This window comes from Maribacter sp. IgM3_T14_3 (assembly GCF_049603095.1).
GTDB lineage: Bacteria > Bacteroidota > Bacteroidia > Flavobacteriales > Flavobacteriaceae > Maribacter.
The window spans coordinates 4,489,731-4,547,401 of sequence record NZ_CP187138.1; the positions used below are offsets into that span (position 1 = coordinate 4,489,731).

Sequence of the window (57,671 nt, forward strand, 5' to 3'; positions counted from 1 at the left end):
TTGAGAAAATGATTTTCTATCCTAAGTCTTTCACTTTCCTTGGTAAAATTGCCAAAGAACTAGATTATGAGTTGGTTATGATTACAAACCAAGACGGGTTGGGTACAGATGTATTTCCAGAAAATACCTTCTGGCCTGTGCATAATTTCATTCTTAAATCTTTCGAAAACGAAGGTGTTGTTTTTGATAAAGTATTTTTAGATAGAACTTTTCCACATGAAAATGCTGATACCAGAAAACCTGGTACCGGCTTGTTGACCGAGTATTTTTCTAATGAATATGATTTAGAAAATTCTTATGTAATAGGTGATAGGTTAACCGATATGGAATTGGCTAAGAACTTAGGTTCTAAAGGTATTTTCATCAATGATGAGACCAACTTGGGCACAGGAGAAATCACGGTAAAACGTGATGAGCTAGATAGCCATATTGCTATTGAAAGCAATGATTGGGAGAAGATTTATGAGTTCTTGAAATTGAATGATAGAACTGCTGAAATTCATAGAAAAACCAATGAAACTGATATTGCCATAAAATTGAACTTAGATGGTACTGGTAAAAGTGATATTAAAACCGGATTAGCATTCTTTGATCATATGTTGGATCAATTGGCACGTCATGGGCAAATGGATTTGATGATAAAGGTTAATGGTGATTTAGAAGTTGACGAACATCATACTATAGAGGATACAGGTATTGCTCTTGGTGAGGTATTTCATATGGCTTTAGGAAATAAACTAGGTATTGAACGATACGGATTCTGTTTACCAATGGATGATTGCTTAGCGCAATCTGCAATAGATTTTGGTGGTAGAAATTGGTTGGTATGGGATGCAGACTTTAAACGTGAAATGGTAGGTGATATGCCTACAGAGATGTTTCATCATTTCTTTAAATCGTTCACTGACGGTGCAAAAGCAAACCTGAATATTAAGGCAGAAGGTACCAACGAACATCACAAAATTGAAGCCATTTTTAAAGCTTTTGCAAAGAGCATAAAAATGTCTGTTAAAAGAGACGTTGAAAAAATGGTGTTGCCAAGTACAAAAGGAGTATTATAAAGTACGAGGTGTGAAGTTCAAAGTACAAAGTTATGCAAGATTTAAAAAAACGAACTAAACAATTCGCTATTGACTGTTGGATGTTTTGTAAACAGGTTCCAAGATCAAGAGAATTAGATGCTTGGGTAAGACAATTAATTAGAAGTTCTAGTTCTGTTGGTGCAAATTATAGGGCTTCGCAAAGAGCAAAATCGACTGCAGATTTTATAAATAAACTTAAAATAGTTGAAGAGGAGATTGATGAATCTGCATATTGGTTAGAATTGTTTTTAGAAGTTGATTCTGAAAGGCAGAAAGAAATAGATAAACTGTATAATGAGGCTAAAGAACTTTTAGCAATAATTGTAGCCTCCATAAAAACATCAAGAGCAAATAGAAAGTAAAGAAATGAAAAATACATTAAACACCTTGTACCTTGTACTTTTAACCTTGTATTTGAGCTTATGAAAATTGTAATTCTAAATTACGGGGCAGGAAATATTCAAAGTATTAAGTTCGCCATTAAAAGGTTAGGCTATGATGCAGTTTTGACTAATGATGTTGAGGAAATCAAAAATGCCGACAAGGTAATATTCCCAGGAGTAGGTGAGGCGAGTAGTGCAATGACTAAGTTAAGGGATAGTGGATTAGATAAACTGATTCCAAACTTAAAGCAACCTGTTTTAGGTATTTGCCTAGGTATGCAGTTAATGTGTCATTCGTCTGAGGAAGGTAATACTACTGGACTAGGAATTTTTGATGTTGAAGTCGTCAAGTTTGATAGCACAGTAAAGGTTCCACAAATCGGATGGAATCAGATTACGAACCTGAAATCTGAATTATTTAATGGTATTGAAGAAAAAGAGCATATTTATTTAGTGCATAGTTTTTATGCGCCATTGTGTTCTGAAACAATTGCTGAATGTACTTATGGTTTAGATTATAGTGCTGCATTGAAAAAAGATAATTTTTACGGTACTCAGTTTCACCCGGAGAAATCTAGTGATGTGGGAGAGAAGATTTTAGAGAATTTTTTAAAAATGTAATGGAGCAAAATTATTTTATTTCAAAGGATAAAAGTTTATTGAAAGTTGAAAAAATTCAACAATTCATAGCTAATTCTTACTGGGGTAATGGTCGAACTTTAGATGAAGTAAAGCTAACTATTGAGAATTCGTATTGTTTTGGAATATATACACCGGAAAATGAACAAATTGGATTTGCTAGAATAGTTACCGATTATATTTACTTCGGATATTTTATGGACGTGATTGTTCTAGATAAATTTCAAGGTCAGGGTTATGGTAAGATTCTGATTCATGCAATATTTGAAGATATTACCATCAAGAAACTTAAAACATTAGCATTAAAAACAAAGGATGCGCATCATTTATATGAGCGATACGGATTTAACAAAATTGGAGATTCACCTCTGTGGATGTCCATTGATAGACAAATATTACAATAGACAATGAGAATAATTCCTGCAATTGATATCATAGATGGCAAATGTGTTCGCCTTTCAAAAGGTGACTATGATACCAAGAAGATATATAACGAGAACCCGTTAGAAGTAGCCAAGGAATTTGAGGCACACGGTATTCAGTATTTACATTTAGTAGATTTAGATGGTGCGAAATCTAAGCATATTGTAAATCATAAAGTGTTGGAGCAAATAGCATCTCAAACTGGTTTACGAATTGATTTCGGAGGCGGATTAAAAACTGATGATGATTTACGTATCGCTTTTGAAAGTGGTGCTAAACAAATTACGGGTGGTAGTATTGCTGTAAAAGATCCTGATACTTTCCTTGGTTGGATAGAAAAACATGGTGCTAATAAGATAATTTTAGGAGCAGATGCTATTGATGAAAAAATAGCTGTTTCTGGTTGGTTAGAGGAATCTAAAGAAGAATTGATTCCGTTTATACAATCGTATCAGCAAAAGGGTATTCAATATGTAATTTGTACTGATATTAGTAAAGACGGTATGTTAGAAGGTCCGTCGTTCGATTTATATCAGAAGATATTGAATAGTACTAATGAAGACCTTTCGACTACGCTCAAGGTGGCATCTAATATTAAATTAATCGCCAGTGGTGGCATCTCAACTTTTGATGAATTACCTAAATTAGCAGAAATGGGTTGTGAAGGTACAATCATCGGCAAGGCGATTTATGAAAATAGAATCAGTCTTAAACAGCTAGAAACTTATATTTTAAGCAATGGATAAGGAAGCGCGCTTAGTTGAAGAAATTGTTGAAAATGCGATGTATCGTATGGACGAAAGTACACGAATGATCAAGAAAAGTCTTGCTGAAATATCGGAAGAAGAAATTTGGCAAAAGCCTAATCCTTCTTTGAACAGTATGGCTAATCTCATTTTGCATCTGTGTGGTAATATGACACAATATGTAATTTCTTCCATAGGCGAAATCGATGATAAAAGAAATCGAGATGACGAGTTTTCAGTGAATTCGGGTTTAACGAAAGCGGAGTTGTTACATAAATTAGAAGATACGGTAGACTCCGTAAAACGTGTAATTTTCGATTCTACAGCTGATAAGTTGACAAAAGTAAGATCTGTACAAGGAATGTCCTTTTCGGGAGTTGGAGCAATTATGCATGCTGTAGAGCACTATTCGTATCATACCGGTCAAATTGCTTTTTATGTGAAACTGATTAAAGAAAAGGATTTGGGATTTTATGACGGAGTAGATTTGAATATTAAAAATGAGTAATAGTACTTAATACTAAAAAAATATGCTTGCTAAGAGAATAATACCTTGTTTAGATATCAAAGATGGTAGAACTGTAAAAGGTGTCAATTTCGTTGATTTACGTGATGCGGGTGACCCTGTTGAGTTGGCTGAAATTTATAGTCGCGAGGGTGCCGATGAATTGGTGTTCTTAGATATTTCGGCAACGGAACAGAAAAGAAAAACATTGGCAGATTTAGTGTATCGCGTTGCAGAAAAAGTTAATATTCCGTTTACTGTTGGTGGCGGAATTTCTTCTGTTGAAGATGTAGATATTTTGCTGCATAACGGAGCGGATAAGGTTTCCATTAATTCATCTGCTGTGAAGAATCCGCAGTTGATTAATGATTTGGTTGCTAAATTTGGATCGCAGTGTATTGTTGTTGCAATAGACGCTAAACAGATTGATGGTGAGTGGATTGTGCATTTAGTTGGTGGTAAAGTGCCGACGGACAGAAAGTTGTTTGAATGGGCAAAAGAAGTTGAAGAACGCGGAGCAGGAGAAATTCTATTTACCTCAATGGACAATGATGGTACTAAAGACGGATTCGCAAATGAAGCATTGGCAAAATTGTCTACGGATTTAAATATTCCAATAATTGCTTCAGGTGGTGCTGGTAACAAACAGCATTTTACTGATACTTTTGTTGAAGGTAAAGCAGATGCAGCTTTGGCGGCTAGTGTTTTTCACTTTAAGGAGATTGGAATACAAGAATTGAAACAAGAGTTGAAGGAAAATGGTATTCCGGTTAGGGTTTAGTTTTTAGTGTTCGGTTGGCAGTATCAGTTTTCAGTTGGCAGTCGCAGTGTTCAGAATTAATAAACATACTTCAGCTAGGCTGAGTTACTAAATTTGAATTATTAATCGAAATGTCATCCTGAGCGCAGTCGAAGGCTTGGGAACATCTATTTCACTTCGGCGACGCTCAGTGACCGATTTTAAAATTGAAGGTTCAAAATAGAATAAAAATAAAATTAGAATACAATACATATGGAGTTTAATACACCCAATTGGGAGAAAATGAGTGACGGGCTAGTACCTGCTATTATACAAGATGCACGTACGAAGAATGTATTGATGCTTGGCTACATGAATGCCGAAGCTTTGAAGAAGACTACTGATAGTGGTAAGGTTACATTTTTTAGTCGCTCTAAGCAGCGTTTATGGACTAAAGGTGAAGAAAGTGGAAATTTTCTAAACTTAGTTTCCATTAAAAATGATTGTGACGATGATTCTCTTTTAATTACCGTAAATCCTGTGGGTCCTACTTGTCATACTGGCACTGATACGTGTTGGAAAGAAGAAAACAATTCACAATTCGGATTCTTTTCTGAGTTAGAAGATACTATTAAAGAAAGAAGAACTACTGCTGACGATAGCAAATCTTACGTAGCTTCTTTGTTTAATAAAGGAATAAATAAAATTGCTCAGAAAGTAGGGGAGGAAGCTGTTGAAACTGTTATTGAAGCAATGGATGATAATGATGAATTATTCTTGTACGAGAGTGCAGATTTACTTTTTCATTACCTAATGTTACTACAAGCAAAAGGATTTACCTTAAAAGATATTGAAGCTGAATTAATGAATAGAAAGAAGTAAATTTTATAGGTTTAATAATACGTTATTTGCCTTTGATGCAGTTTGTCATTCTGCCGTAAACGTATCATTATCCTTGTCTTCGATCCAATTATATTCTATTTCCCAGGCTACATTTCTGGCAAAATCTATTCCGTGTCGGTCGGCTAAAAATCCTAAAGCCATATCCATACCGGCACTTACACCAGAGGAGGTATAGTAATTTTCGTCTACCTTCCAACGAGCTGCTTTATCCCATTCTACATTTGGTCCGTTTGTAACGACCCATGCAAATGCACGTTTATTTGAAGTAGCCTGTCTTTTGTCTAAAAGTCCTGTTTTTGCCAAGAGCGCACTTCCTGTACATACCGTCATGACATATGTACTCGAGAGGCTTATATCTTTAATAGAAGTTATTAGCTTATCGTTATTTACTTCTACTCGTGTTCCTAAACCACCAGGAATTAAAAAGGCAAATGGCTTTTTATTGATATCTGCTAGTTTTTCTGTCATTATTGGGACTTGATGTCTATTGGTCACAATACCACCTTCAAGTGAATAGAATTTTAAAGTATATAAGTCGGTTAATCGTCCAAATATTTCAGCAGGTCCAAATACATCAAGGGTTTCGTAGTTGTCGAAAAGCAAGAATGCAATTTCTTCTTTTTCAGTTGAACTCATTTGGTTGGAATTTTCTTGGGCAGTTACACTTGAACTGAGAATTAATACAACTAATATAGATTTTATAAGCTTAGTAAACATCCGCATAACTGCTATTTAAATAATTACCTAGAAGAAAATTTCGTTCTAAAATAAGATAATTTTTAAATGAATCTATGGGATTACTTGTTAGTATTGTTAATAACTAGTATTATTATCAATACCATAATATATCAGCAGGAATTTTCAGGAATAAGGTGTCAAAATATCCGTTCCATGATAACATAATCTAAACCTCCCTTTCTGAAGGTGCTATCAGTGACTACCATTCCAAATTTTTTATAATAATCCATTTTACTTGATCTGGCATTACACCAAATTCTTTTTAATGATTTCTTACCAGCAACTTGTATAATTTCATTTAGAAGTATACTGCCATATCCTTTACCTTGGTGATTTTTTAATGTAGCAAATTTTCTAAATTGAGCCTCTTCGTCATTAATAAATAAAGAGATTACCGAAATTAATTCTTTATCTAAAATTAGTCCGAAATGTAGACCTTCATTGTCATTATTTAACTTTACGTAATCTATAGGCTTAGTTGGCCACATTACCTGATGTCTAATCGGTAATGTTTCTTTGGAAGTTATTTGTATGATTTTTGAGTTCATAATTCTAGCAATGCTACGACCCAAATATACTTATGTATTTGTTTTATTCAAGAACTAAACAATCTTGAACACTACCAATAGATACCCATTTGAATTGTATTGGTGACCACATTTCGTTGTTACTTGATGTCGACGAGTTGGTCTCTTTTATAAATACTTGGTCGTTTTCGGTAAACACATGCTGTGTTTCTATTACTGCTTGAGAATATACTCTGATAGGTTTCTTTTTTCTACTCATTGTACGTTTTTCTTATATCAGTTTTCGTCGTTCGCAACTAATTACAATGGACTGGAGAATTAATAGTAGTATGCTGATTAATAGTGGTTTCATTATTTTTTGATTGACAACCTTAACAATAAATAGTTGAATCAAAAACGGATATTTTTTAAGTAAAACCTATAATTCTCAATTTTGTTGTGTAGTAGAGATGCTAATTAGTTTTGATTGAGTTGTTTAAAGTATCAGTAGCACCCCATGAATCTAAAGTAAGTAATACAACTTCTAATGTTTTTCCACGTTCACTTAGACCATATTCGACTTTTGGAGGAACAACTGGGAAAACCTCTCTAACCACTAATCCGTCTTTTTCTAATTCACGTACGGTTTGAGTAAACATTTTATTAGAAATACCTGGCACTTTTTTTTGAAGTACTCCAGAACGTAATGGTCCTTCAAGAAGATGAAAAAGCACAATTGGTTTCCATTTGGTACCGATTAAGTTCATGGTATGGTCAAGCGGACAATAATTTTTTGAATTCATTTTTATTATAACTATCTAAATATCAGTAATTAACTCTTTTTGGTAACTATAGTACTTTTTGGTAAGTTATTGCCAATAAGACAAATATAGATTTATTTTGTAGTAAAATTAGAACTATGAATACAAATAAAGAATATCCAAAATCATTCTCGCATATAGGCATTACCGTACCTGATTTAGAAAAAGCTGTAGAATTTTATGCAGAAGTAATGGGCTGGTACGTGATTATGAAACCGTCTAAAATTAAAAAAGAGAAAGAAACCGCAATTGGTTTAATGTGTATTGATGTTTTCGGTGATGATTGGGAAGAATTTGAAATTGCACATATGTCAACGTCTGATGGTATCGGGGTGGAATTGTTCTCTTTTCCTCACGGAGTAAAAGAAGCTCCGGACTTCAATCCTTTCAATACAGGATTATTTCATTTTTGTATACAAGACCCGAATATTGAGGACTTGGTTGCTAAAATTGTAGAACATGGTGGTAAACAACGTATGCCAATACGTTCTTATTATCCGAACGATAAGCCATACAAAATGTGTTATGTACAAGATCCATTCGGAATCGTTTTTGAGATATACACGCACAGTTATGAATTAACATATTCTTCTGGAGCGTATACTGAATAACTATAGTTTTAAAAGTATAAAAGCGATTGATTACACTGTAGTAATCAATCGCTTTTATATTCAATGATATCAATATTTTTTATTTCTTATCCATATCAAGATAATACTCTTGCAGTGTATAAAAAGCTTTCTTCTTCATGCCCTGTTCAGAGATTAATCCTTTTCTATTAAAATCATCTTGTATTCTACGTAATGGACGTCTTGATGAACGAAAATCCATCAATATCCAAGGTGATAATCCTGCCATGAAATCAATATTTTTCATCATTTCAATGTTGGATTTAAAAAGAGCGTCTTGGTATTCTTCGGTCCATCTTTCATTCTTATTACCATGTTTACCATATAAAGCCCCACCACCAATTTCACTCATGATCATTGGCTTGTTGTAAGCACTTGCCCATTTAATACTACTACATGAATCTACATCGCCATAGTACCATCCGCAGTAATTATTAATACCTATAACATCAACAACTTCACCTAATGGGTCTTCTATTAAATTACCATCATCACCTTTACCTTGGGTATCTAGAGCTGCAGTAATTAATCGGGAGTCATCTAATTCTCGTGCTTTCTTAGCTAAGTTGCCGATAAACGATAGACGTGGTGCACTTTCTGGTGTTTCATTGGCCATAGACCATAATACTACCGAAGCTCTGTTCTTATCGCGTGAAATCATTTCGGATAATTGATTTTCCGCATTTGCATAAGTGTCTTCATTCTCGAACTGAATTGTCCAATACACGGGAATTTCTGACCAAATTAAAAAGCCCATTTTTTCTGCTTCTTTCACCATTGCCTCGCTATGTGGGTAATGTGCCAATCGTAGAAAATTACATCCTAATTCTTTTGCCCAATTCAACAATACTTTACATTCTTCAACAGAAACTATGCGCCCTGTTTTAAATGCTGCTTCTTCATGAATACTAATACCTTTAAGGAAAGTTTCTTTTCCATTTATAAGTATTTTAGAGCCATCTGTGGTTACCGTTCTAAAGCCAATAAGATCAATAACTTTATCAGTACTTGTTTGTAAAATAACCTCATATAATTTAGGAGAATCTGGTGACCATAAATTTGGCTTCGCATTGATTGTAAAAGAAGCTTTCCCATTTTTTACTGTAGCTTTTACTGTTTTCTTAAGCTCTGGTATTTGAATGCTTACGGCGTCACCATCTGTAGAATTTGCTAATGTCACCCATCCATTGATTGTATTGGTTGTTCCTTTCTCTAATTGAACAACGTAATCTTCTATATGGCTTTTAGGTACGTTTATTAAATGTACGGATCTTGTAATGCCTCCATAATTCCACCAATCTTGGTTTACGGTTGGTACATTTTCTTTTTTACGTTTATTATCGACCTTTACGACAACAAAGTTATTGCCTTTTACAAGTTTATCAGTGATATTGAATTGGAACGGAGTGTAACCGCCAACATGTTTGCCTAGCTTCTCACCATTTAAATAAACGATTGCCTCATAATTTACAGCTTCAAAGTATAAAAAGCTTTCTTGATTAGAAGTAGGGGTATAGTTGAAATCTTTCTTGTACCACAATGTACCTTCGTAGTAGTAAAGCTTATCCATTTGCGTATTCCAGTCACCGGGTACATTTAACTGAAGGCTGGTGTCGAAATTATATTCTACAAGGTCAGAAGACGATTGCATTTTTGCATTCTTAAAATACCCTTTATCATACTCTTGTAGTCTGTGATTGTAAAATCCGTTTTCTAATGGATCTACGATAATATCCCATTTTCCATTTAATGATGTCTTTTGTCTAGCATCTATATTTTGAAGTAGATTAGCGTATTCAGTTTCTTGAGCAATAATGGATATGCTGAAAAATATAAAGAAAACTAGCGCAATGTTGTTTAGGTTTTTCATTTGGTAAGCTGAGTTTTATGTTAGATCTGAAATTTACCGTTTTAATTAAAAAACAGTGTAAATTTTTAAAACAATATGGATTTTAATTCTTGTCTGCTAATGTTACCATTTTCTTAAATATTCCCTTTTGTTGTAGCATTTTAAAAATTAAATCGTCTATTAGTGGAATTCATCAATCAATTAAACAAATAACATGATTAAAAAAGGAAAGCGAAAAGTGCGCTTAAGGTGGCTTTGCGTCACAAGTATTATTGTTTTATTACTCAGTTATACTCCAATTTTAGCTCAAGAAAATTATACCATAAGTGGTAAAATTTCTGACATTGATAACGGTGAAACTCTGTTTGGGGCATCGGTGTTTTTAGAGGGAACAACAATTGGTGTAGTAACTAATGAATATGGTTTCTATTCCATTACAGCCCCAAAGGGCGAATATCGCTTACTCATTACTTATATGGGTTATGCAGATATTAAACAGGATGTAAACCTGAATAAAAATCAGAATTTCAATTTTGAAATTTCTGAAACTTCTACAAAATTAGATGAAGTGGAAGTTACGGCAGAGGAGTCTGAGATTGCCGTTTTACGTAAACCAGAAATGAGTGTTCTTAAAATGAACATTGAAACCGTAAAACAAATGCCAGTAGTTTTGGGCGAAGTTGATATTCTAAAGTCTTTACAGATGTTACCGGGTGTTACCAATAATGGTGAAGGTACTGGCGGATTTCATGTGCGTGGCGGTGCAGGGGACCAAAACTTAGTGCTGTTAGATGAGGCTATTATTTACAATACATCGCATATGTTCGGTTTTTTCTCTGTCTTTAATGCAGATGCCATAAAAGATGTAAAATTATACAAAGGTGGTATACCTGCTAGATATGGCGGTCGTGTATCTTCAGTTTTAGATGTACGTCAAAAAGATGGGAACAGTAAGCGGTTTGCAGCTACTGGTGGTATCGGTATCATATCTAGCCGATTGGCTTTAGAAGCTCCTTTATTTAAAGAAAAAGGTTCTTTTTTAATTGCTGGTAGAAGTTCGTATGCCAATCTATTATTGAAAGCGGCCGGGCAAGATAATAGCGTTGGTTTTTATGACTTAAACCTAAAGACCAATTATAAGATAAATGCAAATAACAGGCTTTTTCTTTCTGGTTATTTTGGAAGGGATTCTTTTGAACTAGGGGATACTTTTAGTAATTCTTACGGTAATTCTACCGGAAACCTACGTTGGAACCATATTTTTAACGACAAGCTTTTCTCAAACCTTTCTGCTATCTATAGCAAGTACGATTATAAATTAGGTCTTACTTTTGCCGAGTTCGACTGGGTTTCGTCTATTACCAATTACAATCTTAAATATGATCTTAAATATTATTTCAGCGATACCTTTAAACTAGATTTTGGAGGAAGCGGAATATATTATGAATTTGATCCAGGCGAGATAAAACCAACTTCTGAAACCTCGGCTGTAAATCCGTTACTGTTAGACCGGAAAAAGGCTATCGAAAGCGGCGTCTACGTAAATGCAGAACATAAATTGACAGAGAAACTAACGGCTCAATACGGTTTTCGTTATAGTGCGTTTACAAGATTGGGTGGTCAACCCATGACGGAATATGAAAATAACCAACCGGTAGTCTACAATTCAGACTTAGGTATCTATGAACGCGGTACTGCAATAGGGGAGACAGTTTATGATAGTGGAGATGCCATTAAATCTTTTGGAAATTTAGAACCTAGAGCTTCACTTGCCTATACAATTGACGATAATTCTTCATTAAAAGCTGGTTTTTCTAGAGTGGCGCAATACATTCATTTATTATCAAATACTTCTTCTGCAACGCCTTTAGATGTTTGGGCACCTAGCGGACAATATATTGACCCTCAACTATCTAATCAATATGCTTTGGGTTACTTCCGTAGTTTTAAGAATAAGGCTTATTCTATGGAAGCTGAAGTGTATTATAAGAATACCGATAATAGAATTGATTATATAGATGGTTCAGACCTTATTGGACAAAATACCATTGAAACCGAGATTTTAACTGGGGAATCTAGAGCATACGGATTAGAGCTATTGTTCCGTAAAAATGAAGGGAAATTTACAGGATGGATTGCTTACACCCTTTCCAAATCTGAACAAAGAACACCTGGTGGTATTGCTGGCGGACTAGGTATTAACGATGGTAATTGGTATAATACTCCGTATGATAGAACTCACGATATTTCCATTTCTGGCTCCTATCAATTAAATGAAAAATGGAGTTTTGGAACCAATCTTGTTTTTCAAACAGGTAGACCGGTTACATACCCAAATGGTCAATATGAGTATGAAGGTGTTTCCATTGCCAGTTATTCCGACAGAAATTCTGATAGACTACCGGCTTATCATCGTTTAGATCTATCGGTTAATTATAAACCGAACAGAAAGCCAAATGCGAAATTAAAAGGAGAATGGGTTTTAGGTCTGTACAATGCGTACAATCGTAAAAATGCAGCTTCTGTTTCATTTGGCCAGAATATAGAAACAGGGGCTAATGAAGCTACCAGAACTGCTATTTTCGGTATTGTGCCTTCATTAACGTATAATTTCAAATTTTAAAACATGCAAAATCCAATAAAATTTATAGCATTTATATTTTTATGTACTATGGGGTCATGTACAGATGTGATTGATGTTGATGTACAGACCGATACCATACGCTTAGTGGTAGAAGCTTCTCTAGATTGGGAAAAAGGTACTTCTGGTAATGAGCAAAGTATAACGTTGCGCACATCTACGCCATTTTTCGATACCCAAAGTACAGATGTAGTTGGGGCAGAAGTTACGGTAACCAATGATGTTAATGGAGAAGTTTATCTCTTTACGGACCAAAATGATGGAACCTATACAACCACTACATTCAATCCGCAATTAGAAGCTAGTTATACATTAGAAATTATTTATGACGGACAAACATATACTGCAAATGACACCATGAATCCGGTGGCAGATATTATAGATGTATTTCAAGATACAGAAGATGGTTTTGATGATGAAACCATTGAATTACATATTGTTTTTAACGATTTTGAGGCGGAAGGGGATAATTACTTTTTTAAGTATGAAAGACCACAAGATCTTTTACCAATACTAGAATCAGGTGATGATGAATTTATAAACGGTAACGAGGTAGATTGGTGGTTCGAGATAAATGAAGATGATGATGAAGAGGGAGAAATAAAACCATTAGCCCCAGGTGATGTTGTAACTGTAAATATGCACAGTATTTCTAGACCCTATTACAATTATATTGATATTGTAATCAATCAACTTGGTGGTGTCGGTCTTTTTGAGTCTACGCCAGTAGCAATAAAGGGTAATTGTATTAACACAACAAACCCAGATAATTACGCACATGGCTATTTTAGGGTTACTCAGAAAAATACGGTAATCTATACGGTAGAGTAGAAAGGGTATTGATATCAAAAGAAAACCAAGCGCTAAAGAATTTAGGGCTTGGTTTTTTTATTTCTAAAGAAGTTTTTATGTTAGGTGTCTAGAATAGAATTCTTTTAGATTTAGGAAGACTATGTTTGCTTTTGCTTTAGTTCTTTATTAGCAAAAGTATTTTTCCGCCAAGATTGCGTTTCGGGCGAATCAATTCAATTTGCGAACAGTTTTTCCATTCTGACTGCATAAACTTTTGCCGTTTTGTTTACATTCTACTCCGTTGAGTTATTGCCTAAAATATTTGGGAACAAGTTGAGATATTTACAACTAGGAAAAGCAAGATTAAATTTTAATTATCGATTTTTCTGTAGTGTTATATAGTTATTGGAAGAGGAAAGAGTCAATGTCCCGTCCTTAATAGCTCTTATTTGATATACTATTTTTCTGGAGGAAGTTGTAATGGTGAGTGTATTATTATCAGAAAGACTCCAAGTACCAGAAGTTATTTTCTTATTCTTCACAAATGAAATAGAAAAGTCTTTTTTAAAAGAATACCTGTCTTTAAATCTAGGGTAGGGATTTGATCTATATTTTGAATGAGTTACTGCCGTTGTGAACCAAACTCCTATTAAATCCTCTTCATTGATTCTATTTTGGAAAGTGGAATCTAATTCTTGAATACTTTTAAAATTTTCTCGATTTGATTTAGAAATTTGATTTTCCTGACCAAAACTTGATAAACCAAAAAAGATGATAAACAAAGCTATTAATTCTCTCATAAAATGATTGAAACAAGAATCATTCCAATTTAAGAACCGCAATTAACATCGTAACAGGTTTATATATTTATTACGGATTAATAGTAAATATTATATTTAGGGTCATTTAATATTTTTGCTAACGCCAAAGCTAAGATTAGTGCGGAAGCAAGGAAACTGTAAAGTTTGCGTCTAGGCACAAAGACAAAGCTTTTTGTTTGCGTTTATTTTTTTTATTGTTAAAATGTCAAATCAAAGAGATTTGACGACCTTATAAAAATAGACAGACTTTTGAATTAATACCAAACCACCGCATTAATTTTAGGTATTGTTAGCAAACGTATTTTTCTGTTGAGCTATTTTTTGACGTATTGAGTACCCTCTTTTGTTAGAGGTAGGTAGCGGATGATTTATTAAAGATAAGTGCTATTTGGGCTTTTTGATATAAGCTCCTTCTTTCCAATGCTTTTCTTTTTCATACCAATCAAGAAGTTCACCCATAAAACCGTGAAGAGCGGCTAGACCAGTTGCTTGCATGAAGTTTATAGAGCCATCCATTTCTCTAATAACAATCAATTTTTTGTGTAGAGGCTTATTACCTTTTAAATTGAAAGTATGTGTATTACCTACCTTCAAATAGGTTTTTGTTTCAATTTTACTGCTTTCAAGAAGCTTTTTAACTATAAATTCAGCGTCGGCTAGTGGATAAGGAGGTTTAGACATAAATTAACAGGCAATATCCAATTTTTCTGCAAATTGTTCTCCTGTTTGCATTACTTGTCCAAATACTTGGTTTCTTTGAGAAACTTCAAACGATAATGTAGTTATGCCTTTTTTAGTATCTCCATGATTCCAACCTAATACTCTTAACTCAGTTTCTAAACCGTTACCGAATTTTTCTGCATTAATACAAAATAGAGTAATAGCTTCTCTCACAGCTTGGTCTATATCAGACTCGTCTTTTGCGAAAGTAGAAATAGCAAATAAAGGAATATTGACAGACAAGAATCCATCTTCAATTGTTTTGTCCCAAACAGGCATAACAACAGATATGGTATCTAATTTACCTCTATTTCTTTTAATTTCTATATTTCCAGAAATTGTGTTTGCTTTCATGATTAATTGTCTTTGTTGTATCTACATAACAAATCTACAATAAACGTACCAATCTAATTATATATGGTATATACTATGTATTTATAATGTATTTACTTTTGATAGTTTTTTTCTATTGTTGTGTTTGTCGTTTAACTTGCCATTAAGTTACTAAAAACTAACGGATTAATCTAATTTTTTATTGTTTAAAATTAGTGAAATAGAACAAATCTAAAGATGTTTAGTTATTTAATTTATAATTTGGAAGATATGTTTGCTAACGTCTCGGCTCGTATGTTTGGTTCTAAGTTTGAAGATAATATATTCTGAATGATAAATTAGTTTAAAGGAAGGGTGATTTCGTGGTTGGGCTAGATACTAAATAGAGATATCGTCGCTTAGGTTTACGCTCTTCCTGAACTGATTTATTAAAGCATTATTTTAGATAATCAATAATAAGCTTAACTAGAAGGGATAATGGCTTTTGGGCTAGATACACTTTAGGGTGATATCGTTTCATAGAAATCCCGCCCTTCTATAATTTTCTTGGAATCTGAACAGTACCTAGGTCCTTTGGATAGAGATCGAATCAAGTGCGAGCAAAGATGATAAAGAGAATTACAGCTTAAAAACCGAAGAAATGGAAAAGTATTTAAAACAGAGTCTTGGCATCGATGTTTCAAAATTGAACTTGTCATTATCACTAGGTTCCCTAAATGAAAATTTAGTTAAGGAATTCGAGTCCCATCCCGATGTATCCAATGATATAATGGGTTATAAGGTACTCTTGAAATGGCTGAAGGCATCTGTCGATCCCGATGTGGAATTGTTGGTGGTGATGGAAGCCACGGGCGTTTACCATCAAGGTATTGCGCATTTTCTGTACGAGCAGGGCTATAGCGTTTGTGTAATGCAATCCGGTCGTGTAAAGCGCTATGCGCAGAGTTTGGACCAACGTTCCAAAACGGATGCACTCGACAGTAGAATGCTAAGTATGTTAGGTCTGGAAAGGAACATTCGACTATGGCACCCGCCCAGTGAGGAGTTGCAGGAGCTAAAAGGACTGAGCAGGGAACGTAGTTCATTGTTGAACGATAGAACGATGGAGACCAATCGACAAGGAGCTATCGCATCGAGCGTTCATAGTAATGCAAGGGCATTGAAAAGGCACAAGATCAGATTAAAGCTTCTAAACACGCAGATAGCGGCTGTCGAAGAAGATATGCGACTTCTGATCTCTAAAAATGAAGTATTGAAAAGGAAGCTGGATTATTTGATAAGTATACCTGGTATATCGTTTATATCGGCGGCTACGGTGATCGCAGAAACGTTGGGCTTCGAATCTATAGTCAATGCCAAGCAATTGGCGAGCTACGCCGGTTATGATGTGGTATTGAGGGAATCGGGAAACTTCAAGGGAAAGACCAGGATCAGTAAAAAAGGGAACAGCCATATAAGGGCGGTACTGCACATGCCCTCGATGACCTGTGTACGCTGTAACCCAACTTTGAAACAGTTCTACAATAGACTGAAGCCGAACAAGGCAAAGCCGTTGGTGGCACTTGTAGCGGTGCAGAGAAAACTATTGATCTTAATGTACACCTTATGGAAGAACGAAGAAAATTATGATGCTAAATTTGAAATAAAAAAGCAGCAAAAGCATGAAGCTCTTGCTGCGCGGGATAACAGTTTGATAAATCAACCTGTTTCCTAAATTATTAAAGAAAAAACTTGTTTTTCAACACAGTACCTAAGCGTAGTGTGGTAGTTAGGAAACTTTTCGTTTCCGTCTGAGCACGTAGCTAAAGCTTATTGTTTAGTTTTATTTTTTTTGTCCAAAGCTAAATCCATAAGATTTAGCGACATTATAAATATACACAGACCTTTTGGTTTTAGCCTAAAGTCCGCATTACGTTTAGGTCTTGTTGCCATTAGTTGCGAAACATAAGAGTAAGCACAGGCTCTTTACGCAGATTACATAACGATTAGTCAATGATTCCATTTCGATTGCACAACGATTGCGTAGATTGACACGTTCTGAAATCCGCTCGAGTAAAGTCCATTTACGTAACGGATGTGTTTGTCAAAATAAACTTAAGGGTTCTCGGAGGCTAAAATAGAATGTTTCATATAATAGTTGTTTTGCCCTAGGGTAAGAAGATTTATACATTGTACTTTGTGTTGGTGAAGAGTTACAGTTAATATCAAAGTTTTTAGCAAGTTTAATTGCTCTTTTCATGTGTAAAGGGTCAGAAACTAATAATGCACTTTTGAACCCAAGAGAATCCATTATATACTTTGATTGTTCCAAGTTTTCTATTGTGTAATTAGATTTTTCCTCTATAATAATTTTATTTTCAGGAACACCCTTTTCTATTGCATAAAACCTAGCGGTTCTGCTGTCTGATTGTTTTTGCCCTTTACCAAATCCTCCCGTAAAGATTATCCTATCAACTATATTTTTATTATAAAGTAGAATACTATGATTTATTCTTTCTCTAAAAACGGGGGAAAGTTTTCCATCATTCGTTCCTGCTCCAAGAACTATAGCTACATCAGATTTATTTTCGTTATACTCAAATGAGTAATTATAAATTCTGATTGCATTTAGCAAGAAGTAACCTATAATCAAACTAATTAAAATTATATATTTCCTATTTGTAAATTTCACTTGTATTAGTTTGAAAATATATTTTCGAGCTATTAATGGCAACGTACGGATATATGTACAATTACACATATCCCCATTTTAAATTAATATAATTAGCTGGTAATCTAAAACCCACTTTTCAACATTTATAAACAAGTAATTTTAAAATGTAATCGTCACCACCAAACCACAAAAAACTTTTCAAACTCCGTATCATTTTTCTTCATCCAAACTAAAGGCGATTTTTGTTTAGCTAATTGTAGTTTAATAGCTAATAGTGCATCGGTATATGAAATCCATTCTATATTTACTTCTGGGTTTAGTGCCCATTCTTTTTTTGTTGGAATATAAAATTGGTAGTTTCCAAAAGCATCGGTTGTAAAGTTCTTTAACCGTAGCCAATAGCCGACAATACAATTCTTATTTAATGGACTTAGATGTAAAGCTTCGAAGTTGTAAGGTTTAAAGAGTTGCGCCTTAAAACAAGTTTGATGTATCAATTTAGAAGCATCGATATTTAAACTGGATAATACAGCTGTACCAGCTTCTGAATGTAATAATGCAAATTGCTTGTTCTTTATTTTCTCCATTTTCATAAAGAATGCATCACTTTTATTCGGTCCTATTAATTGGTGCAAAGGCTCCGATATGTCTGGGTTTATGATATAAAATTTATAGGTCAATTCTACATGTATAATCTGTTTGGAAGTAGCATCCTTCAGTATAAAATCGATTTCCCCTAGGGTTTGTTTTCCTTCTCGTATGGGTAAATTATACACCAGTACGTCAAATTGAGAGGAATGCTCTAACAACTGTTTACAGATAGATTCCATCTGATGCCCTAATCTTAAATTATCGGGTATTGGAGCAGGAGAGAAGCTTTCCAAATCTACCACTGGAAAATTAAACTGTTCTATTCCAAACTGTTCATTTTTCCATATTGGTGGAGTATTTAAAAAACTTTGATACTGCTTAATCAATGTCAATTCTTCGTTGATAGTTTTGCTTTTGCTCGAAGTTACTTTAATTAAATGTCATTGCGAGCACAGCGAAGCAATCTGTAACTTTGGAACACGAAACAAACAGATTGCTTCGTCGCTAAAAAGCTCTTCACAAAGATGAACCTGTAAGCGCAACACGTAATCCGCAAAGCGTAGGGCGAATAACGTCCAGCGATTCGTACCCAAAGTCTAATTTTAAACGAACAACCAACAACCAACAACCAACAACCAAAAAATTAAACAACAACGTTAACATTTCTTAAATACGACGAGCATCCAATGTAAAAGTGTTAATTTTATACTATGGCTATGAACGAAAGAAAAGGGTTCCGCTTTGAAACTTACGAAGCACCCGAACAATCGATTTTTGATAGGCTATTTGATATTTTTCAAGAGCTTATTACACATACATCTGGAGACTTTGACGAGGCTATAGATTGGTTACGTGAATTGGACAAGGAGTATGAACTTACTACTGAAGATTACACCATTGAAGACTTTATAGAAGAATTAAAGGCTAAGGGTTACATACGCGAAGAGTTTAAAGATGGCGGTGGCGACGCACATGACGGAGAAGAAGGTTCTGGTGGTGGAGATATCTCCATTACCGCAAAGATGGAACGTATAATTCGTCAGCGTGCTTTAGACCAAATTTTTGGTAAACTTAAAAGAAGTGGTGCAGGTAATCATAAAACAGGTAAATCTGGACAAGGAGATGAGCATACGGGCGACTTAAGAGAATACCGTTATGGCGATGGTCTGGAAAATATATCTATGACCGAGAGCCTTAAAAATGCGCAGATCAATCATGGCATGGGCAGTTTTCAGCTAAGTGAAGATGACTTGGTTGTTGAAGATACGCAGCACAAAGCCCAAATGAGTACTATATTAATGATAGATATTAGCCATAGTATGATTTTGTATGGTGAGGATCGTATTACTCCGGCTAAAAAAGTAGCTATGGCGCTGGCAGAATTGATTACCACGAGATATCCTAAAGATACTTTAGATATTCTAGTATTTGGTAACGATGCCTGGCCGATACCGATTAAAGATTTGCCGTATTTAAAAGTAGGCCCGTATCATACCAATACAGTGGCTGGTCTGCAATTGGCGATGGATATGCTTCGTAGAAAACGTAATACCAATAAGCAGATATTTATGATCACCGATGGTAAGCCAAGTTGTCTTCGCATGCCAGACGGTACATATTACAAGAACAGTGTTGGTTTGGATGATTTTATTGTGGAGAAATGCTATAATATGGCGAGACAGGCTCGTAAACTTCATATACCGATAACAACATTTATGATCGCTCAAGATCCTTACTTAATGCAATTTATTCGCCACTTTACTGAGGCTAATAAAGGCAAGGCATTCTTTACCGGATTAAAAGGTTTAGGAGAAATGATTTTTGAAGATTACGAAGCAAATAGAAAAAAAAGATTGAAATAAGACTAAGAAAATTTTATGAAATTAGATTATAAAAAAATACGCACACTAGGGGAGTTAAAAGCTGCCGGATACGAAACCAAAAGTGTAAAAGATGAGTTAAGAGATAATCTTATCGAGAAAATTAAAAAAGGGGAAGATGCTTTTCCTGGGGTTTGGGGTTATGAAGATACTGTAATTCCTGAATTGGAGCGTGCTATTCTTTCTCGCCACAATATTAATTTATTAGGATTACGTGGTCAGGCGAAAACACGTTTGGCGCATTTAATGGTGAATCTGTTAGATGAATACATACCCGTTGTAGAAGGTTCTGAAATTAATGATGATCCTATGAAACCGATGTCTAGATATGCCATGGAGCTTATCAAAGAAAAAGGCGATGATACTCCCGTTACTTGGATGCATAAAGACGAACGTTTTGCTGAGAAATTGGCTACTCCTGATGTAACCGTGGCAGATTTAATTGGCGATGTAGACCCCATTAAAGCAGCAAATCTGAAATTATCATATGCAGATGACAGAGTGATTCATTTCGGAATGATACCTCGTGCCAACCGTTGTATTTTTGTAATTAACGAACTACCAGATTTACAGGCACGTATACAAGTATCTTTATTTAATATATTAGAAGAAGGAGATATTCAAATTCGCGGATTTAAATTAAGATTGCCGTTAGATATTCAGTTCGTATTTACGGCTAATCCAGAAGATTACACCAATAGAGGTAGTATCGTTACTCCGCTGAAAGATAGAATTGGGTCTCAGATATTAACGCATTACCCAGATGATATTGAAATTGCTAGAAAAATTACAGAGCAAGAAGCGAAGTTAGATTCTCGCCAAACAGATGCTGTCTATGTGCCAGATTTAGCAAAAGACTTGTTAGAGCAAATCATTTTCGAAGCACGTGAAAGTGAATATGTAGATGCTAAAAGTGGTGTGAGTGCCCGTACTAGTATTACTGCTTTTGAAAACTTACTGAGTACTGCAGAACGCAGATCATTATTAAATGGTGGTGACCATACGATGGTTCGCTTGAGTGATTTCTTAGGTATTATTCCCTCAATTACAGGAAAGATAGAATTAGTATATGAAGGTGAGCAGGAGGGAGCAGACGGAGTTGCGGCTATATTAATCGATGATGCTGTAAAATCTTTGTTTCCGAAATACTTCCCAAAAATTAATAAACTAGAACGTAAAGATGAAGAAACGGTTTATGACGAATTGTTACATTGGTTCTTTCAAGGTGAGGGTATTGAATTAATGGACGATTTTACTGATGAAGAGTACAAACGTGCTTTAGATAGCATACCCGCTTTAAATCAATTATTGAAAGATCACCAACCAGGTTATGATGTTAAAGATGTATATTTCTTAAAAGAACTCTTACTCTGGGGATTGGTATCCTATAAAAAATTGAACAAACAGCGCTTTACAGATGGGTTTGAGTTTAAAGACCTCTATAGCAGTTTCTTAAAAGATATTTAGTGGACTTCACCAGAGTATATCAAATAGGTGTTTTATAGAAAATACCTGAAAATTAACAAAAGTAAATTTTCGAGTTAAGTCACAGATTGATCAAACCTCGATTAAAATTTAAAAAAGCCCTATCCAAATCGGATAGGGCTTTCTCTTTTTCATAGCAAAATTAAAATTATTGTAATTGATAAGCAGGCAGTTTAAATATAAAAGAACTTCCTTCATAGGGTTTGCTTAGAACCACTATGGTGGTATCATGTAAATCCATTATTTTCTTAACGATAGCTAAGCCTAATCCTAGTCCTTGTTTCTTGGTATGTTCATCGACTTGCTTATAGCGATCAAAAATGAATGGTTGATCATTTACCGGTATACCGTTGCCGGTGTCCGTAATATTTATTTCTATTTGTTTACCCATTTTCACAAGGCTCAAAGTTACCTTGCCATTAGGCTCTGTGTACTTAATCGCATTTTCAATTAAATTCTGTAATGCCCTTTCCACTAAACCTATATCTGCATAAGCCATGTAGTTTTCTTCAGGGTTTTCTAGTTGTAGATGTATTTGTTTCTGTTCGGCCAATAGCTTGAATTTAGCTATTAGATCATGCGATAGCTCTGTAATTGAAAATGGTTCTTTAATAGGGGTGACCTGTTCAGCCTCCAATTTCGAATATTCAAATAGTTGATTAATTAAACTTGAAAGTTTGTCTATGTTACTATGGGTAATCTGTAAATATTCTTCTTTCTGCTGTTCAGTCAGTGTGTCTTTCTTAATCTGTAGCGTTTCTATATATCCTTTTAAAACAGCTAAAGGTGTTCGAAGATCGTGAGATACATTTGCGATTAGCTCTCTACGTAGATTATCGACAGATTTCATTTTATCCATGTTATCTACAATGGTATCTGCCATTTCATTAAAAGAAAGGGCAACCACTTCAATATCCGATTGCTCAGGATTCTTAATTCTAATATCCAGATCACCTTCTTGAAATTTACGTACCGTCTGGGTAATTATTCGAAGGTTTTTGGTCAAAAACCATATACTTAATATTCCTACGAGAGCTGCAAAAAGCATGGTGAGTACTATAGCTCCTATACTTAGTTTGGTGAAATACGTTCCGAAGAGGTTATCGCTTATGAGTGCCAATTCTTTTCCTGCAACTATAATATAAATATACCCCTCATGCCCATCGACAGAAAAAGGTGCGGCAGAAAAGATATTTTGCGCTTCAGAATTCAGAGGGTCATCACCTAAAATGAATTCTTCGCCTTTGGTTTCGATAAACTTATGTATAGGCTCAAGAGAAACCGATTTCATAGGCTCATTATCATTGTGCTCTAGCACTACGGAATATAGTATGTCGCCAGATTTATCAAGAAGATAGACCTCAATACCTCGATTTACGGCCATCATATCGTGCATAAGATCTCCGAAAAGAGCCTTATTAACGGTCCCATCTTCTAAAAACGGTGCGGCATTTTGAAACTTTTCTTGAATTACGTGATCTGCAACATTAGCATTTATTCGTTGTGTAATTGCCTGGTTGTAGTTTAATGTAAGATATCCGGTAATGAATATATAGGACGCCCCCATCAAAACAATTAAGAATATAAAGGCTATCCATAATTTTTTGACCAACTTGGGCGTAAGTGTTTTTTCTTTATTTATCATGCCATTATCTCTTCATTAAATTTATAGCCCACGCCCCAAGTTGTTAAAATATAATTTGGGTTTGCCATATCAGATTCTATTTTGGCTCGCAACCTATTAATATGAGAATTTACCGTGTGCTCATAGCCTTCAAAATTGTATCCCCATATGATATTCAATAATTCGGTTCTAGTATAATTTCTACCAGGGTTAGAAGCCATAAGCACTAACAGTTCAAATTCTTTGGGTGATAATTCTATTTTATAATCGCCTAATACTACTTTTCGCTTATCAACATCAATCGATAGACCCTCAGCCAAAATAATTGAAGTATCGGGCTGTTTTGTTTCTACTTTATTTGATCTTCGAAGTACTGCCTTAATTCTTGCCAAAAGCTCTCTTATACTAAAGGGCTTCGTCATATAATCGTCTGCACCTATTTCTAAGCCTAAAACACGATCTATCTCTTCAGATTTTGCGGTTAACATAATTACAGGCGTATTTTTGGTAGCACGAAGCTTTCTACAAATCTCAACTCCGTCTAAACCAGGCAGGGTAAGATCCAAAAGAATTAACTCGTAATCATTTTCTAGGGCTAAATTTAGCCCTTCGATACCATCCATTGCCATGGTGGTTTCATAACTAACATCAGAAAGGTGTAGCTCTAGTAGCTTAATGATTTCAGGATCATCTTCAATAATAAGTATACGTGTCATAATGAATTACGAATAAAGAAAAAAAGTATCACAGAAAAATCACAATGAACAGAAAATAGTCTTAGTCACTGTAATTTAGATTATAAGTCAGTCGAGTATTACCTTGATAATTACAATACTAACGGATTTAATAGAATTTTCTCGTAATAATTCTGAAGTTTAAGAGCAATCGTAGACATACCTTTTTAAGAAGGACATCGCTTATAGCAACCTATTCCAAATAAAAAGCCCTCGATAATTACTTACCGAGGGCTACATATATTTTTTAAGTATTAGTTATTTCCAGTGGTCAACATGTTGGTTCATATCATCGAATATATAAGTGCCGACCATTTCTTTTCTATATACTACAGCTAAAAGCGTTACCAATAATAAAACTGCGTATAATGTCAACATTAAATAACCGATAGGTAAGAATGTACCCGGTATAAGATGATTTTCAAAATCTGAGTAACTGGACAATACGATTATAGTTTCTACCAATTTATATAGGTACACCAATGAAATGATATAAAGAATATATTCTAACGTTCGCATTGGTGGGTCACTTAACTCTTTCTCTTTAATTTTAAACCAGAGTACATATAGAAAGACGAAGTGTATTATAGATAAAATAGGAAAGATGTAATTATCAATTTTAAAAAAGTAAAACTTATTGGTATATAACCCGTAAAAACTAAAGATATTCAATAAAAAAAGTACAATAATTGAAACAATTAAGGTTCGTTTCCAAGTAAATAATCCTTTAATAGAATTCATAAAATTTAGTTTTTATGGTCTAAGGGGAACCATAGTTTCGCTGCAAGTAATGGTATGATTGTGGTTTTTTCCAAACAAATCGACGAACGGTTAACTTTGTTGTTCAAGACCTTTATTTTAGGGTAACCACACACTAATATTACTATTTTTTTTAAACATTAACAATAATTTACCTATAATACTACTGTAGGAATTAATAGTGTAATAATCTGTTTGAAACCGGGTTCGGCAGATGATGGGTAAGAAGACAATTTACATGATGTGTTTAGTAATTATGATAATGTAATTACATTTACAAAATGAAGAAACTGCGTTTTTGTTATTTGGTACGTCTGCAATATTTGGGCTTTAGATTTAATGGTTGGCAGGTGCAACCTAAACTACGCACTATTGTAGGCATGCTCGATAAGACATTCACCTTTTTATACCCCGATACACCCTATAAAATTTTAGGTGCGGGCAGAACCGATGCTAAAGTCTCTTCATTAGATGGTGCATTTGAACTTTTCGTTAAAGAACCATTAGTAGACTTAGATATTTTTATACAAGATTTTAACAAAAACCTTCCATCAGATATTCGTTTACTTTCGATAGCACCTATTGATCAAGATTTTAATATTATAAAGGATAGTAAAATTAAGGAGTATACCTACTTCTTTTCCTTCGGAAGCAAGAATCATCCGTTTAGTGCACCTTTTATCACAAATTATCTAGACCATCTAGATTTGGGGTTAATGAAGCAGGGAGCCTCTTTGTTTGAAGGGATGCATGATTTTAGTGTGTATACCGCATCGATAAAACCTACAACAATTGCCGTTCGAGAAATTGAATCTTGTAGTATTGTACCCAATGATATTTTGACAGCTAATTTTTTTCCTGAACACAGTTATATTTTAAAAATTAAAGGGAAAGGTTTTATAAGGTATCAAATTCGAATGATTATGGGGGCATTGGTACAACTTGGTAAATATGAGCTTACTTTAGAAGAAATTAAGGCTTCTTTACTTACAGGGTCTACTCATAAACTAAATACTATTGCACCTGGTTCTGGTTTAATTTTAAACAAGCTTCAGTTCAATAACTAGTTTGTAGTTTAATATATTTATAAAAAATTGTTCATGGCAGTAAATAAGAAGCTAAACTTCCCTAAACGTAAAAAGAAAAAATCGCGCCAGCAGAATAAGCTAGGTAAGGCACCCGGTACCATAAGCTACATGGGCGATAAAGAGCTTAGTGATAGTATAATTTACAGCACAACCTATAACCCTGATGGGTTTGAAACTACCGAGTTTGCAAACTTAGATCACTTTTTTAAAGAGGAACGAGCAGATAAAATATCATGGATCAATGTTGTTGGTATTACTGATGAACTTTTTATCGAAAAAATAGGTAAGCACTTTAACTTGAACCCTTTGGTGCTTGAAGATATCGTTAACACTGAACAGCGCCCCAAGATAGATGAATACGAAGATTATATTTTTGGGATTTTTCGTATGCTCTATATTTCTGAGGAAGATGAAATTGTTGGCGAGCATATCGCTATCATTTTACATGAAAATACAGTTTTAGTTTTTCAAGAAGTGAAGGCTGATGTTTTTGACGGTTTACGTGAGCGTATTACTGGTAAACTTGGTCGTATTAGAACTAGAGGTGCAGATTACTTATTCTTTGCTCTATTAGATGCAATAGTGGATAATTACTTTTTGGCTATAGAAAATTTAAATAATAGGATTGAAATTTTAGAGGAAGAAGTTTATAACAATCCAGAACCTGTTGTAGCCAAAAATATACAGCAATTAAAAAAAGAGGTGCTTAAAATTAGAAGGTGGGTATTCCCCGTAAAGGAATTAATAAGTAGACTTATAGATACCGATAATCCACTGATAACTAAAGATACCAAGTTATTTTTACGTGATGTACATGACCATACGGTTGAAATTAATGAAAGCTTACAGATATATCGCGAAATGTCTATGAGTTTGATGGAAATGTACATGAGTAACATGAGTAATAAAATGAACGAGGTGATGAAGGTACTAACCATTATGGCTTCCATTTTTATTCCTTTGACGTTTATTGCAGGTATCTACGGTATGAATTTTGACCATATGCCCGAACTTCATTATAAATATGGATACTACGTTGTATGGGTAGTAATGATCGCTCTTTTAGTGGGAATGATTTTTTACTTCAAAAAGAAAAAGTGGCTTTAATCCAAAACTAAAAATTCAGTTTTCACTATATCTCTCAAAAGCAATTCCATTAAATAATAATTTTTATGGGTCATTGCTATCGTTACCTTTCATATAACTTGCTAATATCTTGAACACAAGATAATAGCGATTTAATTACTGTCACTCACAGTATTTTAAATCTTTTATAAACTCTAAAATAAAATATATGAAAATGAAAACTGCTTATATGTATATTGCTGCATTGTTATTATTATCAGGCGGCTTGTGGGCACAAGAGAAAAATCAAGAAGTACTTGATACCAAAATTTCTAAATCGTACACAACTAATGATGGAAAAAAACTGGTTAAAAATACTGTAGAAATTACTACAACCCGATTAAATAGTGTGGAGACTTCTGAAGAAGATGAAGGCGAAATTGATCAAGATAGAGTCTTGGATGGTGTTTCGACCATCATTAAAACAGTTCAAATCGATAATGACGATGATGACGAGTTTGATGAAAAAATAGTATTTAGCTACGAATCGAACACACCTGAGGACTTTGTTCTAGTTTCAAAAAATGATGAATTAGTTGTTGCTATGAATGAAGGTGAAAATTTAAAGATCGTTGAAAATCTAAACTTAAAAAGTAAAGAAGTTTTAAATGATAAAACCACCTATATTTTTACAAATGAACAGGGCGAGAATTTAGAATTTCTTGTTCAAGAATATAGCAAGCCTAACGATACAGTTACTTTAAAAAATTAGTAATCTGATATCTTAAAATATAAAGAGCCGTATACACGGCTCTTTTTTTTATCCATTATTTTCAAACTTTTATAATTCAAATAGATCTGAAGACAAATAGCGATCACCTCTATCGCATACAATAGAAACAATGACACCGTGGTCTAATTCTTGGGCTAGGCGTAATGCAACCGTCGCTGCGCCGCCACTACTCATACCTGAAAAAATACCTTCTTCTTTTGCCAATCTCCGAGCCATAGTTTTAGCCTCCAGTTCATTGACCTCCATAATACGGTCTACTTTTTTAGGATTAAATATTTTTGGTAAATATTCTTGCGGCCATTTTCTAATGCCTGGTATACTAGCATTATCGCTTGGTTGAACACCTACTATTTGCACATTGCTGTTTTTCTCTTTTAAGAAGGTAGACGTACCCATTATGGTACCTGTCGTACCCATAGACGACACAAAATGGGTTATTTTACCACCGGTATCTTTCCATATTTCAGGACCAGTTGTTTTATAATGTGCTTTCCAATTGTTTTCGTTTCCAAATTGGTTCATCATTATATAACCTTCATTGGCAACTTTACTTTCCGCATAATCTCGAGCGCCTTCAATACCTACATCAGCAGATGTTAAGGTTACTTTGGCACCGTACGCTCTCATGGTCTGCACTCTTTCCTTGGTAGCATTTTCGGGCATTACCAATTCAATATCTAGTCCGTATACACCAGCTATCATAGCTAAAGCAATACCGGTATTTCCACTGGTAGCTTCAATTAGTTTGTCATTAACTGTAAAATCGCCATTGTCATAACCTGTTTTTATCATGTTATAGGCTGCGCGATCTTTTACACTGCCACCTGGGTTATGCCCCTCTAATTTAAAATATAGAGAAACATTAGGGTTTGTATTTAGTACTCGTGACTTTACTAGCGGGGTATTGCCAATAAGTGATAATAAAGTATTAGACATGCGGTAATGTTTTAATTTTAATTTCTGGTTTATGAAAAACCGTTGAATTTGGTGGTACTGAAGCTGTGATCCAAGCGTTACCGCCAATAACACTATTCGCACCTATAATAGTATCACCGCCTAAGATGGTAGCATTTGCGTAAATAGTTACATTATTATCTATGGTCGGATGCCGTTTGGTCTGCTGTAATTTTTTGGCAACAAAGAGTCCGCCAAGGGTTACACCTTGGTAAATTTTGACGTCATTTCTGATAATGGCCGTTTCTCCGATGACAACTCCTGTACCATGGTCAATGTGAAAAGATTTTCCTATTTGTGCGCCAGGATTAATGTCTACACCTGTTTGCCTGTGTGCATATTCTGTCATTAATCTTGGTACTAATGGAAAGCCCATTTTATATAACTCATGCGCCAACCTATATACCGATATGGCATAGAAACCTGGGTAAGCCATATACACTTCTTCAATAGATAACGAGGCAGGGTCACAGTTTACGGTTGCTTCTGCATCGAGATTTAAGCTTTCCAAAACTAACGGAAGCTTTTCTACATAATTCTCCCAAACTTTCTTACAAGGCCTTTCACTCTCCCAACAAGCTAAATCTACAAGTTCATCAAATTGTTTTTCAAGTGCGTCTAAACTTTCGGCTACTGGTGTTTCAATATCAAATAGCATATAGAAAAGTAGGTCGGTAAACTTCTCCGTATTTCTTTTTAATCGAAATCTTAAATTCGGCTGTTTCTTATGTGTATTAATCTTCTCGATTATAGATCGATGGTCCATGTGTTTGCATTAATTGATCAAAATTAACCAAATAACTAAAAGTACTTCTCTTCTTATGGTTAACTTTAGCTTAAAATCACAAGAGTTAGGTCGTATGTTAGAAACGAATATTACAAAAGGTACATTTCAATTTTTAAACACACTAAAGAAAAATAATAATAGAGAGTGGTTTACAGAACATAAGTCAGCGTTTAAAGTAGAGGAGACGAAGGTGAAAAGCTTCTTTAGCCATGTGCATGATTTACTTAAAACACATGACGAAATTGAAAAAATGAAGGTATTTCGAATTTACCGAGATGTTCGTTTTTCAAAGAATAAAACCCCTTATAAAAGTAATTTCTCTGCTTCTTTTTCTAGAGCCGGTAAACATAGAAGAGGTGGATATTATTTGCAGATAGAGTCAGGTAATAGCTTTGTAGCAGCAGGATTCTGGAATCCGGAGAAGGATGATTTATTGCGTATTCGAAAAGAATGGCAGGTAGATACTACTGAACTAGTTGAAATTATTAATGATACGAAATTTAAAAAGGTCTGGGGACAAATTGTTGGCGATGAATTAAAAACAGCACCAAAAGGCTTTGATAAGGAAGATCCAAATATCGAATTTATACGAATGAAGCAGTTTATTTTTGTTAAAAAATTTACTGATGACGAAGTACTCTCCAATAATTTTGCAAATGAGGTGAACGATAGTTTTCAAACTATTAGACCATACTTTGATCTCATGAGTAGTATTTTAACGACTACGATGAATGGTGAATCTTTATTGGATTAGTTCATGCTTCTCAAAAATTTGAATTTGATCTTGCAATCTTTTTACAACCATATTCATCATTCTTTTGTTCAAAGCAGATGAGTTTTGAATGTAGTTTTCGTATTCCTCTACGGTAAAATGACCGATAATCATTCCTTTTAATGAATTTCTATATTTGATGTCTTTTTGAATGGCTTTGGCTATATAATCTAATCGTTTTTCAAGTTTTAGCTCGTAAAAGGTATTTTTCATTTTTTTAATGTAATTCTGAAAAGAAGCCAATAACAAATCGTTCTGAAATTTGATTATTGGTCGCAATGTTTCATTCTGAAACCGCTCATCATCACTCATGTCTGGCATTATTTTGGCAGAGGTAATTGTTGGTCGAATTGATTGCAATTGCTGTGTCCTGTCCATTATTTTTTGATTTTATTTAAAGGTACGTATTAGATAAAACTCATGATTACCACCCAAAAGAAGTTTTTAACCTGTTATGAACATTATCGTTTAAAGCAAAAATTAGCACTCTAAATTAGGGTAATCATAAATCTCTCTGTCGACAATTATTAATATGTAACTATTTAATACTTCAATTGTTACTATTGGCAATTCGTAGTTGCTAAACCATTGGAAATGGTAGTTTTCCTTTTTTTCAACATAACTTTGCACCGTAATTTTTTAAATAGGAAACTATGAGATTTCATACAAGAAAATTAGTGAAGCCAGGTGATTTGAATTCTAACGGAACATTGTTTGGAGGTCAATTACTAGCTTGGATAGATGAAGAGGCTGCTTTATATGCAATTATTCAATTAGAAAACGGAAAGGTAGTTACCAAATATATGTCTGAGATTAATTTTATGAGCGCCGCTGTAAAAGGTGACGTTGTTGAAATTGGAATTGAAGTTGTCAAATTTGGTAAAACATCGTTGACCTTAAATTGCGAGGTTCGTAATAAAATGAACCATGAGACAATTGTAACGGTCGATAATATAATTATGGTGAACCTTGGGGAGAATGGAAAACCTACTCCGCATGGTAAAACGAAAATTGAGTTCGTTAAAGATCGTTTAGCAGCCTTGGGTGAAGATTATTAAATCTCACCCAATATTTTCGCCTGAGCCTGAACTTCGTCTAATACACGCATAAGGTTACCGCCCCATAATTTTGCAATGTCTTCTTCTGAGTAACCGCGTTCTACAAGTTCTAACGTTACATTAAAGGTTTCCGACGCATCGTTCCACCCCTCGATACCGCCTCCACCATCAAAATCTGAACTTATACCGACATGGTCTATACCTATTAGTTTCACCATATAGTCTATATGGTTTACAAAATCGGCAACATTTACGGCAGCTGGCGCGTCAGTTTTATTTTCAACCAAGCCCTTACCAATTTCAAGTACTTTAGGGTAGTTTTCCATAAAAGCTTCTTTTTCAGTATCGGTCAGACTTGAAAACTGAGAACGCTCATACCAAGCTATTTCTAATGAATCAGCAACTTTCTGGTAAATAGATTTCATATATGCTGCTCTGGCGTCATGCTTTTCAGTATTTAAATAAGAGCTAAATGCTACGGTTTGCACCACCCCGCCATTTTCTTTCATCATCATTAATTGTTCATCATCAAGGTTACGGCTGTGGTCGCATAACGCCCGTGCTGACGAATGCGATGCTATAATTGGTGCTTTTGACAATGCTATCATTTGCTTCATCGCTTCTTTTGAAGGGTGCGAAACATCTATCATTATACCTAGCTTATTCATTTCTATTACCGCTAACTTTCCTAAATCACTTAATCCATTATGTAACCAAACATCATCTGCTTCACCGGTATTTGAGTCAGAGAATTGACTGTGGCCATTGTGCGCCAAAGAAATATAACGTGCCCCTAAATCATTGTACGTTTTAAATTGGGTTAAATCTGTACCGATAGGGTAGGCGTTTTCAACTCCGATCATTGCAGCCTTTTTTCCAGCCCCAACAATTCGTTTTACATCTGCAGAAGTTAAAGCCAATTCTATTTCATCGGGTGCAATTTCTTCACACAATTTATGAATAGCCTCGAATTTTTGAATAGCGTTCTCTTTTGCCTTGCCATAACCATTATCGGTAAGCGTATCTTGACCTGTATAAACGATAAGCCAAGTGACGTCTAAACCGCCTTCTTTCATCTTTGGTAAATTAACTTGGGTATCTAACCTCTGACTGTAATTTACACTGTCTGAGAAGTTTTTAACATTGATGTCATTATGGGTGTCAATGGTGATAACATCATCGTGAATTCGATGTGCTTTTTCTAAGGTAGATTCCTCAATTTTTTCTTTTTTTTCTCCGCAAGAGATAATGGTTGTAAGACACAGAAAAACGATAAGCTGCTTCATGAAGTGAGTTTAGACCTACAATTTAAGTGTATTCACAACAAATAACCACTCTTAGGGAACATTTTATTGTTCTCGCAACAGTATTGATGCATTTTTAGGTAATAATAAATACCAACCCCCTTAAACTAAAGAATACCTATTTATGTCAATTTCAAAAACTAAGGATTTACTTGGTCAATTAGCGCAACTTGAAAGAACCGTTAGCGAGTTCTCTTTTGAAGAGTTAAGTGCCGACGATGCTAAGATCTTAAAAGGTTCATTTAATACCTTTCGATCTAGTTTAGAAAATCATATTTACGAGCCTAAAAAAGTTGCAGTTGTTTCGAATACTATCGAACCCTCTAATGATGAAAATCAAGAGATATCACAAAAACAATTCATTACGCATATTAGTCATGAAATTAGAACACCATTGAACAGTATTATTGGTTTCGCCAATTTATTGAAAGATGAAAAACTAACTAGTGGTCAACATAAAAAGGTAGATGCCATACAGTTTGCATCTAATACATTATTAAAGCTTATAAATGAAGTGTTAGATTATTCTAAGATTTCTTCTGGCGCTTCCAATTTTGAAACGGTCGATTTTAACTTACATAGTTTACTTAAAGATGTTATGTTTTTATGCGAAACTTTGATCGTTGATCGCAAAATTGAACTTTTAGTAGAGATTGATGAGAATGTACCTAAAATTATAAAGGGCGACCCTTCAAAATTATCTCAAGTTCTGCTCAATCTTTTAGGTAATTCTGTAAAGTTCGTTGAACAAGGTTTTATAAAATTAGAGGTATTTAGCAAAGAATCTTATGATAACCATTGCGTGCTAGAATTTTCTGTAGCAGATACCGGTATTGGCATTGCTAAAGAAAAAATCGACACGATTTTTAACCGTTATATGCAAGCAGAGACAGATACCTCAAGTAAATATGGCGGTACGGGACTCGGTTTAACGATTACAAAAGAAATAATTGAGAAACTTAAAGGAGATATAGAAATTGAAAGTACCATCGATAGCGGTACTACGGTAACCTTTAGATTGCCTTACCCTAATGGTAAAAACATAGGTGCTTCTAAAAAATCGAAAAAACCATATAAGAATTTAAAAGGTCAGCATTTATTAGCAGGTACTGAGATTATGGTTTTTGAAGACAACCAAATGAATACACTTCTAATTGTCGAGCAATTAACGAAATGGGGTTGCAAGGTGCATGCGAATGTTTCTTTAACTGAAGGTCTAGAAATTCTTGATTCTAGTAATGTAGATCTTATTCTAATGGATTTAAAAATGCCTACCCAAAACGGATTTGAGGTTTCTAAGATTATTAGAACTCACCAAAACGATAAAATTAAGTCTATACCAATTGTTGCTTTTAGTGCAGATTTCACCGAACAGGATAGCACAGAATGTAGGGCAATAGGAATTAACGATTTTCTATTAAAACCATACAGCTTAAACGATTTAATGATGACCATTTTAAAGAATAAAAAAAGTAAAGTTGAACTCGAAGATTTTTCTTCAATACTTCAGAAGCCAATGATAGAACCTAAAGAAACCACGGTTGTTGATCTAAATCATCTTTTAAAAGATTGCTTTGGTGAGATAGATATGCTGAACGAGCTAGTAAAATTATTTAAACTGAACGCTATCGAATTCATTGGTAATGTTACCATTCATTTAAAAACTGATAACCTAAAAGAGATCGCATTATCTGCTCATAAATTAAAAGCAGGTTTTGCCATGATAAAGGCTGACGGAATGCGAAAACTAATCGTTGATATTGAGGCAAGTTGTAAAGCAAACAAAGTAGAAAGAGTAAAAGAATTATATGAAGTTTTCTTGATTGATTATCCGGTATTGGAAGAGAACCTTACCACGGAGTTAACATTAATGAACAAAAAGTAATATGAGTAAAACCGTACTATTAGCAGATGATGACCAACTATTAGCCTCTTTATTAAATTTTAGGCTTAAGAAGGGTGGTTATGCAGTACACCATTCGGCTAATGGTAAAGAGGTAAAAGAATATTTAAAAGATTCTATGCCCGACATTATAGTGAGCGATATAATGATGCCTTATTTTTCTGGTATTGAGCTCATTGACTATGTACGAAACGAACTAAAATCTAATACACCTATAATTATTATATCATCAGCTGGTAACGAACAAAATGTTCTCACGGCTTTTGAATTAGGTGCAAATGATTTCATCACTAAACCAGTAAGTCCTACTGAATTATTAGTTAGAATAGCAAGAGAAATAGAGAAGTAAAAAAGATAAAATTTGTTGATTCCCCCTAATCAAATTAAAATATCGATAATAACTGCACCAGAATTCAATTTAGAATATCTCTGGTGGCTGACTATACTATTTTTTGTGTTGGCGGTAATCTATTTCATTGGTGTGTTTGTTATAAGAAATAACATTAACTCAAATAACCACCGCACGAAAGACAAGAAGATTGAATTTTCCCCCATGATTAATGAATTTTTGTTTTTTGAAGATTCGAATTCAAAAGAGGAGAAAATGAACTATCTAAATCTAAAAGTTAATATTAGAGAGTTGATCAAAAACGATTTCGATAGAAATGTTTTAACAGAAGTTTTGCTTGATTTACGTAAAGATCTATCAGGGCAGTCACAGGCGGTTTTAATAGAACTATATAAAGATTTAGGGCTACATCATGATGCTTATGAGAAATTAGGAAGCCGTAAATGGCAAGTAATTTCTAGTGGTATTCTAGAATTAACGACGATGGAGGTTGATGAAGCGTACGGACTCATTATAAAATTCATTAACCATAGACAGAATACCGTTCGTAAACAGGCAGAAATAGCAGTCGTAAACCTTAAAGAAGAGGGAATTAAATATTTTCTTGATAACACAAAATTTAAGATTGCTGAATGGCAACAACTAAAGTTGTTAGATGTACTACGACATAAACCTAATTATTCACCACCACAATTTGGACTTTGGTTAACATCATCGAATACACATGTAGTGTTGTTCTCATTACGATTAATAAAGTATTACAGTCAAAATGATGCCGAACAATCTATAATAACACTGTTGAAGCATAAAAACCGCGATATACAGGCAGAGGCAATAGAATGCATTAAAGATTTTCATTTCGTGAATGCTTTAATGACATTGAAATTGGTGTATTCGAAGGCTAGCCATGATATTAAAATAGCAATTCTTGATGCTATTGGGGAGCTAGGTACTTTAGCTGACGTGCCTTTTTTAGAAAATTTACAACTTACTGAACGCCATTTTAATATTAAAGGAAAAGTTATTGGAACGCTTAATAAAATCGATCCTGAAAGAATAATGCCTACCAAAAATATTTCGACTCCAGATTTTTATGATACTGAATTGAACATCGATGATCTTAATGTAGATGATAGAATACTTGAATCAGAGTCAGAAGGTGTTATCGAACAACCTAGAACAGAGAATAAATCCGAATTAAATAAGGAGAAAACTTTAAACGAAACTGTTGATGTGGTTGATAATAACAATGAAGTTGCTGTTATCGCAGAAGAGTCAAAAGCAGAAATAATAGAAGAAGATACTATTGAACACCTTTTAGAGCAATCAGAAAATATAACTGAACCAACTTCAGTACAAAGAGATACGGTAGATTTTAATGAAGCTGATTTGTCATTTTTACCACATGTTAATTATGAAATTGAATTGGATGAAGAAAATAAAATTGAACATCAAGAAATAGAAGTGAAGCAAAATATTGACGAAGAATTAAGCATAGACTTTTTACCATTGGTTATAGTCGAGGAAACTTTTAAAGAACCAGTTTCAACTTTTGTTCAAGAAGAATTTGAACCCTTATTTGAATTAGATGATGATTACAATGGAAATAAAGAAGAAATTGAGTCTGAAGTTTTAAATGAAGCTATACCAACAATGGAGATTGAGAGTATTGATTGGTCTTCAATTAATGCTAAAAATAATTTGAATACTACTATTGAAGTAGATGATAATTTAAATCCATTGGATTCTCTTGAAGAGGAAAATACTTTGTTTGTCGCGAATTTTATGCCTCAAGAAGAATTGGATCCTATGGTGTTGCTTGAAAATATTGCTGAACTTGGCGATTGTAGAGAGTTAACATTACTGCAAGAAATTGCTGATAGTAATACATCAGACCTAGTAATTGAAAGAGCTAATGAGCTTATTAGAAAATTCTCATATGAGACACCAAGACCTAACGAATTATTTTCAGCTGAAAATGATTTAGCTGAAAGTGTATTTACCGAAATCTATAACCTTGCGGATCAAGAAACCAAGCTTATTCTCTTAAATGAAATTAAAAGTATTGGTGATGAGAAAGAAATCCATTTATTAGAAAGCATCATAAAAACAGCTTCTGAAATACTTGTAGAACAAGCTACAGAGGCTTTAGAGCATATAAAATCTCACTTAGAAATTACCGAACAACCCGAAATAGAAACAGAAGAAAAATCACTCTTTGAGGTTGATTTTGAGTTAGAATTGAACGAGTCTATTAAAAGAAGAATAGCATCGAACGATAACGGCTCTACTTTATTCGATCAGTTATGTTCCTTGTCTAACTCTTTATACAAAAAGAAGAATGGATAGTGAGCTATTTGGTGTGGTATTGGAATATATCAATTTTGTATTTTTTGTATTTACATTGATATTATTTTGCCTTTTTTCTGCAATGGCTTATTTCTCTACTAGAAATTCAATTCACTATAGAAACAAAAATAGCTTTACCGATATCACCAAAATAATGGCCTCACCTTTGGCGCCAACGATTACAATTATTGCACCTGCGTATAATGAGGGACTCACCATTGTTGAGAATATTCGTTCATTATTATCATTGCAGTATGTTAACTACGATGTAATGGTGGTGAACGATGGTAGCAAAGATGATACCTTACAAAAACTCATTGATTCATATGACCTTGAAAAAATAGATGTCGAAATGGATCCCGATTGGAAATCTAAACCTGTTCGTGGTATTTACAAATCTAAGAATAGGGCATTCGAAAAATTAACCGTTGTCGACAAAATGAACGGTGGTAAATCTGACGCTCTAAATGCTGGTGTATCTTTATCTACGAGCAAGTATGTAGGTTGTATCGATGTTGATTGCCTTTTACAGCCAGATGCTTTATTACATGTTGTTAAATCATTTTTTCAACGTTCAGAAAAAAGAGTGATTGCCGTTGGCGGAGTTATTCGTGTTGCAAATTCTTGCATAATACAAGGTGGTCAGCTTGAAGAAATTAGGTTACCGACGAATTGGCTGGCAAGGTTTCAACTTTTAGAATATACTCGCTCTTTTATATTAGGTAGAATGGCATGGGGTAGAATCGATAGTCTACTGATCATATCTGGTGCATTTGGCTTTTTTGAACGTGAAATTGCGTTAGCGGTTGGTGGGTATGATACCGATACTGTTGGTGAAGACATGGAAATTGTTTTTAAAATGCGTCGTTATATGCATGATAGAAAAGAACCATATACTATTGAATATATACCTGACCCACTTTGTTGGACAGAGGTTCCTGAAGACCTTAAAATACTCATAAATCAACGTGATCGTTGGGCGCGCGGTAATCTAGAGACTTTGTTCAAACATAAAGACATGTTGTTCAATTCTAAATATGGTCGGCTTGGTTTATTAAGTTACCCATATTGGTTTTTCTATGAATGGCTTGCGCCATTATTAGAATTTTTTGGTTTTTTCACGATTTTACTATTTGCCTATTTAGGCATTTTAAATTGGGAATTCTTTTTAATGATTACGTTGTCCATATTCCTGTTTTCAATTATGATTTCGTTTTACGCAATTCTGTGGGATGTGTATTCGTATAACCAATACCGAAAAACAAAAGACATTTTAATATTAATGGGCTTGGCAGTTTTAGAGCCATTCATTTTTCATCCCATCGTAGTATATGCTGCAGTTAGAGGGAATTATAAGAAATTATTTAAAATAAAATCTGGTTGGGGATCCCAAGTTAGAAAAGGTTTTGCAAAAGCATCATAATAAGTAATGAACACAAGTCAAATAGATAGATATTCCTTAAAGCAGTATACGCGGCTTATGATATCCTTTTTCGGATGTTTGCTCGTGTTGACGCTTTTTCAATATGGTATGCTATACTTTAAAGGTGTTTTAGATGCTATTTTTTCTGTTAGCTTATTAAAAGCGATTGTTCACCAAATTGGCTTTACTGCACTTATAGGCATTGTCATGGTTTTTCCGTTTAACTTTTGGGAAAATCTACGCTCTAAATATGGTTTCAATCTTGTATTTGCTTTACTCAGTGTAATTTTAATTATTGAAGCGATGCTTACGGCATACTATTGTACTACTCTGGTTCCTTTAGGTTCAGATATTTTAGGGTATAGCTACGCAGATATCAAAATAACCATTGCAAACTCTGGTGGATACATAATTTCCTTGTATTTGCTAATTGCTTCCGCAATATTAATTGGTCTATTTTTAGGACTGTACCGGGTCACCTCTAAATTCTATCACAGAATTAGTAAAATGTACCCTTTTACCATTGTATTGTTTAGTTTGTTCGTTGCCTCTTTATTTACCGATGGTAAACCCATTAATCAAAACAAAGTACAATACCTGGCTGTTAACCTTTATAATTCTTCTACCGAAGACAACTCGTATACTTCAACAGAAGAATATCCATTGGTAGAAAGTTCAAATATCGAAAATGTTCTTGGTGAATACTTCGAATTAAAAGAGGAGAAACCTAATATCGTTTTTATGATGGTTGAAGGTCTGGGTAGGGATTTTGTTGGTGAAGGTGCCGAATATGGCGGATTCACTCCATATTTAGATTCTTTGACCACTAAATCTTTATACTGGGAGAATTTTTTGAGCAATACGGGTAGAACATTCGGTGTACTACCTTCATTATTAGGATCATTGCCTTTTGGTAAAAGTGGATTCATGGAACTAGAGGAGTACCCGAACAAATTGACGCTGTTCAGTGTACTTAAAAATAACGGTTATCATACGTCATTTTATCAAGGTACCAATAGCTCTTTTGATAAGGTTGATAGATTTCTTAAAAGTGAGAATGTTGATTTTGTATTGGATAAATCAGGATTCGGAAATAAGTACCAACAACAGGCTGAAGATGCTGCAGGTTCTTCGTGGGGTTTTCCAGATTTAGAATTATTCAAAAAAAGTATCAGTTTAGAAAGAGGAGAAAACCAACCTAGGTTAGAAGTGTACATGACTATTAGTACACACGAACCTTTTATTCCGCCTAGTCAAGATGTATATGAAGCTAAAGTTGAAAACATACTTTCAAAAGGAGGATTCGATTCTAGGGTTGAAAAAGTCATTGAAAAAAACGATAATGTCTTTGCGACACTTTTATACACCGACAGCTCTATAAAGTGGTTTATGGAATCGTATAAAACGCAACCGAATTATGAGAATACAATTTTCATTATCACTGGCGACCATAGATTAATTCCAATTCCACAGCGTAATAATATCAGCCGTTTTCATGTGCCGTTAATTATGTACAGTCCAATGCTGAAATCTACACGAAAAATGAGTTCTGTATCTTCTCATTTTGATGTTACTCCCACTATTTTGGCGTTATTAAATGGTTCTTATGAATTGAAAATGCCTAAAAAAGTAGCTTGGATGGGTGGTGCCATTGATATGCAAACTGCTTTTAGATCCACAAAGAATATTCCATTAATGCGGAATAAGAATGAGTTGAAAGAATATATAAGTGGCGAGACACTGTATACCGATGGTGATATCATGCAACTAGATGAAAATATGGATATCAGTTCTGCTTTTGGCGGTGGTGCTATAGAATCTACTTTAGAACGATTTAAATCTGTAAACCATTACGTTACAACAGAGAACAAGATTATACCTGATAGCTTGGCAATTTTCACCATTCAGAAAGAAAAGTTTACCGATAGTGAAACGGTTTGGTTGAATAGTGTTTACGATGGTAAAGATTCAGATAAGGGATATTTTGTTGCCAGAGATTTAGCATGGAATAAAAAATGGGACAAAGCGTTATTGTTATGTCGATATAACCTTTCTGGAGCACCTAGTCATATAGATACCAAAATATTAATGGGTAGGGTTTATTCATGGAAAGGAAACCATAATAAGGCTGCAGAGATATTACGAGAATGTATTTCTATTAATCCGAATTACATAGATTCTTATGCTGCGTTATTCGATGTTTATTATTGGTCAGATAAATTGAGAGAAGGTTTAGAATTAATAGACAAGGTTCAAGAAAATAGTTCTAGTGCCAATGAAATCGCAGACAAAATCTCAAGGGCTCGTACCATTGCAAGAAATGCAGGTATCAAAATACATATGCCAGAAAAGAAAGAGACCGCAAATTCTGTAGCGTCAATTAAATAATGAGTAATAAGTACTTACATATCATTCTTTTGGTTCTATTAGCCGGTATCTATCGTGGTACTGGTCAAGATACCGCTGATAATTTTGATACGGCATATGCATTGGCTTATGAAGGCAAAACGAATACTGCACATAATATGCTATATGTATTAATTAATAAGTCTGCTACAGATGTAGATACTTCTTTATTATGGGCGAGTACGTTAAGTTGGCGCGGCGATTATGATTTAGCGCGTTCATCGTTTAATTCCATTCTCTCTAATACCAAAAATGATAAAGAGGTATGGATCTCAGCTATTAAAAATGAACTGTATGCAAAAAACTATGCTTCGGCATTGGGTCTTTCCAATAAGGCACAGGTGTATATTGAAAATGATTCTGAATTAATAAGACTTCAAGCACTAGCTACCGAAGGTGTAAAAGGTTATTCGTATGCTGATGATGGTTGGTATAATGTTAATAGTGCTGTCAAAACTAAACTAGTAACAGCCAAAAAACAGAAGGCAACGTTAGCAAAAGATATTGATGATAAGAACGAAGAACTAGTTAGAAAAACACCGGTTACAGAAGAGAAGCTAAAGAACTCTGTAATGGTAAATAGTTCTGTAACTGTTTTTGACCAACGTTTTGATCCCATTACTACATCAAGCATTGCTTATAAAAGACAGACTCCCTTTGGATCTATTATTCCAAGAATAAACAATAGTAATAGAGTAGGTAAAAACGGAATTCAATTAGATATTGATTTGTACCCAAAAATTGCAAAAGGCTTTTATGCTTATGTCAACTACGGGTATTCAGAATCAGATCTGTATCCTAATCATAAAGTTGGTGGCGATATTTATTACAACCATAAAAGTGGTTTAGAATTCTCTGGCGGAGGTAGGTATATAAATTTTGCAACTAGAGATATAAAATCCATTACCAACTCAATAGGATATTATAAGGGCAATTACTACTTCTCTTTACGATCATTTATTACCCCAGCGGTCGATAACTTAACCAATGTTTCTGGAAATTTATTGATACGTAAGTATTTAAAGGATGCTGATAATTATATGGGAATTAATGTAGGTTACGGATTTTCACCGGAGCTGCGACAATTTACCTCGGGAGATCAATTGTTGGCAGAAACACTGTTGTATATTGAATCGCAACGTTTAAGTGTAGAGTACCAATTTACAAGTAAAAATAATTTAAGTGCCTACAGAACAAATGTGGGAGTGCTGCGCCAAGAGCAATCTTTTGACCCCGGAAGTTATTTTTACTCTATCTCTGCAGGATTAACGTATGAGTTTAATTTTTAGACTTCATAGCAGATATCCACTTATCGGCATACAACCCGTAGACTAACCCCAACTCATTATCGTAAACATATTGTTCATCTTTACCAGCATCAAAGTTTACATTATATACGTACACCTTGATACCTGCTTCTTTTAATTGCAACATCAATTTCTTCTGACTTGCAATAATCCTTCTTGATAGTGCCACATGTTTTACATTATTCACTTTTAAGAAATTGACTTTATCACCTTTAATAGATAATAATGGTTCTTGAGAAATCATGGCATGTATACCATGCTCAGATGCCTTTTCTACTGCCATAACACTAAATAGTTCCATTATAAGACGGTCTTTATCTACAAAGGCGTCGGCGAAGGCAATTGGATCATTAACTTTATCTGTAATTAAGGTAGCATCTGGATGATTCTTGAACCAAGTATTAATGCCATCCATATCTAGTGTAGAATAATCACCATAAATTTTCTGTTTCATGAATTGAGAATGGGTAGGAGGTAAGCTTCCCGTATAATCTGTAAAACGAGCCCACATTTCCCAATCATGTGCTGCAACTAATTTTCCGTCAGATGTTTCTATAATGTCCAATTCAAAATTACGGAAGCCTTTCTTATAATTTTCATCTAATGCATGCCTAGAGTTGGTAGATTTTACCCCGTTGATTTCTCCACCTGCATGGGCAATATAGCGGTCTACGTTAGGCTCAAATTCATACACCTCTTTAGGAAAATAAATTTCATTTGTAGTAATGGGCGTATTTAAAGTTAAGGTTTGGGTGATGGAGTTATCATCAACCTGTTCTATAATCGCGTCGTTAAAATTATGCATCACATAAGCTTGACGCCCTTTTAAGCTACTTAATTGTATAAAGCCCAAATCGTATAACTGCTTTTCAAAGCCTGTTAATTGTGCTGCTGCCGAATCATGGGCCAATATTGCAAAGATTGCATTAGACGCTTTCATTCGTGTAAGTACTTCTAAAAAAGCTTTTACATCTTCTTTACTACCATAAGTATCAAAGGTTTTAAATTCTATCTGATTATTTGCCTGAAAATGAATAACGGTTAATCCGCGTTCTACAGCTTCCGTTTGTGAGAGAAAGGTAAAGGTACTTCGCTCATGGGTATTAAAACTATGGCTGTTTAATATCACCTTTGTATATATGGCATTTTTTACCTCAAGGTTTTTATGATTTTTTGTATTTGCTTTTAAGGAGCATCCTATTAATAGAATAATTAAAAGAAAACTATTTTTTAAAAATTTAATGGCTATAAGGGGGCTTTTCATGAATTATATACTTTATATCAAAGATATTTGATTGACAGTATATTAAAAACGAAAAATAAAGTCGGGTATTGTAGTACTTATAATAAATGTAGAATGCTATTAATTAAGTTGATAGCAATTCAATTTTTTACCTAACCTGAACTATAATTTACTGTAATTTCAATTTTTTCTTTTGCAACGTGTATCAAAATAGCCAATTATTTATATACAATTTTACAGCTCCATCGATAAAACACCAAAAAACAGGATAAACTGCACGCTTGAAAGCCCTTTAATATATAGGTGCTGAAGGTTTTGAAGGCTAAACAACACTTTTATATAGGTTTTACAACATAATTAAATTGGTTCACCACAATTTGTTGTCTCGACCTTAACATCGGTATATATTTACTTCAAGATATGAATACCCAAATATAGATTAACTTTTAAACCTACAATATGCTTTATGACACCTACGGAGAAGAATACCTTGTGTTTCTTCAAGATTTAAATGAGATTCTTAGTATCAACGAATTAGCGGAGTTGGATTATATGTAAATCTAAACCAAACCAAAACCAATAAAAAAATACTCATGGCACATCAAAATCAAGATTTTTCGTCTTATCAAAATTTTATTCAGGATCTTAATAGCATCCTAGTGAACTTTAATATCAATAAATTAAGCTATTCTTAGTGTTCCCAAACATTAGATAAAAAGAAAGCGCCCGTATAAACGGGCGCTTTCTTTTTTTAAAACAATAATAAGGTCTAGCCTAAATAGGTCTTCAATAACTTACTTCTTGAGGCATGACGTAATTTACGTATTGCCTTTTCGCGAATTTGTCTAACACGTTCTCTTGTTAAATCAAATGTCTGTCCGATTTCTGCTAAAGTCATTGATTGTTGGTCACCGATACCATAATAAAGCTTAACAACATCTGCCTCTCTCGGCGATAATGTATCTAAAGCTCTATTAATTTCAGTATTCAAAGACTGTTGTAATAAAACGTTATCTGGTCTTGGAGACTCCCCTGAACGTAAAACGTCATATAGGTTAGAATCTTCACCTTCACGTAAAGGTGCATCCATAGATACGTGTCTACCTGAGTTCTTAAGTGACTGCTTCACTTCAGAAACCGTCATTTCTAATTCTTTTGCAATTTCTTCTGGAGAAGGCGGGCGCTCATGTGCCTGCTCTAGGTAAGAAAATGTCTTTTTGATTTTATTAATTGAACCAATTTTGTTCAACGGTAAACGAACAACTCTTGATTGTTCTGCTAAAGCTTGTAGTATAGATTGTCTGATCCACCATACGGCATAGGATATAAACTTAAATCCTCTAGTTTCATCAAATCTTTTTGCTGCTTTTACTAAGCCTAAATTTCCTTCATTAATTAAATCTGGTAATTTAAGACCTTGATTTTGATATTGTTTTGCTACGGACACTACGAATCTTAAGTTTGCAGTGGTTAATTTTTCCAAAGCTGCTTGACTACCTTCGCGAATCTTCTGCGCTAATTCTACCTCTTCATTCGCTGTAATCAAATCAATTTTACTGATATCTTGCAAATATTTATCCAGTGATTTCGACTCACGATTCGTTACCTGCTTGATAATCTTTAGTTGCCTCATATGTGTGTATGGAATTTAGAAGTTGTACAAGTTTACAGTATACCGCTTTTTATCCGTATATCCTAATGAATACCACTATACTTCTACAGCATTTATTAGCTTTAACAAAGATTTAAACATTTTATGCTTTTATTTTTGTAAAACCTATTTTTGATATCAGACACTGAATTAATATGAGTAAAAGAGCCTTAAAGACATATATATCCAAGCTTCCAAAAAAGGCATTAGAAGAGCAAATAGTAGAGTTATACGAAAAATTCCCCACCGTAAAAACCTATTATGATTTTGCATTTAACCCCAAAGAAGATAAACTGGTGCAAGATGCTAAAGCCAAAATTGCCAACGAATATTTTCCGTTAAAACGAAGAAGGCCAAAAGCAAGACGTTCGGTCGCTCAAAAATTCTTGAAGCATTTTATCAAACTAGGTGTAGATCCTCATTTAATTGCTGATGTTATGTGCTATAATCTAGAAATTGCACAGACCTTTTCTAAAGAGAAAAATGTGCCGGATTCTTTTTTTAGAAGCATGCTCAATTCATTTAACGAGGTTATTCAGTTTACTAGTGTACAGGGAGTCTTTCCTGAATTTCGAGAGCGTATTTTAAAAATTTATACAGAAACACAAACCCAGAAGTGGCTGTTTGAGGATGAATTCTCAAAAGCATTAGATATTATAGATTAGCATATGGCAATAGTAGTAATACGACAAGATGATAGAATAGACCTTTGGAAAAATGCCTTACAGAATGCTGATACCTCTGTAAAAGTTTATAGCTATCTAGAAGATCACCCAAAAGAAGAAATTACCATGGCGGTCATCTGGAAGCATCCTAAAGGTACGCTTGCAAATTACCCTAATTTAAAATGTATTGCTTCTGCCGGTGCCGGGGTAGATTATATTTTTGAAGATGAAACCCGACCGAAGAGCATTCCAATTACACGTATTGTAGATCCTTTTTTAGCGAGCGATATGTCTGAGCATGTGCTTGCAGTTGTATTAGCACATTTAAAAAATCTAAATGCCTATAAACTTGACCAAATTGCCAATAATTGGGCACCTAAAGATTACTTACGTATTAAAGATGTTACCGTTGGCATTTTGGGTTTGGGAGAACTGGGGGCACTAACTGCTACCGATCTTACTAAATTCGGATTCAGAGTACAGGGGTGGAGCAGGAGTAAAAAAAATATCGAGGGAGTAACAACCTTTTCCGGGGCTGATGAACAACAAGAGTTCTTAAAAACTACCGATGTGTTGGTTTGCTTATTGCCATTAACGCCATCGACCGAAGGTATACTAAACAAAGAACTGATGTCTCAACTTCCTAAAAATGCCTTTGTAATAAATGTTGCCCGTGGCGGCCATTTAGTTGACGCAGATTTAATCGAGTTATTAGATGTCGAACACTTATCTGGGGCGTGTTTAGATGTATATCATAAGGAACCATTACCCAAAAACCATCCTTTTTGGAATCATAAGAAAGTGCACATGACACCCCATTATGCAAGTGTTTCTGATACAAATTCTGTTATTCCGCAGCTAATAGAAAACTACTACAAGATAGGTTCTGGAGAAAAATTGCAAAATTTAGTCGATGCTGACAAGGGTTATTAATATTGTTTTTTTCAAGTTTTTTATTTCCTAGACCCATAAAAATCACATAATTTTATAAGGTTTTTGCATTGTTAACATAAATAAACGCCTACAAACCTTTTGAAGCTACATAACGAGATTACTGAGAAAACCCTGTACGATTATCAAGAGGAGGATCTACATTCCATTTTTAAGTATTTAGATGAGAATGGCGATAATTCTAACTTGTTATACCAATTGCCTACCGGTGGCGGTAAAACGGTGGTGTTCTCTGAAATTGCCAAACGCTACATCGCAAAAACCAATAAAAAGGTTATTGTACTAACCCATCGTATCGAATTAAGTCAGCAGACTTCTAAAATGCTGAAGGGCTTTGGGGTAAAAAACAAGATAATCAACAGCGAAGTTAAAGAGTGGCAAGACCAAGATGAGTTTATGTGTTTTGTGGCCATGGTCGAAACGCTAAATAACCGTCTTCAAGAAGAGAAAGTTGAGATTAATAATATCGGTCTAGTTATTATCGATGAGGCGCATTACAACTCTTTCCGTAAACTATTTAAATTCTTTGAGAACTCCGTTATTCTTGGGGTTACGGCTACTCCGTTGAGTTCGAATATAAAGCTTCCCATGAAAGACAACTATAAAAAGTTGATCGTGGGCGAGTCAATAGAATCGTTGATTCAAAAGAAGTTTTTGGCAAAGGCGAATATGTATAATTATGATGTTAGCCTACAGACCTTAAAACTTGGTATTAGTGGCGATTATACCGTAAAATCTTCTGATGAGCTGTACGGTAACCACAGCATGTTGAACAAGTTGGTCTCTGCTTATAACGAAATAGGTAAAGGCACAAAAACCTTAATATTCAATAACGGAATTAATACCTCTAAATACGTTTACGAAATTTTTAAAAAGGCCGGTTATAATATTCGTCACCTTGACAATAAGAATAATGCTACCGAACGAAAAGAAATTCTAAAATGGTTTAAGGAGACTCCCGATGCTATTCTTACTTCAGTGAGTATACTGACAACTGGTTTTGATGAGCCAAGTGTTGAGACTATTATATTAAACCGTGCTACACGCTCTCTTACCCTTTATTTTCAAATGATCGGTCGTGGTTCAAGATACCTACCTCATAAAGAGGAATTCAACGTTATCGATATGGGGAACAATGTCGCCCGTTTCGGTATGTGGAATGCGGGAATCGATTGGCAAGAAATCTTTCATTTTCCTGATTTTTATTTAGAGAATATTAAGAACGATGAAGAAATTGAACGGGAATTCGTTTATGAAATGCCACCAGATCTTCGTGCTGAATTTGCAAATTCTACCGAAATTGATTTTGATATAAAAGCAGAATATAAAAAAAGCTTTGCTAACGGAGAGAAATCTAAATTGGTACTTGAAAAGAGTATTCAGCAGCATGCAAAGATTTGTGTAGAAAATTCTGAAGATGTTTTTGATGCCCGTATTCTAGCTAAAAAATTAAAGGAGGAAATCAAATATCGCGTACGCCAATATTCGTATTGTATCATGAACAATACTAAAAACTACAAAGAATGGCTAGAAGAAGATTATGAGCGAAAATTGCGTTCTCAAATCTCTAAGATGTTTGCTGCGAAAATGTAAATTTCAAAGAAATTTTAAATTCACAATTACGTTTTGTCTCATTATCAATTCAATATTCTAGGTTGCTTATAATTCGTTGATTTTCAAAAATACCCTATGGGTTATTTATATTCATATAAGTTGTTTAAATTCAAGTGCTAGAACCACCAGAATTTACCCTTCTAATGAAAAACCGATTATTCTCTCTCATTTTACTGCTTACACTAGTCTTTTATGCAATTGCCGGATATCACTTTTTAACCGGTTGGCATCCTCTTGTAATGATGCTCATTGCTATTCTTTTAGGGGTGGTCATCAATTTTGGTGTTTATATCCTATTTAATTTTTTAGGAAAAAGAATCAGGAGTATCCCACTGAAATCGATCACGGCAATTTTGAGCGGTATCGTAGTTTTTATCATTTTAAAATATGTCGGTTTCGGGTGGCCCTTAGTACTCTATAGTAGTATTGCTGCAGTCGGTATAGTATTGTGTATCGCTATTTATAGATTTCAATTAAAAAGAAATTTCTCTTCTAGTGCCTTTCTAATCATAATGCTTATCGGTATCGGTTATATCTTATTCGTTTTAGCTGATACAGGTACTGACCCTTATGATAAAGAAGTGCCTTTGGCTTTCTCTGAAAATGAAAACTTTTTACCTTCATCGTTACCATTAGAGAACCCTGCTGCTGTTGGTAATTATGCGGTCAAAACATTTACTTATGGTAGTGGAACCGATGAGCAACGAGAGGAGTTCTCAAAGGGAGTAACCTACTCCACTAATTCAGTAGATGGTACCTGGTTAATTCCTGATTGGAAAGACAAAAAGAAAAAATGGCGCGAACAGTATTGGGGCTTTGGTGCTGAAAAATTTCCGCTAAATGGTAGGGTGTACATGCCAGATGGCAATGGTCCATTTCCATTAACGCTCATTGTTCACGGTAACCATAGTATGATCGATTACTCAGATGACGGTTACGGTTATTTGGGCGAGCTTTTGGCAAGTAGGGGAATCATAACTGTTTCGGTCGATGAAAATTTTCTGAACGGACATTGGTCCGGCGATTTTATGGGTAAAGAAATGCCCGCTCGTGCTTGGCTTCTTCTAAAACATTTAGAACAATGGCGAAGCTGGAATGCTGAAAATGGTCATGACCTAGCACATAAGGTCGATATGGATAATATTATGCTCGTTGGGCATTCTCGTGGTGGCGAGGCGGTTTCTATAGCTGCAGCTTACAATCCGTTGCCCTATTTTCCTGATCAGGCGAATCAGAAATTCGATTTCAATTTTAACATTAAAGGTGTCGTCGCGCTAGCACCGACAGATTATAGGTATGACCGCAAGATTATACTGAACAACATCAATTTTTTGAGCATACAAGGTTCTTACGATGCCGATGAAGTGAGTTTTTGGGGTATGCGACCCTACCGTCGTTTGCAGTATACAGATAGTGTTTCTCGTTTTAAATCGGGAGTATATATTCACCATGCCAATCACGGACAGTTTAATTCCACTTGGGGTAATTCAGATTTTGGAGCACCGACCAAGTGGTTGTTGAATCTGTTTCCTCTATTGAAAGAAGAGCAACAACAAGAAGCTGCTAAGGTATTTATCAGCGCATTTGCCGAAGCTACTTTGAAAAATAATCAAGAATATCGCTCTATTTTTAAGAACGTTTCTGTAGCCAAAAAATGGTTGCCTGTAGAACAATATCTGACTTCTTTTGAGTCATCTAATTTTCATACTATTGCTGATTTTGAGGAGGATTTAGATATTACAACAGCAAAAGATAGTACAAGAATCAATGTATCTAATCTAGGGTTATGGAAAGAGCAATACTTGCCAACACGAGATGATGGTAGCCAAGAGAATAATGCTGTTATTTTAGGATGGGATTATGAAAATAAGGTTAGTTCTTCGGATAAGGGAGTTTATGAAATACTACTTTCTGCGAATGATTCCATTCCGTTTTCAGCAACATCTAGTTTACAATTCACCCTCGGGGCAGGAAATCATGAATGGTTAGATATCAATTTAACAGAAGCTCAGAAGGAAGCAAAGAAAGATAAAGAGAAACGGGAAGTCCCACAAATAGACTTCACGATTCAGCTAACCGATGCTGCGGGACAAATAAGTGATTTAAAAGTAAGTGAGATAAAAGGGATTACGAAACCTTTGAAAACAAGATTTACCAAATTCGCATTTTTAGACAAACAAATGATCGGTGCAGATTGGGAAGTACAATTACAGACCTACCATTTTCCACTAGAACTATTTAGTAAGAAAAACGCTGAGTTCAATGTAGCGGCAATAAGCAGTATTAAATTCATTTTTGACCAAACGGATTATGGGGTAGTGGTAGTAGATGAAATTGGGGTTTCTGGTAGTTAGTTGTTGTTCGTCATAGCGAGCAGAGCGTGGCTATCTGTTTGTTTGGAACACCAAATGATTCTTATCACTAGCAAGGGTCTTCGACTGCGCTCAGACTGACAATGTAACTGAATACTGAAACTGCCTTACTGAAACTGATCACTGAAAACTACTTCCTAACAAACGACGAACAGATTGCCACCTCGCGAAAAGCTCCTCGCAAAGACGTTTTGAATTCGTCATAGCGATCGAAGCGCGGCTATCTGTTTCTTTGAAATACGCTCACTTCGGCTACGCTCAGTGACCTTACTTTCGTCATAGCGAGCAGGGCGCGGCTATCTGTATGTTTGGAACACGCGAACATTCTACACAACCCTTTGTCAGTTCGAGTGAATTTCTAGATACGAGAAATTAACTTGCCCGCCGAGTAGGAGGGTATAGAGAACCATTTTGTGTACTAAAAGTTTTCGATGCAACTTTTTGGTTTTCGCTATGTTACAACTAAAAAGCAACTTTAAGTGACATTCTTGTAAACGAAATGTCATCCTGAGCGCAGTCGAAGGCAATGGAACACGCAAAAAGATTTTTGCACACAAGGGTCTTCGACTGCGTTCAGACTGACATGTTAACCGAAATTAATTTGAAGTACAATGATTCAACGGATTGCCACGTCGCGAAAAGCTTCTCGCAAAGACAAATTAAAACTGAACTCGGCTAACTGAAACTGCCTACTGATACTGTAAACTTGCCAACCAAAAACCATTTCCCGTACTTTGTACTTAATACTTCGGACTTTGTACTTAAAAAATAACACCCAAACCCTTCTCGTTATCGCTCTAGTATGGCCAGAACCTGCTTCTACGGCTGCGGGAGTTCGTATGTTGCAATTGCTAGAAGTATTCAAAAAGAAAGGCTATTCGATAACCATTGCTTCGGCGGCTTCTAAATCAGATTTTTCGGCAGATGTAGTTTCTTTAGGATATCAAACTGCGGATATTAAAATGAACGATGGTTCGTTTGATGTTTTTGTTGCAGAGTTGAAACCTGATGTGGTGTTGTTCGATCGTTTTTTAACCGAAGAACAGTTTGGGTGGCGTGTGGCTGAAAACTGCCCAAATGCATTACGGATTTTAGATACCGAAGATTTACACAGCCTGCGTCATGTGCGTGAACAGTGCTTTAAAAAAGATATACTATTTACTACAGATGCTTGGTTGGCAGATGATAAAACCAAACGAGAAATCGCGAGTATGTATCGTTGCGATCTTTCTTTAATAATATCTAGTTACGAATTGGAATTATTGACCGGTGTTATCAAAATAGACAAAAGTCTATTGTTGTTACTTCCGTTTATGGTCGATGAGATTCGAAATGAAACCAATTGGAAAACTTTTGAAGAACGAAAAGATTTCATCTTCATAGGTGGTGGAAAACATGCTCCTAATATAGATGCGATAAAATGCTTGAAAACCGACATTTGGCCATTACTCCACAAACAATTGCCTAATGCCAAATTACATGTGTATGGTGCTTACTTGCCACAGCAGATATTAGAAATGAATAACCATGCAGCAGGGTTTCTAGTACACGGCAGAGCAGAAAATGTAGATGACGTTATGAGTACCGCTAAAGTATGTTTGGCTCCGATACGTTTTGGTGCCGGCATTAAAGGGAAATTGATTTCTGCAATGCAAAATGGTACACCTAGTGTTACCACAACTATTGGTGCAGAAGGCATGCATGGTATTTTGGACTGGAACGGTTATATAGAAAATGACCATACCACTTTTGTTGCTGCAGCGGTTCGTTTATATACCTTAAAAGACACTTGGCAACAATCGCAAGACCAGGGGAAAACCTTGATCAATACGCTGTACGTTAAAACAAGTTTAGAACGTGTGTTTCTAGAAAAGATAGCAAATCTGCAACAATCAATTACAACTCATAGAACACAAAACTTCACAGGTGCTTTATTACAACACCAAACTATGACCGCTACTAAGTTTATGGGGAAATGGATTGAGGAGAAGAATAGGGGGTAAGCTAAAGGGTTTCGTTATCATAACACCTATGGACAGTGCGGTGTTGCTCGTCACGCCCGAACCTTCTATCAAGCAACAATCCCAGTATTGTCTTTAGCCATTGTTGTCATTAGTAGCGAAACGTTTGAGTAAGCACATACTGCTTCAGTTTGTAGCTAACTTTTCTAATTTTCCACCTTCGAGTAAACTCCTTCAAACAGTTTATTTGAGTGAAGAGCCTCTGCGCAAAGTTTTTACGTGTTTCTTTTAGAGTTAACCAAAACGCAAAAATTCTAATGGACTTTGTCGTTACTTTTGATAGCTTCGTATAGGTAAAGATTCGTCATTTCTTATTGTTTATTGAATTATGCATTGTATGCCATTTGGGGACGGCCATAGAGGCATTTCCTATTTTTAATTCTAAAATTTTAACTAAATATTGTTGTATTTTTGTTTGATAAAAATTGGTCCTTAATTTAAACCACGTGACACGATTATCTTCAAAAAAAACATCTTGTAATTTCTCAGCTTCTAAAACAGACTGCACAAAACAACCTTTTTGATTTAATGGAGTCCTATTGTGGGAAATCAGGAATAAATTACATTGGGTTACTATTGAAGTTATCATTGCGAGTAATCGTATCGCAGGGTGGGGATGTGTTTTTTCCTCAAAATAAATATCTTGCTTGTTTCCTTCGAATGACAATAAATAGATAATGAAGGGAATAGTGAAGAGAACTATCATTAACTCTAATTTTTTAGTCGAGACTTCCTTGCCATAAATAGTATGTGCATAGTACAACAAATGTTCTGAAATGCAAAGGCTGGAAAATAAATCTGCATCAATTTCCAAAATATGTCTTTCAATAGCAAACTGCTTCACTTTTTTTGGAATCTCCTCCAAGTTAGATTCCAGAAATTTTGAATTTTGTACTAAGTGCCCTATTTCATGGTAAATTGTGAACATTGCCGCTGCAGATCCAAATAATCGATTTATTGACAACGATTTTAATTTTACAAATTGTGAATTGTTTTTAAGTTTTTCATTTAAATAAAATTCTTCAACAATCCATTTTAAAATTCCGATATTGACATTTACAATGTATTTATTCTCATGGATTCTAGCCCTAGCATTAATACTAAAGTACGGGCTTAAGTATAGATAAGCCGGAGATATACCAAACTCAACTAATGATTGCAGCGCTTCTTCATAAAAAGTAAATATTTGTAAAAAATTATTTTTATATGGAGAAAATTCAAAATCACAAAATTCCTTTTTCGGTAATTTTAGAGCCTCCTTGGTTTCCTTGCAAGAAGTTAAGTATTCATCATAGCTAATGTAGTCATCTCCAAATTCCATACTTAATTTTGATATATAGTTAAAGTTCCGCTCTCTATTCAATATGGTCAAAAAGATTTTTTAAGCTATTAATGACAACGTGGGGCTAAGAAGAGTTTCAATTCTTTTTAGCTTTATTATTATTGTTACGTTTCGGGGAGTGCTAGCTAAGTTCTATATTTCAATAGTTGTACGCAAGTACTTACATAAAGAGTTGTGAACAAGTTATTAGCGAAAAGATTAATATTAACTAGATAGTTTCTGATTTTCCCAATCGTTTTTTAAATATGCAAGCGCATCTTCCAAAGCTTTTTTAGAAGGCTTTGGGTTAAAGCCTAATTCTTCTCTAGAGTTACTAATATCATAGTCTTGTTTTAAACCATAAAACATATCTAAGTAATGTCGTTGCAATAACGGTTCTTTACCGGTAAGCTTACTGCTAAATTCCATTAACCCAGCTACACCATACAAAAGCCATTTTGGTACTTTTTTTGGCATTTTCAACTTTAGTTCTGGGTATAAATCTGCTGCGATTTTTACACTCTCTTGTAAGGTAGTATGTGTTTCATTTGCTAAAATATAGCGCTCGCCATCCCTACCTTTTGTCATGGCATTGTACATGCCTAAAGCAACATCTTTAACATCGACCCAATTTAAGGTTACACTAGTATCTACAGGTATTTCCCCATTTAATACTTGTAGTACCAAATTGTTAGAATAACTGAGTTTAAACGCTATAGCACCAACCATTGCAGATGGTAAAACCAGTACCGTTCTAATACAGTATTTTTTACCTAATGCTATGGCTAGTTTATCTGAATCATTTTTCGAATTATAATACCAATTTCTTCGATCGTTATTATAGCCATTAGCTACATTGGCGGGTAATTTCGTAAAATCTAAACTGGCTACAGAACTTACGTATACCATATTTTGTACGCCACATTCTTTAGCGATATCAAAAACGTTTTGCGTTCCTTGTATGTTGTTATCATAAATTTCAGTTTTAGGGTCTTTTGCCCACATACTAAAATTTGCCGCTACTGCGTATACATTGGTGACCCCTTCAAATGCCTTTCTTAAGGAGGCTTTGTCAGTTATATCTGCCTGTACAATGGCACAGTCCAACCCTATAAAAGGTGCCGTATTATTTAGGTTTCTAACGGTGGTTCTAACTTTTTGGTTATTGGCAAGTAATAATCGTATTAAGTTGTTTCCTAAATGTCCGGTACCGCCTGTAACTAATGATATCTCTTTGCTCATACTATTTTTGAATTTTGCTTAGGCAAATTTCCGTGACTTTTAATTGGTAAGAAATAACATTTGTTAGAAAGCGATCTGTTTTCTAATACGACTTAGCGATTGCGGTTCCATTCCTAAAAAGGAAGCGATATTATCTATAGATACCTTTAAAGCCAATGTTGGGTACTGGTTTACAAATTTTTGATATCGCTCTTTTGCGGTTAAAATCTGAAAATCTTTTACGCGTTCTAGTTTACAATTCAGGTGCTCATTGGTGACTTCCTTCACAAAAATTGCCCAGAAATTTGTCTCCCTTTGTAATAGATCGAAGTCCGGCTTTGCTATTTTAACAAGTCTGGCCGCGGTTACAGTTTCGTAATAATCCATTGACGGAGTCTCTGTCATAAAACTCTCTAGCGATGTGAAGAAATCTTGCTCTGCTACGAGATGCTGAACCACAATTTTACCATCTATATTCTGATATCCCTTTACAATACCGGAATCTAAGAAATAAATATACCGTTCTACTTTTCCTGCTTCTAAGAGAATGGTTTGCGCAGGAACTTCTTCCGATACGAAATACTTTTTGATCAGATCAATATCGTTTTGCGATATGGTTGCTCTTGACTTTATGTAGTTAATTAGATTTTCCATAGATGAAAACGAAGTTCGTTTTTTCTAAAATTGAAAACAAGTACACACAAAATGACTTGTACCCAAGTTATAAACTACTAATTAAATAATAGTTTAGCGTTTTAAAGTAAAATGACCTGAGTAGTTTCTACCGTCATTTCTTGTCACTACAAACCAATAATCTGATGCTGGCATGATTTGCCCATTATAAGTACCGTCCCAAGAAGAAGTAGCATTGAGCTGTTTTAGAAACTTACCATACCTATCGAAAATTTTAACGCTTAAGGCAGGTTCGGTATCTGCATAATCTATCACCCATTCATCGTTGACCCCATCGCTATTGGGAGTAAAAAATTTTGGAAAATATAAGATATATGCAAGTTCTTGTCTTATACCACAACCATTTTTATCTCGTACAAACACGGTGTATTCGCCAGGTAGCAAGTCGGTAAAAATTGCACTGTCTTGATAACTGTTATTATCTAAGGAGTATTCGTAATCACCTAAACTAGAATCAGATACATACACTTCTATACTATTGTTGTTATCTGTCCAGTCTTGTATATCAAATCCTGAAATAGTGGCAATATTCGACAATACCACTTGGAAGTTTTTAGTTGTACTGCACGTATAAGTGTCATGGTCTTCTGAAACGCTTACCCAAAAAGAACCAATATTGGCATTAGTTACGGTAATGGTCTGAGTGGTTTCTCCTGTAGACCATAGATAGCTATCAAATCCGAAGCCGGCATCAATGGTAACGCTTTCATCTTCTTCACATAGACCTACAAAATTATCTATTTCTATAATAGGAGTTTGGGTGAGACTCAATCTTAATTCAGCTACTTGAGAACATTTATCATCAGAAACAATACGAACATAAACCACAGGATACTCTGCATTCCATACATACGAAGAGGCTTGTACTATTTGATCTTCTACAGTGGCATTTTCTGCACCTAAACGAGTAGTGAAGTAACTATAAGTACAATTTGCACAATGAGATAGTTCTGGTTCATAAACGGTTACATCAACTAATTCTTCACCATCATTATCGGTATCGCAAACATCGATAATACTATTGTTCACTTCTAAAGTTGGGGTTACAATATGGACTGTTACGGCTATCCTTTCTTCGCTTTCGCAGCCATTAACCGTTTCTTGGGCACCATAGTAAGTTGTTCCATCCGCTAAGTTGGTAGCCTCATCTAAGGTATTACCATTCGTTAAAGCATCATACCATACAGCAGTGCTACTTACTTCGATATCTTTAAGAGTAGGGTTTTGGGTGGTGCAAAAACTTTGTTCGCTTTCCCCGACTAACACGGCTGGTTTTTCTAGTACTTCTATATAAAACTCATCAGAGGCTATTCTACAGGTAACAGAATTAATATTATCACCATTGGCGACACTTACCCGGTATAA

At 34.7% G+C, this 57,671-nt stretch carries 53 protein-coding genes (2 of these 53 cut by a window edge); 30 read left to right on the top strand and 23 right to left on the bottom strand.

What is annotated here, in order from left to right; all coding sequences use genetic code 11:
- From hisB to hisIE, 8 genes are all read left to right on the top strand, one after another.
- Window positions 1-1,061, top strand: the 3' portion of a protein-coding gene (gene hisB / locus ACPF9A_RS19785; RefSeq protein WP_423999727.1) for a bifunctional histidinol-phosphatase/imidazoleglycerol-phosphate dehydratase HisB. Its footprint begins 82 nt before the window's first position; 1,061 of the gene's 1,143 nt are visible here — the last part of the coding sequence; the start codon falls outside the window, past its left edge; the stop codon is at window positions 1,059-1,061.
- A 32-nt stretch (window positions 1,062-1,093) separates the two neighbouring features.
- Entirely contained in the window at window positions 1,094-1,444 is a 351-nt protein-coding gene (locus ACPF9A_RS19790; RefSeq protein ID WP_423999729.1) for a four helix bundle protein, read from the top strand.
- Window positions 1,445-1,504: 60 nt separating this feature from the next.
- Entirely contained in the window at window positions 1,505-2,086 is a 582-nt protein-coding gene (gene hisH / locus ACPF9A_RS19795; RefSeq protein ID WP_423999730.1) for an imidazole glycerol phosphate synthase subunit HisH, read from the top strand.
- Window positions 2,086-2,508: a GNAT family N-acetyltransferase gene (locus ACPF9A_RS19800; protein WP_423999732.1), complete on the top strand. Its 423-nt coding sequence runs from the start codon at window positions 2,086-2,088 to the stop codon at window positions 2,506-2,508. The genes hisH and ACPF9A_RS19800 overlap by 1 nt, the downstream gene beginning before the upstream one ends.
- A 3-nt stretch (window positions 2,509-2,511) precedes the next feature.
- Complete coding sequence (gene hisA / locus ACPF9A_RS19805; RefSeq protein ID WP_423999734.1) at window positions 2,512-3,273, top strand: 1-(5-phosphoribosyl)-5-[(5-phosphoribosylamino)methylideneamino]imidazole-4-carboxamide isomerase; 762 nt, start codon at window positions 2,512-2,514, stop codon at window positions 3,271-3,273.
- Window positions 3,266-3,781: a DinB family protein gene (locus ACPF9A_RS19810; RefSeq protein ID WP_423999736.1), complete on the top strand. Its 516-nt coding sequence runs from the start codon at window positions 3,266-3,268 to the stop codon at window positions 3,779-3,781. Before hisA ends, ACPF9A_RS19810 begins: the two co-directional genes overlap by 8 nt.
- 22 nt (window positions 3,782-3,803) lie before the next feature.
- Entirely contained in the window at window positions 3,804-4,559 is a 756-nt protein-coding gene (hisF, locus tag ACPF9A_RS19815) for an imidazole glycerol phosphate synthase subunit HisF (RefSeq protein WP_423999738.1), read from the top strand.
- A 231-nt stretch (window positions 4,560-4,790) separates the two neighbouring features.
- Window positions 4,791-5,399, top strand: coding sequence for a bifunctional phosphoribosyl-AMP cyclohydrolase/phosphoribosyl-ATP diphosphatase HisIE (gene hisIE / locus ACPF9A_RS19820; RefSeq protein ID WP_423999740.1), 609 nt, complete (start codon window positions 4,791-4,793; stop codon window positions 5,397-5,399).
- Window positions 5,400-5,444: 45 nt separating this feature from the next.
- On the opposite strand, the gene ACPF9A_RS19825 is transcribed toward hisIE, so the two are convergent.
- From ACPF9A_RS19825 to ACPF9A_RS19840, 4 genes are all read right to left on the bottom strand, one after another.
- Complete coding sequence (locus ACPF9A_RS19825; RefSeq protein WP_423999741.1) at window positions 5,445-6,056, bottom strand: DJ-1/PfpI family protein; 612 nt, start codon at window positions 6,054-6,056, stop codon at window positions 5,445-5,447.
- Between the two features lie 239 nt (window positions 6,057-6,295).
- A complete protein-coding gene (locus tag ACPF9A_RS19830) occupies window positions 6,296-6,706 on the bottom strand; it encodes a GNAT family N-acetyltransferase (RefSeq protein ID WP_423999743.1) in 411 nt (136 codons plus the stop codon).
- Window positions 6,707-6,749: 43 nt separating this feature from the next.
- On the bottom strand, window positions 6,750-6,944 hold the full coding sequence (locus tag ACPF9A_RS19835; protein ID WP_423999745.1) for a hypothetical protein: 195 nt from the start codon (window positions 6,942-6,944) through the stop codon (window positions 6,750-6,752).
- Between the two features lie 193 nt (window positions 6,945-7,137).
- Entirely contained in the window at window positions 7,138-7,467 is a 330-nt protein-coding gene (locus ACPF9A_RS19840) for a winged helix-turn-helix transcriptional regulator (RefSeq protein ID WP_423999747.1), read from the bottom strand.
- Window positions 7,468-7,583: 116 nt separating this feature from the next.
- Between ACPF9A_RS19840 and ACPF9A_RS19845 the strand changes: the two genes are divergently transcribed.
- Entirely contained in the window at window positions 7,584-8,096 is a 513-nt protein-coding gene (locus tag ACPF9A_RS19845) for a VOC family protein (RefSeq protein ID WP_423999749.1), read from the top strand.
- Between the two features lie 79 nt (window positions 8,097-8,175).
- On the opposite strand, the gene ACPF9A_RS19850 is transcribed toward ACPF9A_RS19845, so the two are convergent.
- Window positions 8,176-9,984, bottom strand: coding sequence for a glycoside hydrolase family 2 protein (locus tag ACPF9A_RS19850; protein ID WP_423999751.1), 1,809 nt, complete (start codon window positions 9,982-9,984; stop codon window positions 8,176-8,178).
- Window positions 9,985-10,177: 193 nt separating this feature from the next.
- On the opposite strand from ACPF9A_RS19850, the gene ACPF9A_RS19855 reads away from it, so the two are divergent.
- Together ACPF9A_RS19855 and ACPF9A_RS19860 are read left to right on the top strand one after the other, a co-directional pair.
- Entirely contained in the window at window positions 10,178-12,586 is a 2,409-nt protein-coding gene (locus tag ACPF9A_RS19855; protein WP_423999753.1) for a TonB-dependent receptor, read from the top strand.
- Window positions 12,587-12,589: 3 nt separating this feature from the next.
- Window positions 12,590-13,435 (top strand): DUF4249 family protein, encoded by an 846-nt coding sequence (locus ACPF9A_RS19860; RefSeq protein ID WP_423999755.1) that lies wholly within the window; start codon window positions 12,590-12,592, stop codon window positions 13,433-13,435.
- A 335-nt stretch (window positions 13,436-13,770) separates the two neighbouring features.
- Here the strand turns inward: ACPF9A_RS19860 and ACPF9A_RS19865 are convergent, their stop codons facing one another.
- The 3 genes from ACPF9A_RS19865 to ACPF9A_RS19875 form a co-directional block, all read right to left on the bottom strand.
- Window positions 13,771-14,196, bottom strand: a complete 426-nt coding sequence (locus ACPF9A_RS19865) for a lipocalin family protein (RefSeq protein ID WP_423999757.1) — start codon at window positions 14,194-14,196, stop codon at window positions 13,771-13,773.
- Window positions 14,197-14,601: 405 nt separating this feature from the next.
- Entirely contained in the window at window positions 14,602-14,898 is a 297-nt protein-coding gene (locus tag ACPF9A_RS19870; protein WP_423999759.1) for a hypothetical protein, read from the bottom strand.
- Window positions 14,899-14,901: 3 nt separating this feature from the next.
- The gene (locus ACPF9A_RS19875) at window positions 14,902-15,291 is read right to left on the bottom strand and encodes a hypothetical protein (protein ID WP_423999760.1); all 390 of its coding nucleotides are present in this window, start codon (window positions 15,289-15,291) and stop codon (window positions 14,902-14,904) included.
- A gap of 619 nt (window positions 15,292-15,910) precedes the next feature.
- Between ACPF9A_RS19875 and ACPF9A_RS19880 the strand changes: the two genes are divergently transcribed.
- The gene (locus ACPF9A_RS19880; RefSeq protein WP_423999762.1) at window positions 15,911-16,984 is read left to right on the top strand and encodes an IS110 family transposase; all 1,074 of its coding nucleotides are present in this window, start codon (window positions 15,911-15,913) and stop codon (window positions 16,982-16,984) included.
- A gap of 369 nt (window positions 16,985-17,353) precedes the next feature.
- Here the strand turns inward: ACPF9A_RS19880 and ACPF9A_RS19885 are convergent, their stop codons facing one another.
- Together ACPF9A_RS19885 and ACPF9A_RS19890 are read right to left on the bottom strand one after the other, a co-directional pair.
- Entirely contained in the window at window positions 17,354-17,941 is a 588-nt protein-coding gene (locus ACPF9A_RS19885) for a YdcF family protein (RefSeq protein WP_423999764.1), read from the bottom strand.
- A 155-nt stretch (window positions 17,942-18,096) separates the two neighbouring features.
- On the bottom strand, window positions 18,097-18,906 hold the full coding sequence (locus ACPF9A_RS19890) for a DUF1853 family protein (RefSeq protein WP_423999766.1): 810 nt from the start codon (window positions 18,904-18,906) through the stop codon (window positions 18,097-18,099).
- Window positions 18,907-19,224: 318 nt separating this feature from the next.
- Between ACPF9A_RS19890 and ACPF9A_RS19895 the strand changes: the two genes are divergently transcribed.
- Together ACPF9A_RS19895 and ACPF9A_RS19900 are read left to right on the top strand one after the other, a co-directional pair.
- Window positions 19,225-20,376 carry a vWA domain-containing protein gene (locus tag ACPF9A_RS19895; RefSeq protein WP_423999768.1) on the top strand — a complete coding sequence of 384 codons (1,152 nt, stop codon included), beginning with the start codon at window positions 19,225-19,227 and terminating at the stop codon, window positions 20,374-20,376.
- Between the two features lie 15 nt (window positions 20,377-20,391).
- Window positions 20,392-21,861 (top strand): magnesium chelatase, encoded by a 1,470-nt coding sequence (locus tag ACPF9A_RS19900; RefSeq protein ID WP_423999770.1) that lies wholly within the window; start codon window positions 20,392-20,394, stop codon window positions 21,859-21,861.
- 166 nt (window positions 21,862-22,027) lie between these two features.
- Here ACPF9A_RS19900 and ACPF9A_RS19905 read toward each other — a convergent pair whose 3' ends face one another.
- The 3 genes from ACPF9A_RS19905 to ACPF9A_RS19915 all read right to left on the bottom strand — a co-directional run bounded on the left by ACPF9A_RS19905 (window position 22,028) and on the right by ACPF9A_RS19915 (window position 24,978).
- The gene (locus ACPF9A_RS19905; RefSeq protein WP_423999772.1) at window positions 22,028-23,524 is read right to left on the bottom strand and encodes a sensor histidine kinase; all 1,497 of its coding nucleotides are present in this window, start codon (window positions 23,522-23,524) and stop codon (window positions 22,028-22,030) included.
- A complete protein-coding gene (locus ACPF9A_RS19910; RefSeq protein ID WP_423999774.1) occupies window positions 23,521-24,219 on the bottom strand; it encodes a response regulator in 699 nt (232 codons plus the stop codon). Before ACPF9A_RS19910 ends, ACPF9A_RS19905 begins: the two co-directional genes overlap by 4 nt.
- 276 nt (window positions 24,220-24,495) lie before the next feature.
- Complete coding sequence (locus ACPF9A_RS19915) at window positions 24,496-24,978, bottom strand: hypothetical protein (RefSeq protein ID WP_423999776.1); 483 nt, start codon at window positions 24,976-24,978, stop codon at window positions 24,496-24,498.
- 299 nt (window positions 24,979-25,277) lie between these two features.
- Here ACPF9A_RS19915 and ACPF9A_RS19920 point away from each other — a divergent pair, with 299 nt between their 5' ends.
- From ACPF9A_RS19920 to ACPF9A_RS19930, 3 genes are all read left to right on the top strand, one after another.
- A complete protein-coding gene (locus ACPF9A_RS19920) occupies window positions 25,278-26,063 on the top strand; it encodes a tRNA pseudouridine(38-40) synthase TruA (protein WP_423999778.1) in 786 nt (261 codons plus the stop codon).
- A gap of 33 nt (window positions 26,064-26,096) precedes the next feature.
- On the top strand, window positions 26,097-27,191 hold the full coding sequence (gene corA / locus ACPF9A_RS19925; RefSeq protein WP_423999780.1) for a magnesium/cobalt transporter CorA: 1,095 nt from the start codon (window positions 26,097-26,099) through the stop codon (window positions 27,189-27,191).
- Window positions 27,192-27,384: 193 nt separating this feature from the next.
- On the top strand, window positions 27,385-27,921 hold the full coding sequence (locus ACPF9A_RS19930; RefSeq protein WP_423999782.1) for a hypothetical protein: 537 nt from the start codon (window positions 27,385-27,387) through the stop codon (window positions 27,919-27,921).
- A gap of 69 nt (window positions 27,922-27,990) precedes the next feature.
- Here the strand turns inward: ACPF9A_RS19930 and cysM are convergent, their stop codons facing one another.
- Both cysM and epsC read right to left on the bottom strand, forming a co-directional pair.
- Window positions 27,991-28,878: a cysteine synthase CysM gene (cysM, locus tag ACPF9A_RS19935; RefSeq protein ID WP_423999784.1), complete on the bottom strand. Its 888-nt coding sequence runs from the start codon at window positions 28,876-28,878 to the stop codon at window positions 27,991-27,993.
- Window positions 28,871-29,662 (bottom strand): serine O-acetyltransferase EpsC, encoded by a 792-nt coding sequence (gene epsC, locus ACPF9A_RS19940; RefSeq protein ID WP_423999786.1) that lies wholly within the window; start codon window positions 29,660-29,662, stop codon window positions 28,871-28,873. Before epsC ends, cysM begins: the two co-directional genes overlap by 8 nt.
- Before the next feature lie 94 nt (window positions 29,663-29,756).
- Between epsC and ACPF9A_RS19945 the strand changes: the two genes are divergently transcribed.
- Window positions 29,757-30,437 (top strand): DUF2461 domain-containing protein, encoded by a 681-nt coding sequence (locus ACPF9A_RS19945; protein ID WP_424004537.1) that lies wholly within the window; start codon window positions 29,757-29,759, stop codon window positions 30,435-30,437.
- On the opposite strand, the gene ACPF9A_RS19950 is transcribed toward ACPF9A_RS19945, so the two are convergent.
- Entirely contained in the window at window positions 30,426-30,836 is a 411-nt protein-coding gene (locus ACPF9A_RS19950; RefSeq protein WP_424004539.1) for a glyoxalase, read from the bottom strand. The genes ACPF9A_RS19945 and ACPF9A_RS19950 overlap by 12 nt on opposite strands.
- Window positions 30,837-31,108: 272 nt before the next feature.
- Here ACPF9A_RS19950 and ACPF9A_RS19955 point away from each other — a divergent pair, with 272 nt between their 5' ends.
- Window positions 31,109-31,513 carry an acyl-CoA thioesterase gene (locus tag ACPF9A_RS19955; protein ID WP_133687533.1) on the top strand — a complete coding sequence of 135 codons (405 nt, stop codon included), beginning with the start codon at window positions 31,109-31,111 and terminating at the stop codon, window positions 31,511-31,513.
- On the opposite strand, the gene ACPF9A_RS19960 is transcribed toward ACPF9A_RS19955, so the two are convergent.
- On the bottom strand, window positions 31,510-32,799 hold the full coding sequence (locus tag ACPF9A_RS19960; RefSeq protein WP_423999788.1) for a dipeptidase: 1,290 nt from the start codon (window positions 32,797-32,799) through the stop codon (window positions 31,510-31,512). The two genes, ACPF9A_RS19955 and ACPF9A_RS19960, sit on opposite strands and share 4 nt — an antisense overlap.
- A 142-nt stretch (window positions 32,800-32,941) precedes the next feature.
- Here ACPF9A_RS19960 and ACPF9A_RS19965 point away from each other — a divergent pair, with 142 nt between their 5' ends.
- The 6 genes from ACPF9A_RS19965 to ACPF9A_RS19990 all read left to right on the top strand — a co-directional run bounded on the left by ACPF9A_RS19965 (window position 32,942) and on the right by ACPF9A_RS19990 (window position 42,536).
- Window positions 32,942-34,702 carry an ATP-binding protein gene (locus ACPF9A_RS19965; RefSeq protein ID WP_423999790.1) on the top strand — a complete coding sequence of 587 codons (1,761 nt, stop codon included), beginning with the start codon at window positions 32,942-32,944 and terminating at the stop codon, window positions 34,700-34,702.
- A 1-nt stretch (window position 34,703) separates the two neighbouring features.
- Entirely contained in the window at window positions 34,704-35,069 is a 366-nt protein-coding gene (locus tag ACPF9A_RS19970) for a response regulator transcription factor (RefSeq protein ID WP_423999792.1), read from the top strand.
- 204 nt (window positions 35,070-35,273) lie between these two features.
- Window positions 35,274-37,418 carry a hypothetical protein gene (locus tag ACPF9A_RS19975; RefSeq protein ID WP_423999794.1) on the top strand — a complete coding sequence of 715 codons (2,145 nt, stop codon included), beginning with the start codon at window positions 35,274-35,276 and terminating at the stop codon, window positions 37,416-37,418.
- Window positions 37,411-38,841, top strand: a complete 1,431-nt coding sequence (locus ACPF9A_RS19980; protein ID WP_423999796.1) for a glycosyltransferase family 2 protein — start codon at window positions 37,411-37,413, stop codon at window positions 38,839-38,841. Before ACPF9A_RS19975 ends, ACPF9A_RS19980 begins: the two co-directional genes overlap by 8 nt.
- Before the next feature lie 6 nt (window positions 38,842-38,847).
- Window positions 38,848-41,229 (top strand): sulfatase-like hydrolase/transferase, encoded by a 2,382-nt coding sequence (locus ACPF9A_RS19985; protein ID WP_423999798.1) that lies wholly within the window; start codon window positions 38,848-38,850, stop codon window positions 41,227-41,229.
- The gene (locus ACPF9A_RS19990; protein ID WP_423999800.1) at window positions 41,229-42,536 is read left to right on the top strand and encodes a YaiO family outer membrane beta-barrel protein; all 1,308 of its coding nucleotides are present in this window, start codon (window positions 41,229-41,231) and stop codon (window positions 42,534-42,536) included. Before ACPF9A_RS19985 ends, ACPF9A_RS19990 begins: the two co-directional genes overlap by 1 nt.
- Here the strand turns inward: ACPF9A_RS19990 and ACPF9A_RS19995 are convergent.
- Window positions 42,526-43,818 carry a hypothetical protein gene (locus ACPF9A_RS19995; protein WP_423999802.1) on the bottom strand — a complete coding sequence of 431 codons (1,293 nt, stop codon included), beginning with the start codon at window positions 43,816-43,818 and terminating at the stop codon, window positions 42,526-42,528. The genes ACPF9A_RS19990 and ACPF9A_RS19995 overlap by 11 nt on opposite strands.
- A 748-nt stretch (window positions 43,819-44,566) precedes the next feature.
- Complete coding sequence (locus ACPF9A_RS20000) at window positions 44,567-45,430, bottom strand: sigma-70 family RNA polymerase sigma factor (RefSeq protein ID WP_027066973.1); 864 nt, start codon at window positions 45,428-45,430, stop codon at window positions 44,567-44,569.
- A 173-nt stretch (window positions 45,431-45,603) separates the two neighbouring features.
- Between ACPF9A_RS20000 and ACPF9A_RS20005 the strand changes: the two genes are divergently transcribed.
- The 5 genes from ACPF9A_RS20005 (at window position 45,604) to ACPF9A_RS20025 (ending at window position 53,053) form a co-directional block, all read left to right on the top strand.
- Window positions 45,604-46,113, top strand: coding sequence for a DUF6155 family protein (locus ACPF9A_RS20005; protein WP_423999804.1), 510 nt, complete (start codon window positions 45,604-45,606; stop codon window positions 46,111-46,113).
- 3 nt (window positions 46,114-46,116) lie between these two features.
- Complete coding sequence (locus ACPF9A_RS20010; protein ID WP_423999806.1) at window positions 46,117-47,046, top strand: 2-hydroxyacid dehydrogenase; 930 nt, start codon at window positions 46,117-46,119, stop codon at window positions 47,044-47,046.
- Between the two features lie 99 nt (window positions 47,047-47,145).
- Window positions 47,146-48,657, top strand: coding sequence for a DEAD/DEAH box helicase (locus ACPF9A_RS20015; RefSeq protein ID WP_423999808.1), 1,512 nt, complete (start codon window positions 47,146-47,148; stop codon window positions 48,655-48,657).
- 164 nt (window positions 48,658-48,821) lie between these two features.
- Entirely contained in the window at window positions 48,822-51,032 is a 2,211-nt protein-coding gene (locus tag ACPF9A_RS20020; protein WP_423999810.1) for a hypothetical protein, read from the top strand.
- A 773-nt stretch (window positions 51,033-51,805) separates the two neighbouring features.
- Complete coding sequence (locus ACPF9A_RS20025) at window positions 51,806-53,053, top strand: glycosyltransferase (RefSeq protein ID WP_423999812.1); 1,248 nt, start codon at window positions 51,806-51,808, stop codon at window positions 53,051-53,053.
- Window positions 53,054-53,375: 322 nt separating this feature from the next.
- Here the strand turns inward: ACPF9A_RS20025 and ACPF9A_RS20030 are convergent, their stop codons facing one another.
- From ACPF9A_RS20030 to ACPF9A_RS20045, 4 genes are all read right to left on the bottom strand, one after another.
- The gene (locus tag ACPF9A_RS20030) at window positions 53,376-54,392 is read right to left on the bottom strand and encodes a hypothetical protein (protein WP_423999814.1); all 1,017 of its coding nucleotides are present in this window, start codon (window positions 54,390-54,392) and stop codon (window positions 53,376-53,378) included.
- A 225-nt stretch (window positions 54,393-54,617) separates the two neighbouring features.
- A complete protein-coding gene (locus ACPF9A_RS20035; RefSeq protein ID WP_423999816.1) occupies window positions 54,618-55,634 on the bottom strand; it encodes an NAD-dependent epimerase/dehydratase family protein in 1,017 nt (338 codons plus the stop codon).
- 63 nt (window positions 55,635-55,697) lie between these two features.
- The gene (locus ACPF9A_RS20040) at window positions 55,698-56,267 is read right to left on the bottom strand and encodes a Crp/Fnr family transcriptional regulator (protein WP_423999818.1); all 570 of its coding nucleotides are present in this window, start codon (window positions 56,265-56,267) and stop codon (window positions 55,698-55,700) included.
- Between the two features lie 93 nt (window positions 56,268-56,360).
- Window positions 56,361-57,671, bottom strand: partial view of a T9SS type B sorting domain-containing protein gene (locus ACPF9A_RS20045; RefSeq protein ID WP_423999820.1) — the 3' portion only. Its footprint extends 873 nt past the window's final position; the window shows 1,311 of its 2,184 coding nt (coding positions 874-2,184); its start codon lies beyond the right edge, outside the window; it ends in the stop codon at window positions 56,361-56,363.

What these genes read in the sequence shown, in the direction of transcription:
- ACPF9A_RS19790 (WP_423999729.1), top strand. Translation starts at nt 1,094, where the DNA reads ATGCAAGATTTAAAAAAACGAACTAAACAATTCGCTATTGACTGTTGG.
- hisH (WP_423999730.1), top strand. Translation starts at nt 1,505, where the DNA reads ATGAAAATTGTAATTCTAAATTACGGGGCAGGAAATATTCAAAGTATT.
- ACPF9A_RS19800 (WP_423999732.1), top strand. Translation starts at nt 2,086, where the DNA reads ATGGAGCAAAATTATTTTATTTCAAAGGATAAAAGTTTATTGAAAGTT.
- hisA (WP_423999734.1), top strand. Translation starts at nt 2,512, where the DNA reads ATGAGAATAATTCCTGCAATTGATATCATAGATGGCAAATGTGTTCGC.
- ACPF9A_RS19810 (WP_423999736.1), top strand. Translation starts at nt 3,266, where the DNA reads ATGGATAAGGAAGCGCGCTTAGTTGAAGAAATTGTTGAAAATGCGATG.
- hisF (WP_423999738.1), top strand. Translation starts at nt 3,804, where the DNA reads ATGCTTGCTAAGAGAATAATACCTTGTTTAGATATCAAAGATGGTAGA.
- hisIE (WP_423999740.1), top strand. Translation starts at nt 4,791, where the DNA reads ATGGAGTTTAATACACCCAATTGGGAGAAAATGAGTGACGGGCTAGTA.
- ACPF9A_RS19825 (WP_423999741.1), bottom strand. Translation starts at nt 6,056, where the DNA reads ATGAGTTCAACTGAAAAAGAAGAAATTGCATTCTTGCTTTTCGACAAC.
- ACPF9A_RS19830 (WP_423999743.1), bottom strand. Translation starts at nt 6,706, where the DNA reads ATGAACTCAAAAATCATACAAATAACTTCCAAAGAAACATTACCGATT.
- ACPF9A_RS19835 (WP_423999745.1), bottom strand. Translation starts at nt 6,944, where the DNA reads ATGAGTAGAAAAAAGAAACCTATCAGAGTATATTCTCAAGCAGTAATA.
- ACPF9A_RS19840 (WP_423999747.1), bottom strand. Translation starts at nt 7,467, where the DNA reads ATGAATTCAAAAAATTATTGTCCGCTTGACCATACCATGAACTTAATC.
- ACPF9A_RS19845 (WP_423999749.1), top strand. Translation starts at nt 7,584, where the DNA reads ATGAATACAAATAAAGAATATCCAAAATCATTCTCGCATATAGGCATT.
- ACPF9A_RS19850 (WP_423999751.1), bottom strand. Translation starts at nt 9,984, where the DNA reads ATGAAAAACCTAAACAACATTGCGCTAGTTTTCTTTATATTTTTCAGC.
- ACPF9A_RS19855 (WP_423999753.1), top strand. Translation starts at nt 10,178, where the DNA reads ATGATTAAAAAAGGAAAGCGAAAAGTGCGCTTAAGGTGGCTTTGCGTC.
- ACPF9A_RS19860 (WP_423999755.1), top strand. Translation starts at nt 12,590, where the DNA reads ATGCAAAATCCAATAAAATTTATAGCATTTATATTTTTATGTACTATG.
- ACPF9A_RS19865 (WP_423999757.1), bottom strand. Translation starts at nt 14,196, where the DNA reads ATGAGAGAATTAATAGCTTTGTTTATCATCTTTTTTGGTTTATCAAGT.
- ACPF9A_RS19870 (WP_423999759.1), bottom strand. Translation starts at nt 14,898, where the DNA reads ATGTCTAAACCTCCTTATCCACTAGCCGACGCTGAATTTATAGTTAAA.
- ACPF9A_RS19875 (WP_423999760.1), bottom strand. Translation starts at nt 15,291, where the DNA reads ATGAAAGCAAACACAATTTCTGGAAATATAGAAATTAAAAGAAATAGA.
- ACPF9A_RS19880 (WP_423999762.1), top strand. Translation starts at nt 15,911, where the DNA reads ATGGAAAAGTATTTAAAACAGAGTCTTGGCATCGATGTTTCAAAATTG.
- ACPF9A_RS19895 (WP_423999768.1), top strand. Translation starts at nt 19,225, where the DNA reads ATGGCTATGAACGAAAGAAAAGGGTTCCGCTTTGAAACTTACGAAGCA.
- ACPF9A_RS19900 (WP_423999770.1), top strand. Translation starts at nt 20,392, where the DNA reads ATGAAATTAGATTATAAAAAAATACGCACACTAGGGGAGTTAAAAGCT.
- ACPF9A_RS19905 (WP_423999772.1), bottom strand. Translation starts at nt 23,524, where the DNA reads ATGATAAATAAAGAAAAAACACTTACGCCCAAGTTGGTCAAAAAATTA.
- ACPF9A_RS19910 (WP_423999774.1), bottom strand. Translation starts at nt 24,219, where the DNA reads ATGACACGTATACTTATTATTGAAGATGATCCTGAAATCATTAAGCTA.
- ACPF9A_RS19915 (WP_423999776.1), bottom strand. Translation starts at nt 24,978, where the DNA reads ATGAATTCTATTAAAGGATTATTTACTTGGAAACGAACCTTAATTGTT.
- ACPF9A_RS19920 (WP_423999778.1), top strand. Translation starts at nt 25,278, where the DNA reads ATGAAGAAACTGCGTTTTTGTTATTTGGTACGTCTGCAATATTTGGGC.
- corA (WP_423999780.1), top strand. Translation starts at nt 26,097, where the DNA reads ATGGCAGTAAATAAGAAGCTAAACTTCCCTAAACGTAAAAAGAAAAAA.
- ACPF9A_RS19930 (WP_423999782.1), top strand. Translation starts at nt 27,385, where the DNA reads ATGAAAACTGCTTATATGTATATTGCTGCATTGTTATTATTATCAGGC.
- cysM (WP_423999784.1), bottom strand. Translation starts at nt 28,878, where the DNA reads ATGTCTAATACTTTATTATCACTTATTGGCAATACCCCGCTAGTAAAG.
- epsC (WP_423999786.1), bottom strand. Translation starts at nt 29,662, where the DNA reads ATGGACCATCGATCTATAATCGAGAAGATTAATACACATAAGAAACAG.
- ACPF9A_RS19945 (WP_424004537.1), top strand. Translation starts at nt 29,757, where the DNA reads ATGTTAGAAACGAATATTACAAAAGGTACATTTCAATTTTTAAACACA.
- ACPF9A_RS19955 (WP_133687533.1), top strand. Translation starts at nt 31,109, where the DNA reads ATGAGATTTCATACAAGAAAATTAGTGAAGCCAGGTGATTTGAATTCT.
- ACPF9A_RS19960 (WP_423999788.1), bottom strand. Translation starts at nt 32,799, where the DNA reads ATGAAGCAGCTTATCGTTTTTCTGTGTCTTACAACCATTATCTCTTGC.
- ACPF9A_RS19965 (WP_423999790.1), top strand. Translation starts at nt 32,942, where the DNA reads ATGTCAATTTCAAAAACTAAGGATTTACTTGGTCAATTAGCGCAACTT.
- ACPF9A_RS19970 (WP_423999792.1), top strand. Translation starts at nt 34,704, where the DNA reads ATGAGTAAAACCGTACTATTAGCAGATGATGACCAACTATTAGCCTCT.
- ACPF9A_RS19975 (WP_423999794.1), top strand. Translation starts at nt 35,274, where the DNA reads ATGATTAATGAATTTTTGTTTTTTGAAGATTCGAATTCAAAAGAGGAG.
- ACPF9A_RS19980 (WP_423999796.1), top strand. Translation starts at nt 37,411, where the DNA reads ATGGATAGTGAGCTATTTGGTGTGGTATTGGAATATATCAATTTTGTA.
- ACPF9A_RS19985 (WP_423999798.1), top strand. Translation starts at nt 38,848, where the DNA reads ATGAACACAAGTCAAATAGATAGATATTCCTTAAAGCAGTATACGCGG.
- ACPF9A_RS19990 (WP_423999800.1), top strand. Translation starts at nt 41,229, where the DNA reads ATGAGTAATAAGTACTTACATATCATTCTTTTGGTTCTATTAGCCGGT.
- ACPF9A_RS19995 (WP_423999802.1), bottom strand. Translation starts at nt 43,818, where the DNA reads ATGAAAAGCCCCCTTATAGCCATTAAATTTTTAAAAAATAGTTTTCTT.
- ACPF9A_RS20000 (WP_027066973.1), bottom strand. Translation starts at nt 45,430, where the DNA reads ATGAGGCAACTAAAGATTATCAAGCAGGTAACGAATCGTGAGTCGAAA.
- ACPF9A_RS20005 (WP_423999804.1), top strand. Translation starts at nt 45,604, where the DNA reads ATGAGTAAAAGAGCCTTAAAGACATATATATCCAAGCTTCCAAAAAAG.
- ACPF9A_RS20010 (WP_423999806.1), top strand. Translation starts at nt 46,117, where the DNA reads ATGGCAATAGTAGTAATACGACAAGATGATAGAATAGACCTTTGGAAA.
- ACPF9A_RS20020 (WP_423999810.1), top strand. Translation starts at nt 48,822, where the DNA reads ATGAAAAACCGATTATTCTCTCTCATTTTACTGCTTACACTAGTCTTT.
- ACPF9A_RS20030 (WP_423999814.1), bottom strand. Translation starts at nt 54,392, where the DNA reads ATGGAATTTGGAGATGACTACATTAGCTATGATGAATACTTAACTTCT.
- ACPF9A_RS20035 (WP_423999816.1), bottom strand. Translation starts at nt 55,634, where the DNA reads ATGAGCAAAGAGATATCATTAGTTACAGGCGGTACCGGACATTTAGGA.
- ACPF9A_RS20040 (WP_423999818.1), bottom strand. Translation starts at nt 56,267, where the DNA reads ATGGAAAATCTAATTAACTACATAAAGTCAAGAGCAACCATATCGCAA.